The following is a 57,671-nucleotide window of genomic DNA, read 5'->3' on the forward strand; positions in this document are numbered from 1 at the left end:
TCACCATCATTATTCCTTAGAAAACCTGATTTTGCAGTAACAATTTCCCTAATATTTTGTGTTAAAAAAGAACCTGACTGTCCAATAAATTTAGGATCATATTTATTATTACTATTCTCTGTTGGGGAATCAACTGGAACAGTATTAAAAAATCCTGTCGAAGGATTTATAACCACAACTTCATCATCTGGTATTCCAGTAAATTGCGCTTCCCCTAAATCCTGAAGTGCAATAATATTTCTTAAATTGTTACTATTGTTAGTGTTTCCGATACCAACATTCAATCTGTTTTGTTTGTTGGTCACCCAAATCTCCAGTCGGGTAATTTGAACTCTACTGTCTATAAAAGGATAGTTTTTTAATGATTTATCGTATCTATTTCTAAAATATTGGGATAAGAAAAAGTGTCTGTCATTATCATAATCCAATGCAAACATGTCAAAATCCTGAATTGTCCCTCCACCTTGAGCAATTAAACTTTTCGTTTGTGATTTTTGCTCTGAAAAAACTCCGGTAATGGTCGTTTTTCCAAATTGCAATTGTGTTTTTACACCAAATAAACTTTGCGCTCCTCGAATCAAAGAACTATTCAAGGGCATGCTTACATTTCCAACTTCTATTTTTTGGATAATATCGTCTTCTGAAGGTGCATATTCCAACTTCATCAAGTTTTGAAAAGCAAATGTTGATTGCGTATCGTAATTGGCATTTACACTGAGTCGCGTTCCTACTTTACCCATCAAGCTCATACTTATTCTTTGATCGAAATCGAAAGAAAGATTCGACCTGTTTCTGGGGGAAAAAGAGGGATTGTCTTGTTTTGTATACCGCATTCCTAAATCAATTTCTATAGATCCGGTCGGTTTTACATCAATGGTATTACTTCCAAAAATAGATTCAAAAAGCCCTGATTTCACATAATATCTTGGCAATAAGTCTTTTTTTGCTTCTTCACTGCCTTCTTTTTTCCCATCAATAGCATCCACCTTTTTTTTGAAATAATCGCGCATTGATTCTTTCAAAACCAACTTTTCATATTCTTTTGGCGTTAATATAATGGGATAATTGATAGAGAATCCATCAACAGAATTAGTGTAGATATACCTATCTGTAACTGGATCATAGGTATAGGCCGAGAGAATACTCTTTGGATTTTTTAACTGGACTTTTCCGGTAGAAAATCCAGTTTTAACGGTATCCTGAGCTGCTTGATTTACTTGGGCTTGCGATGCAAAACCACAGAATAATACAAGCAAAAAAATACAAATTTTATGCATACAACTCGTGTTACTTGAATACCTCTATAAGTTTTTTAAAGCTTTCTTGATGATTGATTCCACTGAAGCCTCTGGGTCTTCTTTGACAATCTTTTCTACAACTCTTTCTGAAGATTTTCGTAAAAATCCCAAAACTTCCAAAGCTGATAACGCCTCATCTCGATTTGTATTGCTTTGTGACATAGAAACTTCATCTAAATCATACAATTTTAATACCTTATCTTTCAAATCCAGTATTACTCTTTGCGCTGTTTTGCTCCCTATCCCTTTTATAGATTGAATGGTTACCACATCACCAGATGCTATTGCATTAGTAATTTGTTTTGGGTCTAATGAAGAAAGCATCGTTCTTGCTATACTCGCTCCTATTCCGGAGACTGATAACAACATTTTGAAAATCTCTCTTTCTGACTTTTCCACAAAACCAAAAAGTGTATGCGCATCCTCTTTTATTTGAAGATGCGTATATACTTTTATAAAATCCGTATTTGGAAGCAAAGAATAAGTATGTAAAGAAATATTTACATGATAACCAACTCCTCCACAATCAATAATTATTTGCGTGGGCGATTTCTCTACTAATTTTCCTTGTAAATGTGCTATCATTAATTCTTAAATATATCATCAAATATAATAAAAATAGCACATAATTTTATCATATTCATCAATTTAACTTCGCTTATAATTTACAAATTATTAAACTAAATTAAATTTGCTTTTTTCTTTCCTTTCTCCTGCGCATCAATCACCGCAATTGCAGCCATGTTTACCATTTCCTCAACACTTGCACCTAATTGAAATATGTGAACCGGTTTCCCCATTCCTAACATAATAGGTCCTATTGAGTCTACCTTATTCAATTCTTTCAATAATTTATAGGTAATATTAGCCGATTCCAGATTAGGAAAAATTAAAGTATTTACTTTCTTTCCAGCTAGCTTAGAAAAAGGGAATTTTTCTTTTAACATTTCAGGGTTCAATGCAAAATCTGCTTGAAGTTCACCATCAATAATCATCTCAGGATGATTATTATGCAAATAAGCAACCGCTTCTCTCACTTTTGATGCGCTTTCATTCGTTGAAGACCCAAAATTCGAATAGGATATCATCGCAATTACCGGCTCAACTCCAAACATCCTGGCTGTTTTTGCAGTCATGATGGCAATTTTAGCTAAATCATCCGCAGATGGATTAATATTTATAGCAGTATCCGATAAAAACATTGGCCCACGAGCCGTCATCATCATATTTGTAGTGGCAACTAGAGAAGCACCAGGCGCTTTTTCGATAAGCTGTAATATAGGTTTTACTACCGATGGATAACTTCTGGAATATCCCGTTACCAATGCATCTACTTCTCCTTCATTGACCATCATGGCTGCGAAATAGTTTCTTTCACGCATTAACTTCTGAGCATCCAATAATGAAATCCCTCTTCTTTGTCTGGATGTCCAATACGTTGTGGCAAACTTATTTCTTCTGGCTTCCTCTTCTTTAATTTTTGGATCTATAATCGGAACATCAGCATAAAAACCTAGTTCTTCTTTTAATTCTAAAATAGTTTCCTTGTTTCCTAGTAAAATAGGAAAACCTATCCCTTCTTCTAATACAATTTGTGCTGCTTTAAGGACATCTAAATGGTCCGCCTCAGCAAAAACAATTCTTTTAGGATCCATTTTAGCTCTATTAGCTATCAATCGAACCATTTTATTATCATTCCCTAAACGATCTAAAAGCTCTTCTTCATACTTTTCCCAATCGGTTATAGGATTTAATGCTACTCCTGAATCCATAGCTGCTTTTGCAACAGCTGGTGCAACAACAGTTATCAATCTAGGATCGAACGGAGAAGGAATAATATATTCTTTTCCAAAAACCAACTTAGTAGCTCCGTAAGCAATATTCACTTGTTCCGGAACCGATTCTTTTGCTAATGCAGCAAGTGCTTTTACTGCCGCCATTTTCATCGCCTCATTTATTTTGGTTGCACGAACATCTAATGCACCTCTAAAAATATACGGGAATCCAAGAACGTTATTCACCTGATTAGGAAAATCAGAACGTCCTGTTGCCATAATAACATCTTTTCGGGTTGCAATTGCCAGATTATAATCTATTTCCGGATCTGGATTTGCCATCGCAAAAACGATGGGATTTTCGGCCATTCCCAGCAACATTTTTGGAGTCATGATATCACCTGATGACAATCCTAAAAAAAGATCTGCACCCACTAATGCTTCTTCAAGACTTATCGATTTTATGTCTTGGGCATATTTTTGCTGTAAAACAGATAGTGACGGATTGTCTTTTGTCAAAACGCCTTTACTATTAAACATCAAAATATTTTCTAATTTCACACCCAATAAAACATATAAATTAGCACAAGCAAGCGCAGCAGAACCCGCACCCGAAACGACCATTTTTACATCTTCCGCTTTTTTACCTGCTAATTCCAAAGCATTCAGCAATGCCGCCGATGATATGATAGCTGTACCATGTTGATCATCGTGCATCACAGGAATATTTAACTCCTCGACCAATCGTCTTTCAATTTCAAAAGACTCAGGCGCTTTAATATCTTCCAGATTAATACCTCCAAAAGTTGGCGCTATATTTTTAACCGTTTGAATGAATTCTTCAATATCTTTAGTTCCAATTTCGATGTCAAACACATCAATATCAGCAAAAATCTTAAACAACAATCCTTTACCTTCCATTACTGGTTTTGATGCTTCCGGACCAATGTCACCCAATCCTAAGACTGCAGTTCCGTTTGTAATTACGGCAACTAAATTTCCTTTTGCGGTATATTTATAAACGTTATTTACGTCTTTCGCGATTTCTAAACACGGCTCAGCTACACCAGGAGAATATGCTAAAGATAAATCTCTTTGTGTTGCATATTTCTTAGTGGGAACTACTTGAATTTTACCGGGAGTTGGCTTTGCGTGGTATAATAATGCTTCTCTTCTTTTGCTATTTTTGTCCATTGTTTTTAGATTTTATTCTAGTCTACAAAGATAGAAGACTTGATTTAAAAAGTCAGCATTTACCCTACTCTTTTACAAAAAATCGTCCCTCCCTAATTTATATAAAAAAAATAGCTGCATTAATTTTGCAGCTATTTATATACTTAATTTAAATTTTGAATTTATGCCTTGCTTCCGCTGATATAAGAATCCAAATATTGAATGGTATTTTTTTGAAGTTCGATTATCGCTTTTACCACATCACCTATAGAGACGATACCTATAATCACATCATGTTCTGAAACTGGCAAATGTCTTATTCTTTTTGCGGTCATTAATTCCATACAATAGTCAATATTATCCGATGGCTTTACTGTAACCACATCTTTTTCCATGATTTCATGAACGAAAGTTTCCTTTGAAGATTTGTTTTTCAAAACAATTTTTCGAGCATAATCTCTTTCAGATAAAATACCTTTCAAAACATTATCTTCAATTATTAAAACTGCTCCAACATTTTTTTCTCCCATCACTTTCAAAGCTTCATATACAGTGATAGTAGAAAGTATTGAATGAACTTCCTTTCCTTTAGTGCTTAAAATTTGATTAACCGTCATAATTGATTCATTTAGTGAGTTATAAAGTTAAAAAAAATATACATTCAAATAACAAAAATATTTTTCAGCACTAAAATATATCATCAGAAGAAATCAATTCTCTCAATTTTGCTTTGAATTTTAAAGTTATTCCAGAAAATCAACATTCCTTTTTATCCCCTGAAACTTTGCTCTTTTTAATGGCGAATTTTTAAATACGGCCCTAAATGTTTCTTCGGTTATTTCTATCCAGTCCTTTTTGGACATGGAGAGTAATGCCGAATTTGGGTTAAATAAAGGTTCATTGTGCGCTTTTGAAAACTTATTCCAAGGGCACACATCCTGACATACATCACAACCAAAAGCCCAGTCATCAAACTTGCCTTTCATCTCCTGAGGAATATTTTCTTTTAATTCAATCGTGAAATAGGAAATGCATTTACCGCCATCAACCACATAAGGCGCAACTATTGCCTCCGTAGGACAAGCGTCAATGCAAGCGGTACAAGTTCCACAATGATCCGTTGTAGGATTGTCGTAGTCTAAATCTAAATCAATAATGAGTTCCGCAATAAAGTAAAAAGAACCTACTTTTTGTGTCAGTAAATTACTGTTTTTGCCTATCCAACCTAAACCGCTTTTGGCAGCCCAAGCTTTATCGAGTACTGGAGCCGAGTCCACAAAGGCACGTCCAGAAACTTCTCCAATTGTTGATTGAATGGAGAATAAAAATTCTTTAAGTTTTTCTTTAATTACAAAATGATAATCCTGCCCATACGCATATTTTGAAATTTTATAAGAATCCTGATTTTGTAGTTCTTCAGGATAATAATTTAACAACAGCGAAACAACACTTTTAGCATCGTCGACCAGTAAAGTTGGATTTAGGCGCTTGTCAAAATGGTTTTCCATATAGGACATTTGGCCGTTTCTGTTGTTCTTCAACCAGTTTTCTAAACGTGGCGCTTCTTGTTCCAAGAAACCAGCTTTGGATATTCCACAAGATAAAAAGCCGAGACGTTGCGCTTCGGATTTGATAAATTGTGTGTATTTTAATTTATTGTTGATGCGTTAGGAGTTAAAGGTTATGCGTTAGGAGTTATGGGTTATGAGTTGCACACTTAACTCTTAACTTCCTAGCTTTTAACTTCCCTAATAAATTAGAAAAGCCCGCCTTGAATGTTTGTATTTATTTTCCCTAAATGCTTATATGCTTTATCAGTAACTTCTCTACCTCTTGGTGTTCTCATGATAAATCCTTCCTGTATCAAAAACGGCTCATAAACTTCCTCGATTGTTTCGCTGCTTTCGGATACGGCTGTCGCCAAAGTTGTTAGCCCAACCGGTCCCCCTTTGAATTTATCGATAATTGTGGTTAGAATTTTATTGTCCATTTCATCCAAACCATGCGCGTCAACATTAAGTGCTTTTAAGGCGTAACGGGCAATTTCTATGTCAATCGTGCCATTCCCTTTTATCTGGGCAAAATCGCGCACACGACGCAACAATGCGTTAGCGATACGTGGTGTTCCGCGGCTTCTACCTGCAATTTCTATGGCTGCTTCCATTGATATTGGCATTTTAAATATAGTAGCACTTCTTTCCACGATTGTCGTCAGCAACTCTGTGGTATAATATTGTAAACGGGAAGATATTCCAAAACGAGCTCTCATGGGAGCGGTCAATAAACCGGAACGCGTAGTGGCTCCAATTAATGTGAATGGATTTAGATTGATTTGAACTGTTCTTGCATTTGGTCCTGATTCAATCATGATATCAATCTTGAAATCCTCCATTGCTGAATATAAATATTCTTCCACTATGGGACTCAAACGATGAATTTCATCAATAAACAAAACGTCCCTTTCTTCAAGGTTAGTCAATAAACCTGCTAAATCTCCGGGTTTGTCTAAAACTGGACCAGAAGTAATTTTGATGCCAACTTGTAATTCATTAGCAAGAATATTAGCTAAGGTTGTTTTTCCTAGACCGGGAGGGCCGTGAAACAGCGTATGATCAAGTGCTTCATTTCGTTGATTTGCAGCTTGAACAAAAACTTTCAAGTTCTCTAATATTTGGTCTTGTCCTGCAAAATCATCAAAAGAAAGCGGTCTTAATTTTTTTTCAAGATCAAGTTCTTCCGAATTGTAACTGTTTGATGTTGGGTCTAAATTTTCATTCATGTAACAAAGATAGCAAAGCAATTTTGAATTATAAATTTTAAATTTTAAATGCTATAAAAATTAAAAAAGTTACTATCTAAAAGAATACTCCGAAGACTGAGTAATACCAAAACGCCATAAAAAAAGCCTCTACTTTCGCAGAGGCTTTTCTTTATATTTTAGTGGTGTAAAACTTCTTCACCTTCTTTCATTGGAACGTTTTGAGGTACAAAATCCACATCGTGTGCAGGATTACTGTAGTCATAAGGCCAACGATATACGTGAGGAATTTCACCTGGCCAGTTACCGTGCATATGTTCAACCGGCGCTGTCCATTCTAGTGTATTCGATTTCCATGGATTCTGAACCGCTTTCTTACCGTAGAAAATACTACTAAAGAAGTTGTACAAAAATACCAATTGAAAAGCTCCACCAATTAATGCAAATGTAGTAATCAAAACGTTTACGTTTTGCAAATCATCAAATAATGGGAAGTTTGTGTTTGTATAGTAACGTCTTGGTAAACCAGCTAATCCGATAAAGTGCATTGGAAAGAAAACCCCATAAGCACAGATTGCAGTTACCCAAAAGTGTACATATCCAAGGTTCTTGTTTAACATTCTTCCGAACATTCTTGGGAACCAGTGGTAAATACCAGCAAACATTCCGTAAAGAGCAGAAATACCCATTACTAAGTGAAAGTGAGCTACTACGAAATACGTATCATGCACATTAATATCAAGTGTACTGTCTCCAAGAATAATTCCTGTTAAACCACCTGTAATAAATGTAGAAACTAAACCAATTGAAAACAACATAGCCGGGTTCAACTGTAGGTTACCTTTCCAAAGTGTTGTGATGTAATTAAACGCTTTTACAGCTGAAGGAATAGCAATCAGTAATGTTGTAAAGGTAAATACAGAACCTAAAAATGGATTCATACCCGAGATAAACATATGGTGACCCCAAACAATTGTTGATAAGAAAGCAATTGCCAAAATTGACATAATCATCGCTCTGTAACCAAAAATTGGTTTACGTGAATTTGTTGCAATAACTTCCGAAGTAATACCCAAAGCAGGTAGTAAAACGATATAAACTTCAGGGTGTCCTAAGAACCAAAATAAGTGTTCGAACAATACTGGTGAACCACCTTGATAATGTAAAACTTCTCCAGCAATATAAATATCCGATAAGAAGAATGAAGTTCCAAAACTTCTATCAAAAATCAACAATAATGCTGCTGATAAAAGAACCGGGAAAGAAACGATACCAATAATTGCCGTCACAAAGAATGCCCAAATTGTAAGAGGCAATCTAGTCATAGTCATCCCTTTAGTTCTTAAATTAATTACTGTTACAACGTAATTTAAAGAACCCATTAAAGAAGATGCAATAAAGATAGCCATTGAAACTAACCATAATGTCATTCCTAAACCTGAACCAGGGATAGCTTGTGGTAATGCACTCAAGGGTGGATAAATAGTCCATCCTGCAGATGCAGGTCCAGCTTCAACAAAAAGAGAACTAACCATGATTATGCTGGATAAGAAAAACAGATGATACGAAATCATGTTCATAAAACCAGATGCCATATCACGAGCACCAATTTGAAGCGGTATCAATAAGTTACTAAAAGTACCACTTAAAGCTGCCGTTAATACAAAGAATACCATTATGGTTCCATGTATAGTAACTAAAGCCAAATAAATATCATTTGTCATCACTCCGTTAGGAGCAAATTTATCACCAAGTAAAATATTAAAAATTTTAAATGATTCTTCTGGCCATGCTAATTGCATTCTAAATAGCATAGACATTCCTACTCCAATAATCCCCATAATAATACCCGTAATTAGGTATTGTTTGGCAATCATTTTATGATCAATACTAAAAATATATTTAGTAATAAAAGTGTCTTTATGGTGATGTTCGTGTTCGTGATCTATTGCGTGATCGTGACCTTCTGCTGACATATATGTTTACTTTAAATTTTTCTTATTAATTATTTCATGGCCGTTACGGCAACTGCTGCAGTATCTTTTGCTTTTGTAGAATCTGTACCAGATGCTCCATCAGCAGCAGCAGGTTCAGCCATAGCAGCTTTTACTTCACTTACAATTGTAGCTTTATCTTTCAACCATGCTTTATAGTCTTCAGGTGTATCTACAATAATTTTCATTTGCATGTTATAATGAGAAGCTCCACAAATTTTATTACAAAGCAATAAGTAATCAAACGTGTAAGGATCTAAAGCAGTTTCGCCCTTAGCTACTAATTCTATACTTTTCTTAGATCTTAAAGCATTTATATTAGCCACTTTTTCTACCATAAATGGCAATTCTCTATATTCTGCTGTAGTGTATATCGGTTCAAAAGCGAATTGCGTAACCATACCGGGAACACAGTTCATTTGTGCTCTAAAGTGAGGCATGTACGCTGAATGCAAAACATCTTGAGAACGCATTTTGAAAAGAATCTTTTTACCCTTAGGAATATGCAATTCTGTTACAACAATATCATCTTGTGAATATGGATCAGCTAAATCAACACCTACAGCGTTTGCACCTTCAATAAATCTAACATTAGCTTTCCCTAATACATTATCATTACCTGAATATCTAGCTTTCCAGTTAAACTGCTGTGCATACAATTCAATAACTATAGTATCCTCATCTTCATCAACAAACATAATATTTGTCCAAGCAAAAAGACCATAAAGAATCAATCCTGCTAAAACTACTGCCGGAATAACACTCCAAATAGCTTCTAACTTATTATTATCTGCGAAATAAAGTGCTTTTTGATCTTTTTTACCTCTGTATTTGAAAGCAAAATAATGCAACAAAACTTGAGTTATAGCCTGAACTATAAAGATAAGAACCCATGTAATATTCATCAAATTATCTACTTCACCACCATGTGCAGAAGCAGGCGTATGAAGAACAAGAGGTCCCCATTTAAACAATCCGTAAATTGAAAAAATATAAATGAAAGCCAAAAACCCAAACATCAAATAACCTTGAACGTTATTGTCGTTATCTGTAGCTATTTCTGAGCTATCTGAATTAGATCCAACTTGCGTCAGGTCGAATATTTTAGTCAATTGCCATAAAGCAACAGCTAATAAAACTAAAACTATAATTACCAACAAACTTGTCATCTGTTTTTTTCTTTAAATATTAATAATGAAAATGTTTACTTTCTCCTATGAAAGGATTTCTTTTTGCTAACAAAGGAGCTTTAGTTAACGCTGTGAAAACAACATAAATAAATAATCCTAAGAAGAAAAGAACGGATGCTATTTCTGGTACACCAATAAACCATCTGTCTCCTACAGTTCCCGGCATAATCATATTAAAGAAATCAATATAATGACCTGCTAATATTACAATTCCTGCCATAACTAGTACCCAAGTAATTCTCTTGAAATCTGTATTAATTAATATCAATAAAGGGAATAAAAAATTCATTACAACAGCACCAAAGAATGGAAGATTATACAATTCAATTCTGGTAATAAAATACGTTACCTCTTCAGGGATATTTGCATACCATATCAACATGAATTGTGAGAACCATAAATACGTCCAGAAAACACTTAATCCGAACATGAATTTTGCTAAATCGTGTATGTGACTTGTATTTACATGCTCTAAATATCCTCTAGATTTTAGGTACAAAGTAATTAAAGCAATAGTAGTAACTCCACTAACAAAGAAGCTAGCAAATACGTACCATCCAAATAATGTACTGAACCAATGAGGATCAATGGACATTATCCAATCCCAAGACATTATAGATTCTGACACGATGAAGAAAACTAAAAACATCGCTGATATGTTGAAGTTTTTCTTGTAAAATAAGTCATCATTTGCTTCGTCTTGCGCCAAACAGTTTTTTCTTGAAAAATATTGATATAAACTCCAACCAGTCAAAAATATAGCAGCTCTAACGATCCAAAAAGGAAAATTTAAATAACCTGTTTTATTAGCGATTAATTTATCATTTGCAACAACTTCAGGATCTAACCATATAAACATGTGATTAAAATGTAAACCACATAATATCAGAATAACAAAAAAGATAACAGAACCAACCGGTAAATAAGATGTTATACCCTGCATAACTCTAAATAATACTGGAGACCATCCAGCCTGAGCTACTTGTTGAATTGCATAAAACACTAAAACTCCAAGAGAAACAAGCATAAAGAAAATACAAGCAACGTATAAAGCAGACCAAGGTTTGTTTTGTAGTTGGTGTAAAACATGATTCAAATGCTCCGTATGTTCCGCCTCTTCACTAACATCATGACCTTCTTTTTTAACAGCTGCTTCAGCGTGAACTGGCTCAGCATGTGCTGCTTCAGCAACTTTAGTAGTATCATCCGTTGGAGCTACAGCTTCATGTGATTCTTCTGTTTTTTTCTCTTCGGTAGCTTCGCTATGGGTAGCAACAGCTTCATGCGATGGTTCGGCAGCAGTTGTCGCTTCATGTTTAGCTTCACCATGACCACCATGACTTTCGGCCGCAAGAAGTTTTTCAACTTCTTGAATATCTTTAGGTGCAGTTAAAAAACCATATCCAATTCCTAAAAGACCTACAGCCATTAAGATGAAAGAAAAAGTTTTTAATTTACTTGAAAATGTATACATATCTATTACGATCAGTTTGTTCAACAATTATAATTCGCTTTTTAGTTTTAGAACATAGTCAGTAACTAACCAACGTTCATGGGCACTCAATTGGTTAGCATGTGAACCCATTGAATTTAAACCATAAGTTATAACATGAAAAATACTTCCTTCAGTGATAACTCTATCTTTATAACTAGGAACACCCAGAAATTTTTCTCTTTCTACAAGCTTTCCTTTACCGTTTCCAGAAGCACCATGGCAACTGGTACAATAGATTTCAAAAAGCTCTTTTCCTTTATCAGAGTCTCTGCTTAAAGAATCCAAAGGAGATTTAAGATTCGCTTTTGCTAACTCATACCCAGCGGTAGAATTTTCATATTCAAAAGGTTCAAATCCTCTGTTAATAGTTCCTTCAGCTGGAAGTTGACCTTCTTTACCGTTTTTAAATGCATTTGATTCAGAATAAGTTTCATACCCTATTGACTCATACATATTTGGAAAATACTGATAGTTTGGTTCCGCATTATTATGGCAAGATGAAACTAAAATAGTTATGCCAAATAAAAGTGTTATTTTATATACGCTTTTCATATCTATAATTAATGCTTTTCTATTACTTTAACTTCTACAGCTCCCGTGCTTTGGAAAAAAGAAACTAATTCTTCTTCATTATCATTTACAGCAACTTCCATTAAAAAATGGTCATCTGTAGTTCTTACATCTGGATTTTCTGCTTCTTTGAAAGGCCATAATTTACTTCTCATATAAAAAGTAATAACCATTAAGTGAGCCGCAAAAAATACCGTAAGTTCAAACATAATTGGAACGAAAGCCGGCATGTTTTCAATATAACTAAAACTTGGTTTTCCACCAATATCTTGTGGCCAATCTTGAATCATAATATAATTCATCATAGCTGTTGCTACCGAGATTCCAACACAACCATAAAGAAAAGCACAAATAGCTAATCTTGTAGGTGCAATTCCCATAGCTTTATCCAAACCGTGAACCGGGAATGGAGTAAAAACCTCTTCAATATGATGATGAGCTGCTCTGGTTTTTTTAACCGCATCCATCAATATATCATCGTCATTATAAATGGCGTATATTACTTTATTACTCATGATGTGAATCTTTATTTGCTTCTCTTTCTCTTTTGTAATTATCTCCAGTTCCTTTCAAAATTGTTTTTACCTCTGCTTGCGCAATTACAGGGAATGTTCTTGAATACAATAAGAACAATACAAAGAAGAAACCTATTGTTCCGATGAAAATTCCAATATCAACAAATGTAGGTGAAAACATTGTCCAAGAAGATGGTAAATAATCTCTGTGTAACGAAGTTACGATAATTACAAACCTCTCAAACCACATTCCAATATTTACAACTATCGAAATTATAAACGAGAACATGATACTTGTTCTTAATTTTTTGAACCACATGAATTGTGGAGAAAAAACATTACAAGTCATCATTGACCAATATGCCCACCAGTAAGGTCCGGTAGCTCTATTCAAGAAAGCATATTGTTCGTATTCCACACCAGAATACCATGCAACAAATAATTCAGTTATGTAGGCAACCCCAACAATAGAACCTGTAATCATGATAACGATATTCATCAACTCAATGTGTTGAATCGTAATATAAGCTTCTAGATTAGATACTTTTCTCATAATGATAAGCAAGGTATTTACCATTGCAAATCCTGAGAAAACCGCTCCAGCAACAAAGTATGGAGGGAAGATTGTAGTATGCCATCCTGGAATAACAGAGGTAGCAAAGTCCATCGATACAATAGTATGCACTGAAAGTACAAGTGGAGTAGCTAAACCTGCAAGTACTAAAGATACTTCTTCAAAACGTTGCCAGTCTTTTGCTCTACCGCTCCATCCAAAACTTAATATAGAATACACTCTTTTATTAAAAGGAGTAATAGCTCTATCACGTAACATGGCAAAATCAGGCAATAAACCAGTCCACCAGAATACTAATGAAACCGAAAGATACGTTGAAATTGCAAATACGTCCCAAAGTAATGGCGAGTTAAAGTTTACCCAAAGAGAACCAAATTGATTCGGAATTGGTAAAACCCAATACGCTAACCATGGACGTCCCATGTGAATGATTGGAAATAAACCTGCTTGAATAACGGAGAAAATTGTCATTGCTTCTGCAGAACGGTTAATTGCCATTCTCCAACGTTGACGGAAAAGTAATAATACCGCCGAAATAAGTGTTCCTGCGTGACCAATACCAACCCACCAAACAAAGTTCGTGATATCCCAAGCCCATCCTACAGTTTTATTTAATCCCCATGTTCCAATACCTGTAGATACGGTGTAAATGATACAGCCAAGTCCCCAAAGGAAGGCTATTAATGCGATTGAAAATACAATCCACCAATGTTTGTTTGCTTTACCTTCAACAGGCGCAGCTACATCTACAGTTACATCGTGATAAGATTTATCACCTATAACTAAGGGTTTTCTAATGGTTGCTTCGTAGTGAGACGACATAATCCTTTATATTGATTCTTAATTAATTATTTTTTTACTAGGTATTTCTAACTTTAACGTGGTAAATCACATTTGGTTTTGTTCCAACATGCTCCAATAAATGATACATTCTTTCGTCAGCAGCTAGTTTAGTCACTTCCGCATCTTTATCATTTATATCACCAAATTTCATTGCTCCAGTAGAACAAGCATTTGAACATGCCGTTTGGAATTCACCATCAACGATTGCTCTTCCTTCTCTTTTTGCTTTCAAAATTGTCGCTTGTGTCATTTGAATACACATTGAACATTTCTCCATAACTCCACGAGAACGAACATTAACATCTGGATTCAATACCATACGTCCTAAATCGTCATTCATATGATAATCGAATTCACTGTTTTTGTTGTACAAGAACCAGTTAAAACGACGCACTTTATACGGGCAGTTGTTAGCGCAATAACGCGTTCCAACACATCTGTTATATGCCATGTGGTTTTGACCTTGACGAGAGTGTGAAGTTGCAGCAACTGGACAAACCGTTTCACAAGGTGCATGATTACAATGTTGACACATTACAGGTTGAAAAGATACTTGTGGGTTATCACCCGCTTTTTCCATTTCATTAAATGTAGACAATGAACTTGACAAACCTGCAATATTTTCTTTTCTTTCGTTATCTCCTTCAAAAGTACTTTCAGAAGAATAATATCTGTCAATACGCAACCAGTGCATATCACGACTTCTTCTAACTTCTGATTTTCCAACAACAGGAACGTTGTTTTCTGCATGACAAGCAATTACACAAGCACCACAACCGGTACAAGCGTTCAAGTCAATAGAAAGATTAAAATGGTGACCTGTTGAACGATCAAAAGAATCCCATAAATCTACCTTAGTTGCTTCAACCAGTTTGTGATCCAATGAAACCATTGGTTGTTCATTCCAAACGTGAGCATCTTTTGTATTGAAAATTTCTAAAGAAGTTTCTTTTATAATATCGCCTCTTCCCATCAATGTTTTCTGACCTTGAACACAAGCAAACTCATGTTCTCCTCCAGCTTTCGCCAATGTTACAGACTGTACATTATCAAAACCCTTATATAAAGAGTAGGCATTTAAACCCACCATCATTTCTTCTTTCAAAGCCGCTTTACGACCATAACCTAATGCTAAACCAATAGTACCAACAGCTTGACCTGGTTGAACTATTACCGGAACATTTTCTAATTTAATTCCATCGGCAGTAGTAATAGTAGCATAACTTCCGTTTAGACCCCCATTTGCTACAATTTCATTAGAAAGTTCATATTTCTTTGCATCAGCATTCGAAACAGTAACATAATTATCCCAAGATACTCTTGTAATTGGATCAGGAAACTCTTGTAACCAAGGGTTATTCGCTTGCTGTCCATCTCCCATACCTGTTTTAGTATATAAAACAAGTTCCAATCCTTGAGATACTTTTGATTTTGCTAAAGCATTTGCAGCAGCACTATAATCAGCAGAACCCGCAGATACAGTTGGAACAACTCCAACATAAACACCATCATGTAAAACCTTGTTCCAAGAAGAACCAGCTATTATTGTTGATGCATTAGCCTTAATATAATCGTAAAATGTACCTGTAAGTCCGTTTAAAGACAACAAGACATCTTGAAATTGTTTTGTAGTAAAAAGAGGGCGAATTGCTGGTTGAGTAATTCCGTAAGTACCTTTTGTGATACTTACATCATTCCATGATTCTAAATAATGAGGAACAGCCGCCGCAATAGTACTTACTAAAGCCGTTTCATCTTCTTTTAAAGAAAACACTACTGATGTTTTTACTTTTTTAAGTCCTTCAACAAAAGAAGCACTATCTGCTAAAGTATAAACTGGATTAACACCACTCATTATCAAAGTATGAACGCTTCCAGCTTTCATATCATTGATTAATTGAGTAACTTTTGCATCAGATCCTTTTCTGATTTGTCTTACTCCAGAAGTACTGAAAGCTTCACTTGCCAACACTTGGTTGATAGCTAAAACTAACAATTGAGCATTTTTATCTTGAATACCCGATACCAATACTCCTTTTGAACCAGCAGCTTTCAATTGTTGAGCAGCTTTTGTAACTTCTGCTTTAAATTTATCTTCTAAACTTACAGCAACAGAAGAACCAGTTACAATATTATATATATGAACTAATGCTTGTTTTTGATTAGCCGTAGACATTGGTAAACGCTTATCAGCAGCAGCACCAGACAAAGTCATGTTTGCTTCTAATTGGAAATGACGTGACATCTTTCCCGCTTTAGGAATTCTTCCTTTAGCATAACCTGAATCAAATCCCCCACCTTGCCAATCTCCAAGGAAATCAGCTCCAACAGAAACTATAAGTGACGCTTTAGAAAAATCATAATCAACCAAAGCTCTTTCTCCGTATACAGTTTCGAAAGCATCTAATGCTTCAGATTCAGATACAGCATCATAAACAACATGTTTAGCATTTGGATTTTTACCGATAAACTCAGCTATCAATTTTTCAGTTGACGGACTAGCCAATGTATTTGTCAAAAGCACTACTTGACCACCTTTTGCAGCAGCATCAGCTATACTTGATTTAATTTTAGAATCAACAGCAGACCAAGTTGAATTTTTACCTTCAATTTTTGGTTCTTTCAAACGCATACTGTCATATAAAGACAGAATAGACGCATGAATTCTTGCATTAGCACTAAACTTAGCTCCAGCAATAGTATTATTATCTATTTTAATAGGACGCCCTTCACGAGTTTTTACCAAAAGATTAGCAAAATCAAATCCATCAAAAACAGAAGTTGCATAATAATCCGCCACTCCAGGAATGATTTGTTCCGGCTGAAGCACATAAGGTATTGACTTGTTCACAGGACCTTCGCAAGCTGCAAGCGTAGCTGCCGCAGTACTAAAACCAACGTACTTTAAAAAATCACGACGTGATGTTGATGAAGATGACAAAGCGTCATTATTTCCTAAAAATTCATCAGTAGGAATTTCTTCAACAAATTCGTTATTTTTAAGCGCCTCAACAATAGAACTATTTTTGTCTAGTTCTTCAACACTTTTCCAGTATTTTTTGTTTGATGACATATATAAATATTAAAATCTTAATAATTTGATTAATAGTGGCATTTACCACATTCTAAACCTCCCATTTGCGCTGCAGTCAATTTGTCTACACCGTATTTCTTAGAAAGTTCATCATGAATTTTAGTATAGTACTCATTGCCTTCCATTTTAACATCCGTTTTTCTATGGCAATCTATACACCAACCCATTGTTAATGGAGCAAATTGTTTTTGAATTTCATACTCTTGAACCGGACCGTGACACGTTTGACATTCAATTCCAGCAACAGTTACGTGTTGAGAGTGATTAAAATAAACGAAGTCAGGTAAATTATGAATACGAACCCATTTCACAGGTTGCGTTTTTCCAGTATATTTTTGAGTTGTTTTATCCCAACCAACTGCAGTATATAATTTTTGGATTTGCTCATCATAGAATGCTTTACTGTATTCCGGAGTAGCAGTAGTTTCAGCAACTTCACCAATATTCTTATGACAGTTCATACAAACATTCAAAGAAGGAATTCCAGCATTTTTACTAACTCTTGCAGCAGAGTGACAATACTTACAGTTAACTTCATTATCTCCGGCATGAATTTTATGCGAGAAATGAATAGGCTGAATAGGCTGATAATTCTGATCTACACCAATCTGCATTAAATATCCATATACAAAATAACCACTCGCCAAAAGCAAGAATATTGCCGTAACTAAAACCAAAAACTGGTTTCTGGCAAATGCTTTCCATATAGGAGTTGTTGGAGTTTTTGGAGCTGTCTCGATACCGTTTGCTTTTGCGACTTTAGATAAAACCTTGTTTACCAAAAATAACATCACAACCAGAATAACCATAACAAGCGCCAAAGCACCTAATATAATATTGTTTGAAATTCCGCTGTCTACAGCAGGCTTACCAGGAACTTCAGCACCTGTAACTTTAGGAGTTTCTGCTTTTGGCTCTGAAGTATACGCAATGATATTATCAATATCAGCATCTGACAATTGAGGAAAAGCAGACATTACAGCCTTATTGTTTTCTTCAAAAACCTTAACAGCCTGAGCATCGCCAGATTTAATTAAGTCTGAACTATTACGAACCCACTTATGAAGCCATGCAGCATCATATTTAGCAGACACCCCTCTAAGAGCAGGACCTGTTGCCTTAGCATCAAGTTTGTGACATGCCGCACAGTTTGCGTTAAAAAGCTCTTTACCCTTTACCGGGTCTGCACTTTGCGAAGTAGCTGAAGCATCCGGAGCTGCAGCATCGGCCGCAGGAGTAGCTTCTTGAGCAAATGAAGTAAAGGAAAAAGATAGCATCAAAGCTATGCTAAAAAATAATTTCCTTGAGATCGAATTATGGTTACCCACCTTTTTCATATAGTATAATGATTATCTACTAAAAATTGGCACAGTTTTTTCTAATTGAATTATAAAAACTGATCCTTTATTTTAAAACTCGGACAAAAATACGACTTAAGAACTATTCTCAAAACCTTAAAATAGTCTTAATTTCAATTTATATCAATTCTAAATAACATTTAGTATTTGCTATCAATCATTAAATATTACTTTTGCACAAAAACAATCACATTATGAGAATTTTAGCCCTTAGAAAAGCATTTTTTATCTCTCTTACCTTATTTATTTCCTATTGCAATGTAAACGCTCAAGACGGAAACATCAGAGTAAATCAAGACTCTAAATTTGAACAATTATTGAATGAAAAGAGAAAAACAAATGTTACAAACACTGTAAATGACTATTATAAAATTCAAATTTTTAGTGGAGACAGCGAAAAAGCAAAAAAAACATTGAATGATTTCAAGCAAGAATTCAGAGATATAGATGGCACTATTACATTCTTCACTCCGAACTACAAAGTTTGGGTTGGGAATTTCAAAACACGAATTGAAGCAGAACGAAATCTTATCGAAATTAAAAAAAGCTACAGCAATGTACATTTAATAAAGCCCAACAAATAAAAAGCGTATCGTTTTTAAATTTATAAGCTATCGCTACAATTACTTTTTTCACATAAGAAAGCCATTCATCACGAATGGCTTTCTTCTTTTTATCCTATTGTAAATACTCCTTGTTGTGGGCACGGTTTGCAAAACCGCCATCGAACCGCTGACACATCCGCACTATCGGATTTTTAGACCGTTTGACTTCGTCACCCAGACTCAGCTCGTGCTTTGGACTACAATACCATTTAATTTTTGGATTATTGAAATTGAACCAAATGCAAGATTGAGTTAAAATTAAAAATTATCGCCGAAATCCGGCTAAACCTGTGTTGCACAAGGTACTTAAAAGCAATCAGATCAATCTTTTTTATGTTGTTGCTCCGTGTGATTTTGATTTCCGTTAATCGTATTATCTCCCACGTTCATTCCGTTTGACATTCCGATCATAAATGCCGTAATAATTAGGATGATTTTTCTTTTTGCCCAATGAATAGGGCGTTTAGATTTCTCCAAACGTGTTTTATTATTGTGTTTATACATTTTGTAAATGATAAATGATTAGACATTTGTTTTATCATCTTATGCTTTGAATTGCATAAATGCTTAGAAAAGAAATTCCCTAAGCTATGTATAAACTTTTACAGAAGTTTTTGAAACAATTATCTCATTTATAAAGACGTGTTGCGCTACAAACGAACTTACTTTTTGATACAGCAGCGTTCGTAATTTTAGAAGAACCCGAATTTGAAGACTATAAACATCTTGAAACTTGAGGAATGCTAAGAGAAATGGAAATGACGTTTTTTTAGACGAATTTATCTGATGGAACAGGTATAATTTGGAACCCTTATAACTCCATTCTCTTCTGATAATTACGTTCGAAAATTGATAATAATCTACTGAATTTGATGGAGAATCTAAAGCACCATCATTAACCATCAGGCCAAAAGCCAGAAAGAGTGAAATCAGATATTTTAAATACTTTGTCAATTTAATTCGAATTATTAATTTTAGTGGTGTGTTGTACAACGGTTAGCTGCTTGGCAAAGTTAGCAATAGTTGTTTTATTTTTCATTTATATTTAGCTTCATTATTGGCAAACACCTGTTTTTAATAGAAGTTTCAATATATGTTGGAGTGATCGTTAATGATTCAGACCAAATTTTGATCTGCTCATCAGAATATCCCCAATACGCTTTTGACTTTTTAGTTATCGCTGTCAAAACTTCGTTATCGTTACTATTTGCTTTTTCTAGTTTCATATTTACAATTCTAACTAACGTTTTGTTCCTGTTTTAGTATTTTATGATTAAGTCAATTAAAGTTCCTAAAATTACCACTGAAAAACTAAATGTAATCAGTCCTAATACATAAGAAGCAAATGCTTTTACATAACTGATTGGTTTTGTTTTATCAAAAAACTGTCCAATTGCCCAAATACAATATGACATCCCAATAAAACCAGAAACTTTCATCAAGTTTAACTTCGTCAATCCAACAAAAAGTGTAAAAACAGAAAATATCAACATCTCCATCCCAATCACAAAACACAATAGAATTAATAGTTCAAAAAAATTATAATCATACTTTCTAAAAAACATTTTTAACCAAAATACAACAAACACACCAATTATAATATTTGCATATCCGTAATGATTTTGAATCCAATTAAAAACTGAACCTATTGCTGTCTTTTTTTCCTCAGTAATATGAATATACCCACCTTCAATGTGAAAGAAATGACTAATTAGGGTATAAATTAGTGAAGCTACAATGATAAATATAATTGGTTTTACAAGTCGGGTTCTGTTTTCGGCGATAAAATCTCTAATATTTTGTCCAGGTCTTATCAATAATTCTTTTATGGTAAATAGAATACCTCTTTCAAAATGTAAAACGTGTTCAATCTCGTGAACGATATAATGACCATCAATTCTTTTTACTTTTACAGCTTGCCCGCAATTTGAACAATATTTCCCAGTTAATTCATCACTACAATTGCTACAATTAATCATTTGTTTCTATTTTGTTATATATACTTTTGTTTATAATAGCAGGGATCGTTCCCGCTGCTACAATTTTACCGCTCCGCAATTCCGAAAGCTTTCGGGGCTCGTGTTTTTTGCCATATTATTTTTGATCTTCTTGAAAGGTACAAATACACTAAAAGTCTCCGCTATAGCCAAACTGCCCGCTGGTAGAAACTATTTTATCCAGTTATAAAAATTTTAATAAATAAGTGATTAAAACAAGAGCACTCATATAGGTCAAACTCCCTAAGAAATAGGCTAAAATAGATTTTATATAATTTGAAATCTTCTTTTCTCCAAAAAATTGCCCTATAGCCCAAATGATGTAAACAAAATAAATTACCGATCCAATAAATACTAAATTTTGGCTTTTAAATACTTTAGCGAAAACAATAAAAAAAGTAAAAATTAAAATGGCTTCACCCATAACAAAAGATAAAAGAACTAAAATTTCATAGATACTATATTTAAATTTTCTGTAAAAAAACTTTATCCAAAAAGCGATAAAAACACCCATAATCAACTGTGCATAACCAACATGATTATCCGTCCATTCGCCAATTTCTTTTGACCTTAATTCCCCTTTTAATAATTGAAATTTGTCAACATTGAAAAAGCTAATAGTTATATGTACTGAATGAAGAATAAAAGTAAAAATTACAGAGGTAAAAATTAAAAATAATACAGGTTTAATATATTTTTCCCTGTCCTCGAATATGAATTCTCGTATAGCTTTTCCAGGTCTTATCAATAATGATTTTATAGTAAACAAAAAGCCTTTTTCAAAGTGCAATAAATGCTGAATTTCATGAGAGATATAATGCCCGTCAATTCTTTTAAGTTTTTCTGACAATTTTGGTTTTAACTCTAAATCTTCCAATTCGATAATTGTTTCTGATAGTTGCATCTCTTAGTTTTATGCAGTTTTGGTTAATAATTTCTCCCAACCCGACTTTGATTCCTATTTTTCAATGCTCTTAAAAACAGTAAATACAATAAAAGTTTTCCGCCTTTTCTACAAATTTACTTTAAGGTGTTTAGTATCCTCAAAGGCACTCATCTTAAATGGAATGTTGAAAACCCAAATCTAAGAAAAAACGGTAAATAATAGATTATTACTTTGTAATTTTTGATAATGGATTTATGATGGTTGCTCAGCGTGTGTGTGGCGAAGTCGGGAGATTTTGATATGCCAAAATCCCCCATGACTCTTACATTTACTTTATTATCGCTTCCTTTTAGAATAAAGGTTCTCCGTTTAAATCCGTAGTAAGCACTTCACTCATATAATCGAAAAAAGGTCTCATTGCTAAAAATGTTGCAATCACTTCTTTCTGAAAATCATCAGATAAAACTTCCTCGTCTGTAAATTTTCTCATCACTACAAATTGCTTTTTCTTAATCAAATTAATTACAGGATGATTTTTATCGAAACCTTTCGGAGCAGTTTTCACTCCATCTTCTCCTTTAAGCTCTCCGAAATATTTTACGAAAGTATTGTCGGAAGTAATCTTTTCGATTTCTGTTGTATCCATTTCAAATTCTTTACGAATACGAAGTAAATCTTCACTATTTGGGCCCCAAAAGCCTCCTCCCACAAAACTTTTATTTTCCTCTAAATGGATATAATAACCTCCTCTTAACATTGGTTTTACACGAGAATATCCAGCTCCTAAATACGTTTTATAAGGAGATTTATCTTTGGAAAAACGAACATCTTTGTAAATTCTAAAAATGTGGATTCCTTGTAAACTATCGTGTTTTTGAAGTTCGGAATAAATCTGATCGAAAAAAAATTTATTTTCTTTCACAATCGAATCGTATTCTGGCTTATGCTTAACAAACCATTCCCTATTGTTATTCTCTTTTATCTGTTTAAGAAATTCAAATCCCTTTTTCATAATATTATACAAGTCAAAAGTCCGAATATTTTTCTCATTTGTTTCAAGTGTTAATTTTCTTTTCGGGTTGTTTTTTAAGCTGACACACAACGTTTTGTGCCTTGGCGAGGTTGCGAGCTTTGTAACTGCATATTTTTTCCAAATTAAAATTTATTGAGAAAACTGAATGTAAATTTACTACAAAATTTGCAATCTCACCAAACCTCTGTAGTACGTTTGTTTTTTTACAATGTTTCTGGTTTAATTTTTTCGATTATTATTTTCTGTAATTTTTCTGGTTCTGAATTATAAATTGTGTGTCCGGATTTTTTCATCCAAAACATCTTCTTTTTTGGTGCTTTTATGAATTCAAAGTAATCTTTTACGATATAATGAGATCTAAGTTTATCTCCATTTCCTTCGATAAAATATACTGGACAATTAATTTTTGGTAAAGTTTCAAAAAGATTATTTTCTGTCGATTTTTTCCAAATTGAAAACCAAGTTGTCAACCATTTATAATAGTTGGTTTTGAAATCCTCTTTTTTTGCAAATTCTACTCCATTATGAATAAATAACCATTTTTGAGAATAAAACAAATCATTTTGATTCTCAAATGGAATTTTTACCAAGTTAAGTTCGGTTATTGCATTGTTATTTTGAGTTTTTATTGCCCAATTGTTCAACATTTCCATAGTTAATTTTGATGCTTTATTTTGGTCTACAATTGGACTTATTGGAATGTAAGCATATAACAATTCGGAATGTTTTTCTGCAATATCAAAGCCAAGAACTGAACCCCAAGAATGAGAAACTAAATATAATTTTTCATGTTTGAATTTACCCAAAACGTACTTAATCAATTCATAAGTGTCATTTTTAAAAAGTTCAGGAGTTAAATTTTCATTTGCTGAATTTAATTTTAATGTTTCTCCAGTTTCTCTTTGATCCCAATTTATAACTACAAATTCATTTTTTAGTTTTTCAGTGAATTTTTCTGAACTTTTCACTAGAGAAGTTCCAGGCCCACCGTGCAAAAATAAAAGAATTGGATTTTCTTTGTTATTTCCTTTTATGCTAATAAATTGTTTAATTCCACCAATTTGAACAATTTCAGTTGTGTCGATTTTGAGACCATTACTATTTTCAACTTTTTGACTTTGACAAACAAAAGCCATTGAAAGTAAAATCAGTAAAAAGCTTATTTTTTTCATTTTTGAATTTTCATTTAATTTTTGATTTCGTTCGGGCAAAATGAAGCACAACATTCCCGCGCTTGTAGCAGTGGCTTGTGATTTAAGACTGAACTTTACAGACACAAAACCAAATTAAGGTTGTCTGCGTTTTTTCACAAGAAAAAACCAAGCCCAAACCATTGCTACAAACTTGTGTTGTGCGTTGTTTTTTTTATAGTTGCCAAGTTGTTATTAATTCCTTTACAGTAATATTTTTTTTTAGTTGTACCATTCATTAATTTTCCGTTTTCTGAAATGTAAATAATAAATCCATCTTTATTTACTTCTAAATTGTTTGGATAATTGTACAACCCAAAATCAAGACGTAATCTTTTTGGAATTAATGGAAACATAACATATGGCTGATCTTTTTTTTCAAATAATTTATAATGTTGATTGAAATTTTTTATCCAAGAAAGAATACTTATGAATTCATCTTCGTTAAACTCAAAAGATGTTTCATTTTGTATAATGATATCATCTGGTAATCTTTTCTGTATTTCTTTTTAAATAAGTTTGAGTTTTCATTTAGTATGAATTATTTGTTTTAGATATTTTTGAAAATTTTCATAGCCATTTTCTTCTGGCTTTTCAAGATTTAACATTTTATCAATTCCACTATCATAAATTTGCCAATTTTCTACTTTCGCAATTTTGATTAATTCAAATAATCCATTTTCGCCGTATAAACTCAACATTTTGTTACTAACCAATTCTTCATCGTCAAAAAAGTCAATTGAGAAATCTTTTCCAATAATTTCGTTATGGTTTTCAGTTTTTTTTATGTTTTCAAATTTAGATTTCAAAACTTTGTCAAAATCAATTGGTTTTAGTAAATCTTCATCTAGATTTTCTAAAGAAATTAAATTTTGCTCTGAACTAAATAATACAATATCCCAACTCATTTTTCTATTTTTCTTTTTAGCTTTCTGACGCTCGAAAATGAAGCACAACTCATAAATACACGCAGGTTTATAAAACCGGAACATATTCAAAGTATTGATTTTTTAATTATTTGAGAAATTAACTTAAAAAACACTACTATGCAGTATGCTTTTTAAACCGTTATATTCAAAATCAAATATAAACTATTTTTCTTATAAAAATTCAGGACGATTACTTATTTAAAACGCATCAATAGGTCTTGAAAAAAGAAAAACTTCCTCATTATTACTAAAGGTTTAGTGCCCGCGTGAGGGATAGAAGCTAGCTACCCTGTAGCGCGGATATCCCGATGGTTATCGGGACGACAGCAGCTAGGAAAAAGGGCAATGACCGGTATGTTGCTGACCCTTTTTCTAGCTGGTGGCACACCCATATAAAACCCAAAGGACTCTCGCTGCTATCGAACTCACCACTAGCGTTAATTTAAAAACATACCAAAACTAAAAAATCCCGACGAATCGGGATTTTTTGGTTTAAAATATATTGAAATTCTATTTCAGTTTCTTTTTAACAGCTACTTCATGGTACGACTCAATAACATCTCTTTCTTCGATGTCGTTGTATCCTTTTACTTGAATACCACAATCGTATCCTTTAGCTACTTCTTTGACATCGTCTTTGAAACGTTTCAGTGCTAACAGCTCTCCTGTAAAGACAACTACACCTTCTCTAATGATTCTCATTTTAGCGCTTCGGACAATTTTACCGTCCATTACCATACAACCAGCAATTGAACCCACTTTAGAAATTTTGAATATCTCTCTAATCTCAGCAGTACCCAGAATTTCTTCTTTCATTTCAGGAGCTAACATTCCTTCCATTGCATCTTTCAAGTCATCGATAGCGGCGTAAATAATAGAGTAGTAACGGATATCGATTTCTTCTTTGTCTGCTAATTGTCTTGCATTTCCAGCAGGACGAACATTAAATCCGATGATAATCGCATCTGATGCAGAAGCCAACATTACGTCAGTTTCTGTAATTGCTCCAACACCTTTATGGATAATATTGATTTGAATTTCTTCAGTAGATAATTTAGAGAACGAATCAGACAATGCTTCAACAGAACCATCCACATCTCCTTTAAGGATAATGTTCAATTCTTTAAATTGACCCAATGCAATTCTACGTCCAATTTCATCCAATGTAATATGACGTTGTGTACGAACTGATTGCTCACGCATCAATTGAGAACGTTTCGAAGCAATTTGTTTCGCTTCTTTTTCGTCTTCAAAAATATTGAACTTGTCACCCGCAGTTGCTGCTCCATCAAGACCAAGAACTGAAACCGGAGTCGAAGGACCCGCAACAGTTACTATATTCCCTCTTTCGTCATGCATGGCTTTAATTTTACCATGATGCTTACCAGCCAACATATAATCTCCAATTTTCAACGTTCCGTTTTGAACTAATATCGTAGAAACATATCCTTTTCCTTTGTCAAGGAAAGCTTCAACAACAGTTCCGGAAGCCGCTTTATTTGGATTTGCTTTCAAATCTAAAAGTTCCGCTTCTAACAATACTTTTTCTAATAATTCTTTAACACCTGTTCCTACTTTCGCAGAAATATCATGTGATTGAATTTTTCCACCCCAATCTTCTACCAGTAAATTCATACCCGCTAATCTTTCTTTTACTTTTTCAGGATTAGCATTTGGCTTATCAATTTTATTGATAGCAAATATGATAGGAACTCCAGCTGCTTGAGCATGGCTAATTGCTTCTTTAGTTTGCGGCATGATGTCATCATCAGCAGCAATTACAATAATAGCAATATCGGTAACTTGAGCACCACGCGCACGCATCGCAGTAAACGCTTCGTGACCCGGTGTATCTAAGAATGCGATTTTTTGTCCGTTATCCAACGTTACTCCGTAGGCACCAATATGTTGTGTAATTCCTCCAGACTCCCCTGCAATTACGTTTTCTTTACGAATGTAATCCAGTAACGATGTTTTACCGTGATCGACGTGACCCATTACCGTTACAATTGGCGCTCTGAAAACTAAATCTTCTTCTCTGTCTTCAACAACCTGAATTGCTTCTTCGATGTCTACAGTGATAAATTCAACTTCATAACCAAATTCATCAGCAACGATAGTCAACGTTTCTGCATCAAGGCGTTGGTTCATGGTAACCATGATTCCAAGTGACATACACGTTCCAATAACTTTAGTAATTGGCACATCCATCATGATGGCAATTTCACCTACAGTAACAAACTCAGTAACCTTAATAGTTTTACTTCCTTCGTCAATAGCTCTTTGCTCATCATCAGATTTCTGACGGTGCGTATCTCTTTTATCTCTTCTATATTTAGCCGCTTTAGACTTACCACCTTTACCTTGTAGTTTCTCTAAAGTCTCTCTAATTTGATTTTTAACTTCTTCTTCGGTAGGCTCCACTTTTGCAACAATAGCAGGTCTGTTTCCTTTTACAAAACCAGGTCTAGCACTTCTGTTTGCATTGAATCCACCGCCACCAGTATTAGGTGTAATCTTGTTAGGATTTGGCGCACCAGGAACTCCCGGTGTTGCAGGCGGTCTAGGAGCACCCGGTTTAGGAGCAATCCTTTTACGCTTATTTTTATTTGCATTGGCTGCAGCCGAACCTGGAGCACCCGGTTTATTCGGAGTGATTTTTGGCTCTTCTTTTTTCTTTTTCGGTTTGTTGAATTGAGATAAATCAATTATCTGTCCCGTTAAAGTAGTTCCCGATAGTTTTTGATATTGCGTAGTGATGGTTTCATCAACAGGCGCTTCATCAACTTTAACTGCCTCGGTTTTTGCAACCACTTTTGGTTCAGCAGGAACTTCTTTAGGAGTTTCTGTTTTTACCTCTTTTATCCCAACAATAGGTTTTACCTCTTTTTTGTCTGAAACAGGTTTCTCAGTTGACGGTTTTTCAGTTAACGGTTTCTCAGGTGAAACTTCTTTTGAGACAGCTTTTACTTCAGGTACATCAGCTACTGGAGCTTCTGCTTTTTCAACAGCTTTTACAGGCGTAACGATGGAAGGTTTTTTTGGATTAAGATCAATCTTACCCACTTGAACCGGACCAGCTATAACTGCTCTCGCTTTTATAACCTCTTGTTGTTTTACGCGCTCTTCCTCAATTTTACGTTTGTCTTCGATTTCTTTCTCTCGTTCTAAACGCAAAGCTTCTTTTTCTTTTCTTTTCTCTTCCCCTACTTCTTTTGAAGCCTCCTTATTCCCTTTGTCACCTGCAAACTGACCGCACAAGACATTGTATACATCATCAGAAATTTTTGCGTTTGGATTTGCTTCAATAGCAATCCCCTTATCTTTTAGATAATCCACAGCTCTTTCTAAAGAAATATTCAATTCCCTTAAAACTTTGTTTATTCTAATAATTCTCTCTTCAGACATAAAACCTTTTTATTATTACCTTTTTTGTTATTCCTCACTTTACTCCCAACTCGATACCTACCGAGCAAGAATTCATTGTAAAGTGGCATGTTTATCGTTGAAGATACATTTGACTAACTGTCAAATTCTTCTTTCAATATTCTCATTACATCCAGAATCGTTTCCTCTTCCAGGTCTGTTCTTCTTACTAAATCTTCTACATCTTGTTTCAAGATACTTTTTGCTGTATCCAAACCAATTTTTGCAAATTCTTCAATAACCCAGTCTTCGATTTCATCTGAAAACTCAGTTAATTCAACATCATCCTCATCAGCAGTTGCACCAGCAACATCACCTTCACGAATAACGTCTAATTCATAGCCTGTTAATAAACCTGCTAATTTAATGTTGTGTCCGCCACGACCAATAGCTTTTGAAACTTCTTCAAGCTTCAAGAAAACTTCTGCTCTTTTTGTCTCTTCATTTATCTTAATGGAAGACACTTTTGCAGGACTTAATGCTCTTGTGATGAACAATTGTATGTTACTTGTATAATTGATAACGTCGATATTTTCGTTTCCTAATTCACGAACAATTCCATGAATACGAGATCCTTTCATACCCACACAAGCTCCTACCGGATCAATTCTGTCGTCATAAGAATCTACGGCTACTTTTGCTTTTTCACCTGGTATTCTTACCACTTTTTTAACCATGATTAAACCGTCAAATACTTCAGGAATTTCTTGTTCAAATAATTTCTCTAAAAACTTCTCAGAAGTTCTAGACATAATAATTTGAGGTTTATTTCCTTTTAATTCAACGCTTTCTATTATTCCTCTAACATTATCTCCTTTACGGAAAAAGTCAGAAGGTATTTGTTTTTCTTTTGGTAAAATAATTTCATTCCCTTCATCATCAACCAAAATCACGACTCTTGGACGCACATGGTGTACTTCAGCAGTATAGATATCACCAATTAAATCTTTAAATTGTTTGTAAAGATTTGTGTTATCATGTTCATGGATTTTAGAAATCAAATTCTGACGTAAAGCTAAAATTGCTCTTCTTCCTAAATCAATTAATTTCACTTCTTCGGAAACTTCTTCACCAATTTCGAAATCAGGCTCTATTTTTCTAGCTTCAGTTAAAGTGATTTCAAGATGATCAAAATCTAAGTCTTCATCCGCAACGATCACTCTTCTCTGCCATATCTCCATATCTCCTTTATCAGGATTTATAATGATATCGAAATTATCATCTGAACCGTATTTTTTCTTCAATGCATTTCTAAATACATCTTCCAAAATTGCCATAAGCGTTACACGATCAATAAGTTTATCATCTTTAAACTCTGAGAATGAATCGATTAATGCTAAATTTTCCATGCGAATTCTTTAATTAAAATGTTACTGTAACAATTGCTTCTTTTATATCTACGTAAGGCAATTTAAGTTCTTTTTGAACTGTTTCTTTCCCTTTTCCTATCTTTTTAGGCTCTCTTGCTTTCCAAGACAAAATTACAAAATCATCATTAGCATCCACTAATTCTGCTTCAATAATTTCAGCCGAAGTCTTCACAATCAATGTTCGACCTATATTTTTCTTGTATTGTCTTATTAATTTTAACGGAGAACCAACTCCTACTGAAGCCACTTCTAAAGAGTAATCTTGTTCCTCTCTGTCCAAATTATTATCTATGAATTTACTCACATCAATACAATCTTGAAGAGCCACTCCATTATCGCCATCCAAAGTCACAATAACCTTGAAAGCATCAGTAATGATAAGGTCTATCAAGAAGATTGATGGCTTTTCTAATAGGCCTTCGGTCAATAACGTATTTACTTTTTCTTTAAATGTCATATTTTTTATAAAAAGAGGGGACATTTAGTCCCCTCATTATCTAGATTTTAATAAATAACGGTGCAAATATAGTGTTTTTTTTATAAACTAAAATAATTGGTTGCTGTAAAATAATTTCTTATCTTTAATGTAGCATTAAAATAACAATTTTCATCATAATTTAACGCTTTATAGTTATGAAACGAATTTTAGTCCCTACCGATTTTTCTGAACACGCTGAACACGCATTAAAAGTGGCCGCCATAATTGCAAAAAAAAATAATTGCGAAATCTTTTTGTTGCATTTATTAGAATTACCTAACCAGATGAATGATGCCGTAACCGGCGGAAGCAGCATACCCGAAGTGATGTTATTTATAAAAAAAGCAAACGAAACACTCCAAAAAATCAAGGAACAGCCCTATTTAAACGGAATTTCAGTAAACGCATCCGTACAATTCGAAAGAGCTTTCAGCGGTATTTTATCGTTTAACAGAAAAAATGAAATTGATTTAATTATCATGGGCTCACATGGAACTTCAGGCATAGAAGAAGTACTCATCGGATCCAACACCGAAAAAGTGGTGCGACTCTCAGAAATCCCGGTACTGGTTATAAAAAAGAACATTCGTGACTTTAAATTCAACAACTTTGTGTTTGCTTCTGATTTTTCGAAAGAAACTAAAAAACCTTTCAAAAAAATGATAGAATTTGCCAAAATATTTAAGGCAAATTTATACTTAGTCATGATTTGCACGCCAAATAGCTTTAAAACCACCAAAATGTCCGAAGAAATAATGAAAAAATTCATTGACTCTTTTGAGGTCGAAAATTACTCCACACACATTTACAATGACGTTAATATAGAAAACGGGATTATCAATTTCACCAATAGCATTGATGCCGATTTAATAGGTCTTTGCACACACGGAAGAACAGGATTCGCTCATTTTTTCAATGGAAGCATCAGTGAAGATCTGGTCAATCACACCGTTAAGCCAGTGATAACGTTCAAGATTTAATTGATCCAGAAAAATTAAATCAAAATACTCCAGTTCAGTTCTCCTAGCTTACCTCCGACTTTTCAATAAATTAAACTCCAAAAACAATCAGCTGGATTTATTGCATAAAAAAACCTCTCAATAAATGAGAGGTTTTACGTTGGTCTACAAGGACTCGAACCTTGAAAGACTGCACCAAAAACAGTTGTGTTACCATTACACCATAGACCAGCATTGCTGCTAAGCGAGTGCAAATTTAAACTAAATTTTAGTTTGTACAAATTTTTTTTGCCTTTTTATGAAAAAAAATTCGTTTAAAATTCAAAATAACTTCAAAAACCTTTAGAATCAATGCGTTATTAAATTGTAATACTTTTCCAGAAAATATTGTTAATGCTAACAAGGTTAAACAAAAAAACATTTTCTTTGTAACTCAAAATTAAATTAAATTTTAGTACATGGATAAAGCAGCATTCAATTTCAATAAATGGAATACAATTATTGGTTGGTTCACATTTGGAATCGCATTATTAACATACACTTTAACTGTTGAACCCACTATGAGTTTTTGGGATTGTGGTGAATACATAGCCACAGCTGCAAAACTTGAGGTTGGCCATCCCCCGGGAGCGCCTTTATACCAAATGATTGGTGCCTTTTTCGCCATGTTTGCTTCAGATGACACACAAATTGCATTAATGGTGAATATGATGTCTGTATTCTCGAGTGCATTTACCATTTTATTTTTATTTTGGTCTTCCTCTATAATTTTAAAGAAACTGATTTCAAGATTTTCTGACCCGAGCCAAAAAGGCGATCAGGCGGAGCAAACAAATAAATACAATGACATTGTTATTCTTGGAAGTTCATTCGTTGGAGCTTTAGCCTATACTTTTTCGGATAGTTTTTGGTTTAATGCCGTAGAAGCCGAAGTATATGCCATGGCATCTTTATTTATTGCCTTATTATTTTGGTTGGGTTTACGTTGGGAACAGGGCATGGACAAGCCTAGAGGAAATAAATGGTTACTAATCATTTCTCTTGTTGTTGGACTTTCATTCGGAGTCCATTTCATGGCACTATTAACAATTCCAGCGATAGGTTTCCTTTATTTTTTCAAAAACTATAAAGTAGTTACCCTCAAAAATTTCATCATTGCAAATGTTGTTGTTATTGCCATTCTATTATTTATTTTCAAATTACTACTCCCTATGACTATGGGATTCTTTGGTAAAACCGAAGTTTTTATGGTCAACAGTTTAGGATTACCGTTTGACTCGGGAACTATATTTGTAACCATACTACTCGCTGTTTTGTTTTATTTTGGTTTAAAATACACCAACAACAGAGGTTTAGCAACATACAATACGCTGATTCTGTGTGTGCTTTTTATCCTGATTGGTTTTTCTACTTGGACAATGTTACCCATACGCGCTAATGCAAATACGGTAATTAATGAAAACAAACCCTCTGATGCGGCTGAAGTTCTTGCGTACTACAATAGAGAGCAATATGGTGTAAATCCTTTGTTTTATGGCCCTCAATACACAGAAGGTTTTGCTGGTTTAGACAAAAACAATCCTTACCTAGACAAAGCGCCCAATTACGAAAGAGATTATAAAACCGGGAAATATATTATTACGAATAATTTCAAAAATGCCGAGCAAAATACAGATGACAATCAAAAAACTATTTTGCCAAGAATGTGGAGCGGTGATCACATCGAAAACTACATGAATTTTACAAATCCACCTCAATTCAGATTAAATCCTGATTATCCGTACGAGGATGATTTAGCCAAATACGGCATCGATCCGAGTCAATTGAGCGAGGAAGATTACAACAAGGCGATTGCTCAGTTAAAAAACGAAACCGAAAAAATAATAACTGAATTCAGACAAGCCTACGCTCAAAAACAAATTGACAACGAAGGTTATGTTACGTTCCTAAAAAGCTATGGTGATTATTTAATTGTTGAAAAACCAACAACTGCTGACAATTTAGGATTCATGGTTGAATACCAGTTTGGCTACATGTACTGGAGATACTTGATGTGGAATTTTGTTGGTCGACAAAATGACATTCAGGGAAAATACGACTATCTGGATGGCAACTGGCTTAGTGGCATAACTTTTATAGACGAACTCCATTTAGGAAGTCAAGACAATTTACCTTCTGATGTATTGAACAACAAAGGTCGAAATGTGTATTTTTTTCTGCCTTTTATTCTCGGCTTAATCGGTTTAATGTATCATGCCAATAAAGACTTAAAAAGCTTCTATGTATTACTCGCCTTATTCCTTTTTACCGGAATAGCATTAAAAATCTACTTAAACGAAAGACCTTTCGAGCCTAGAGAAAGAGATTATGCCTTAGTTGGTTCCTTTTATGTATTTGCCATTTGGATAGGCTTTGGTGTTTATGCATTATACGAAAGTGCCACGAAATATTTAGCCCCAAAACTGGCAGGCCCTATTATTATCGCAGCCAGTTTATTGGCAGCTCCGGTTCTTATGGCTTCTCAAAACTGGGATGATCACGACCGTTCCGGAAAACATACTGCTGTTGCAATGGCAAAAGCATATCTGGAATCATGTGATCCAAACGCTATTTTATTCACAATTGGCGATAATGATACGTTCCCGCTTTGGTACGCACAAGAAATCGAAAAAGTGAGAACGGATGTTAAAATCGTGAACACGAGCCTTTTCATGACGGATTGGTATATCGATCAGATGAAAACTAAAACATACGAATCAGATCCTTTGCCTATTTCATTTACACACGATCAATATGTAGGAGACAAACTGGACTATGTAGCTCACATTCCAAAAGTTGAAAGTCGTTGGGATATAAAAGATTTTATCAATTTTATCAAAAATCCAAAATCAACTGTAGATATGCAAAACGGACAAACAATCCATTTTTACCCTACTAACAAGATTCGGATTCCTGTTGACAAAAATATAATTATACAGAACAAAGTAGTTAACCCTAAACACAATGATTCTATTGTCTCTTACATTGACTTGGACATCAAAGGAAATGCATTGTACAAAAACAGATTGATGATGCTTGATATTGTTGCGAATAACAATTGGAAAAGACCAATCTATTTTAGCGGTGGTGCATTTGACAGTGAAGATTATATCTGGATGAAAGAGTATCTTCAATTAGAAGGAATGGTTTACAAACTGGTTCCAATAAGAACCGCTTTGTCAAAAGATGCAAGTCCACTTGATATGGGACAAATAGATTCTGATAAAATGTATGCTAAAGTTATGAAATGGGATTGGGGCAATGGCGAAAGTCCAAAAATTTATCACGACCCTGAAACTCGTAGAAACAGCATAACCTACAGAACCAACCTTTCTAGATTAATGAATCAGTTAATTGTTGAAGGACAAAAAGATAAAGCAAAAAACATTATCGATCTGGCAATGACAAAAATGCCTTTGGAGTATTTTGACTATTATTCTTTACTAGAACCTTTCGCTGGCGGATATTACAAAATCGACGAAAAATTAAAAGCACAACAATTGCTGGACAAATTAATACTAAAATACAGAGAAAACCTTAATTATTATGGCAATCTAAAATCTTCTGAGCAAACTAGTATTGCCATTCCTATCATCACTGATATTGAGCGATACAGAAGTCTTTTAACCGTAATGAAAGAAAATGGTGATTTAGATTTCTACAATAAAAATAGAATTGTATTCAATACTTACATTAAAATGTTTGACCGCTTTGGACGCGAAAAAGAATAACTTCAAACAAAAAAGATTCTGATTAGAAAAGGTAGCGATGTTGAAAAATGTCGCTATTTTTTTTTAATTTTAAAACTAAAAAATGAAACTTTACTGGATAAAGACGAATTGGATTATAAAAACAATATTCTCTAATTACACTTGGGATGTTTCCAATACCGGAAGCAGCACTACAGTCTACCTAACATTTGACGATGGACCTATTCCAGAAATTACAGAATGGGTTTTGAATGAATTAAAAAAGTACCATGTAAAAGCTACTTTTTTTTGCATTGGAGATAATATTGATAAAAATCCTGAAATATTCAAAAAGGTAATTAGCGACGGTCATTCCATAGGGAATCACACTTTTAATCATTTGAACGGTTGGAAAACTTCAACTGAAGCCTATATTGAAAACACTAAACGATGCGAAGCAACTATTCAAAAAAATAGTACTAATAATCTAAAGTCTAAAATATTTCGTCCGCCTTACGGGAAGTTAAAAGTATCTCAATCTAGAAAACTCCGAAAGCTGGGTTACAAAATAATTATGTGGGACGTCCTAAGTGCTGATTTTGATCAAACTTTATCGCAGGAACAATGCTTAGAAAATGTAATATCAAATCTAAGATCAGGAAGTATTATTGTTTTCCACGACAGTATAAAAGCCTTTAAAAACTTAGAATACGTATTGCCGAAAACATTAGCTTATTTAAAAGAAAATAATTTTAATTGTGAGGTGTTGTACTGATAATGCGTTACAATTGTTCTTGAACAATACTAATAATAGTGTTCGCATCTAATTCTCCGGACTGTCTCCATATCATTTGACCTTGTTTGTAAATCATCAACGTAGGCAATCCTTTAATGCGTAAAGCATCGGCTAATTCTTGATTTTTATCCACGTCAATCTTTATGACTTTTGCTTTATCACCAAGAGCGGCTGCTACATCTCTAATTACAAGATGCATTGAAACTGAAGGTTCATTCCATTCTGTGTAAAAGTCTATTAACACAGGCACTTGAGCATTTATAAGTTCTCCAAATTTTGACATAAAACCAAAAATTTAATTTTTAAAATTCACTAAAAAGAGATATTTATTATACAAATGTAGCATTTTAAACGAATTATGCCACATTAACACCTTTTTTTAGTTCGATGACCGTAATTTCCGGCATGATTCCTACTCTGCCCGGATAGGCATGAAAACCAAAACCTCTATTTACATAAACGTACCGTCCTACGTTTTCATATAATCCCGCCCATTGTTTGTAAACATATTGTGCCAAACTCCATTTAAAATAACCTGGTATTTCTATTCCAAACTGCATTCCGTGTGTATGACCTGAAAGCGTAAGATGGAAATTTTTCTCATGATGTTGCACTTCATGTTCCCAATGTGAAGGATCATGACTCATCAAAATTTTAAAATCTTCTTTATTTACATGTTGAGAAGCTTTGTTGATATCGCCCGCTTTTTTGAAATTATGTCCCCAGTTTTCTACGCCAATTAATGCAATTTTAGCATCTCCTTTTTCAATAAAAGTATGTTCGTTTAGCATTAATTTGAAACCAATTTGTCCATATAAATCTTTAATGGCTTTAAAATTGTTCTCTTTTGCTGCCTCTGATGGCCAAGTTATATATTCGCCATAATCGTGATTCCCTAAAACCGAATATTTTCCATATTCATGTTTTTTTATTCTATTAAAGGTTTCTATCCAAGAATGCATTTCTTTGGCATCGGTATTCACAATATCTCCGGTAAACAGAATCATGTCTGAATTTTGTTCGTTGACTAAATCTATTGCATAATTAATTTTCTCCGGGTTATCAAAACTGCCGCTGTGAACATCTGATATTTGAGTAATCGTAAAACCATCAAAAGCATCAGGCAAATCAGGAAAAAATATACGTTGCTTGATGACTTTATAGTTGTATTTACCAATAGTCACTCCATATATTAAAGATAAAAAAGGAACAGCTGCTAGTCCTAATCCTATTTGACTGACAAATTTTCTTCTTGAATTCAGAAAATCTGCATTTTTATCATAATTAACAAAATACTTAACAGCTCCGGTACCTACTCTAAAGATATCTTCTCCCATTAATATGAATGTCAAAATTAGTTTTGGAACATAAACAATAAGCAACAAACCCATGACAACCATCAATTGCTTGGTTTGCCCTGAGTTACGGTCAAATTGCATCAAAGAATAAACAATATATACTAAAACCAATATACTTATAAGCTGAATTGAAAACAATACTGGCTTTGATTTTATTAAGGTTTTTAATACTTGAAAAGTATAAAGCTCAATAACAAGAAGGATTACGCACAAGAATACGATACGAAAGATCATTTTAAAAAAATTTTAAACAAAATAACAAAACAATTCATCAAAACGGCTTCTTATTAATTAAAATTTAACGGTTGATTATCCTATACTGGCTCTTGATGCTTTAAAATTGTATAAATCGACAAAAGCAGAATTAAATCAAAATAGTCGCATTATTTTAAAAACTAAATAATGCGACTATTAAAAATTGTAAAGAAGTATTCCTTTTTATTATTTTTATTTCATTGACATATTATAAGAACGAAATGTAAATGTTTTGTTTGTTCCATTTAACCGCTGTGCATACAATTCAACATATTCTCCATTGGCAAGACTGATGGTCCCTGAAACAGAAAAACTTTGCACATTTGCTGTATTAGAATCTATAAAGGTTTCTGAAGAAGTTATAAAAGTATAAGGAGTTCCGCCAGAAGCAAATTTCACGAAATAAAACAAAAGATCAGCACTGCCGGTTCCACCTTCGAAGGAAACTGAAGCCGCAACCGTAAAAGTTCTTGCCTTTCTACCTAAATAAACCAGCCTGTTAGTTGTAGCGCCATCCATTCTAAACAAATTAGTTGAAATTGTTGTTCCCGGAACTTTATACGCTGTGCTAGTACTTGCAAGCGAGATTGTTGGCGCAGTTACCGTCCGATCCAAATATAAATTTCCAGTTGCATAGGAATCTCCCTCATTTGGAATTCCTGTAGAACGTACGGTCCAAAAATCATTAAAACTATATCCCGTATAGCTACCCACTGTATATCCTTTCACGTATTTCCCTGTTGTAAGTACTCCTGTAAAAACCACTGTTTCCATAACGGCATCTCCGGTTATAACTGGATTAGATGACACATCTAATCCAATAGACGCTCCAGTTACTTCACTAAAACCACCTTGTTTTTGCACTAAACCAAATGTACCTTGCAATTTTTCATAAGTACCTGTATTATTACTGAACCACGCTGCATTATTTATTAATAATTTGCCAATAGTATCATACGTAATCCCCGCAGCGTTACCCACAAATTGAACGATACTGACAAAAACTAATCCGAAACCAGTTATAGAACCTACATTAGAAGAACCTGCGATTATTGCATCTCTTACGATTAAACTTTGTGATGTTGCTCCATTCAAATTAAAAACTTTTCCTCCTCCGGTAACCTGAATAGTTACATTTCTAATACTTCCTCCTGTTGCACCGTCAAACAGATTTCCAGATGTTCTAACCAATACATCCTCATTTGCATCCATACCAGAAACATAGGCATTATTTAAATCAATCGGTAAATCTACATTTATGGTTCCATTTATTTCATAATAAGTATTAACATCCAAAAGATACTTAGTATTACCTCCTGCGGTCTTCTCCGCTGCCAAAACTGTCGCTAGGACATCCGTAGATTTTATACGTTTAAACTTCAATCTGCCATTCGCTTCACTATTCAGTCTAATCCATAATGTTAAAGTAGAATTGTAGTGGTAAAAAGATTTTAAATCTGTATCATAAACTATTAAACCATCGGCTGGAGTCACAATAGCAGTTCTTTGTACAGTTGTCATTCTGGGTGTCAACATTCCTTGGGTTGTTGATGAAACCTCCAGTACTGAACTTGCATGGGGCGTGATAGTTCCTATGCCTACTTGGGCAAACACATTCGCAGTTATTATCATGAAAAATAACAGACAGGCTTGTAACACCTTTTTAGAAAAATAATTTTTTTTCATAACAACTGATTAAAGATTAAATATCAATGAACCTCATTGGAGTAGAAATTCCATGTATAAATTTACATAAAAATATCGTTTAAATACATAAATAATCGTTTAAAAACATTATTTTTATTGATGTATAACTATAATTATATATTCGCAATCACAGCCCTTTAATAATTTATAATTATTTTCTTTCAAATCATTACCCCATAATTTTTCTTCAAAAAAAATAGACTGCAAAATTATTTAACGACAACTTTTAGAAAACTAAAAAAAAGGACTCAAACATGAATCATAAGAAATATTTCACTCCTTTATCTGACAAGTTTTGTACTTTTGAAAACTTTACAAAATCACAATCATGTCACAACAAAAACGCCTTTTCCTTCTTGACGCCTACGCCTTAATCTTTCGAGGCTATTATGCTTTCATAAAAAATCCAAGAATCAATTCTAAAGGAATGGACACATCGGCCATTATGGGATTTATGAATTCATTGATGGATGTAATTAAAAGAGAAAAACCAGACCATTTAGCCGTTGCCTTTGATAATGGCGGAAGTCAATTGAGAAATGATATATTTCCAGAATACAAAGCCCATCGTGATGCCACTCCCGAAGCAATTAAAATTGCTATTCCTTATATCCAAGATTTACTGAAAGCCATGCATATTCCTATTATAGAAGTAAAAGGCTATGAAGCTGATGATTTAATTGGAACAATTGCTAAACAAGCAGAAAAACAGAACTACAAAGTCTTTATGGTAACCCCAGATAAGGATTTTGCACAACTCGTTTCTGAGAATATATTTATGTATAAACCTGCCCGAATGGGTAATGGAATAGAAATTTGGGGAATTCCGGAAGTATTAGCAAAATTTGAAATCGAACGACCAGACCAAGTGATTGACTTTCTTGGAATGATGGGTGATGCTGCCGATAATATTCCAGGACTTCCTGGCGTAGGCGAAGTAACGGCTAAGAAACTTTTGAAAGAATTTGGAACCATGGAAAACCTTTTAGCGAATACTGACAAGCTAAAAGGAAAGATGAAAGAGAACATCGAAGCCAATAAAGAAAAAGGATTGTTATCTAAAACTTTGGCGACAATTTTACTCGATTGTCCGGTTATTTTTGACGAAACGGATTATGAATTATCAACTCCCGATGTAGAAAAAACAGATGCGCTATTCAATGAATTAGAATTTAGAAGAATGGCAGAACAATTTGATGCCATATTTAAAAAAGTCGGAACTGCATCCACCAATAACAATCCCGTTGACGAAACCAAATTGTACAAAAAACCACAGCCAAAAAACGAAGAGCAATTCGACCTTTTTGGAAGTACACTACAGGATGACTCCTCAGAAGAAACACGTCATCAATATTATAACTCATTAGAAAACACAGAACATTCTTATCAGATAATTCAAGGTGATTTAGGACTGAAATTGCTGTTGCAAAATTTACAAAACCAATCTTCCGTTTGTTTTGATACCGAAACAACCGGTTTGGATGCTTTGCATGCTGAATTGGTTGGAATCTCATTTTCGTATGAAAAAGGAAAAGGATTCTATGTTCCGTTTCCGGAAAACCGCGACCAAGCGCAAACTTTAATTGAAAAATTCATTCCTTTTTTCGAAAATGAAAGCATTGAGAAAATTGGTCAAAATTTAAAATACGATTTAAAGATTCTTTCTAATTATAATGTTACCGTAAAAGGAAAATTATTCGACACCATGATTGCACATTATCTGATCAATCCGGATATGCGTCATAACATGGATATTTTATCGGAAACGTATTTAAAATATTCGCCTCAATCCATTGAAACTTTAATTGGTAAAAAAGGAAAAAACCAGAAATCAATGCGTGACGTTGCATTGGAAGAAATAAAAGAGTATGCCGTTGAAGATGCTGACGTAACCTTGCAACTCAAGGAAATATTCACCTTGGAATTAGACAAAACAGGAACCAAGAAACTTTTTGAAGAAATCGAAATTCCATTGGTAAAAGTCTTGGCTGACATGGAAAAAGAAGGAATCCGTGTAGATGTGGATTTCTTGAAATCACTGTCAAAAACATTAGACGACGACATTAAAATATTGGAGGTAAACATTTATGAAACTGCGGGCGAAAAATTCAATCTGGCTTCCCCGAAACAACTGGGTGATGTTTTATTTGACAAATTGAAAATTGGCGGAGCCAAACAAAAAAAGACCAAAACAGGTCAATATGCCACAGGGGAGGAAATTTTAAGTTATTTAGCTTCCGAAAATCCAATTGTGAAAGATATTCTCGACTGGCGCCAATTGGTAAAACTGCAAAATACGTATGTAGAAGCATTACCCAATCAAGTAGATAAAATTACGAACCGTATCCACACGGATTACATGCAAACCGTTGCCGCAACGGGACGATTGAGTTCGAATAATCCGAACTTACAAAACATTCCGATTCGTACGGAACGTGGCCGACAAATCAGAAAAGCATTTGTGGCCCGAGATGAAAACTACACTTTGGTTTCTGCCGATTATTCTCAAATAGAATTGCGAGTAATAGCGGCATTAAGTGGTGAAGAAAACATGATTAAGGCATTCCAAAATCATGAAGACATTCACAAATCCACGGCTTCAAAAGTATTTAATGTTCCGCTCGAAGAAGTGACTCGCGAGCAACGAAGTCATGCCAAAACGGTGAATTTTGGAATTATTTATGGAGTTTCGGCTTTTGGATTGAGCAATCAAACCTCTTTATCCAGAAGTGAAAGCGCCGCTTTGATTGAAGCATATTACAAAACATATCCAAGATTAAAATCCTATATTCAGGAACAAATAGATTTTGCAAGAGACAATGGTTATGTGCAAACAATCCTGGGGCGTCGTCGCTATTTGAAAGATATTAATTCGCAAAACGCCATTGTTCGTGGTGGCGCAGAACGAAATGCGGTAAATGCGCCAATACAAGGAAGCGCTGCCGACATCATTAAAATTGCGATGATTAATATTCATGAAAAACTAACCTCCGAAAACTGGAAAAGCAAAATGTTGTTACAGGTTCATGATGAGCTTGTGTTTGACGTGCACAATTCGGAGCTCGAAAAAATCCAACCGATGATAAAATACGAAATGGAACATGCCTTTAAACTTGATGTACCTTTGGATGTTGATTTAGGAGCAGGGAAAGATTGGCTGGAAGCGCATTAGAATTATCTTCCTTAATACTCATAAAAAAATCTCTAATCATTTAAAACGATTAGAGATTTTTTTAGACTTATTTATTATAGGAAACTACAATTTCCTTGTTGATTCTCTTTCTTTCAATTTTGTTTTGATTACTACCGTCTCATAAGGAACGTGCTCTTCTTTGGATTCTAATCTCGCGATAAGCAATTTAGCCGCAACTTCGCCTATTTCTATTCCATGCTGACTTACCGTAGTTAAACTTGGAGATAATCTTCTAGAAGCTAGAATTCCATCGGCAAAACCTATAATAGAAAGTTCTTTCGGTATTTTAAATCCTTTTTTAAGACCTACTTTTAATGCGGCCACCGAATCATTTTCATCCAAAGCAAAAACACCATCTATTGTATTGTTATCAAAAATACTTTCAATTTTATTTTTCAAATTGTCTTCAGAATCCGTTCTAAGAATTATATTAGCGTTTACAGGAATATTATTATTTTCCAATGCCTTAAGATACCCTTCAGCTCTTAATTTACCAACACTTAAATTATCTACAGAAGAAAATAAAGCGATGTTCTTGCATCCTATATTTATTAAATGCTGCGTAGAATTTAAAGCCGAATCAAAATCATCGACTACAACTTTATCACACTCCACCCCATCAGCAATTCTATCGAACATAACTATAGGAGTCCCGTCATTAATAATCTCTTTAAAATGATTATACTCATGATTTTTTTGTGCTTCTTCAGAAACGGAAACAATAAATCCATCAATAGTCCCATTACTTAGCATTTCAAGTGTATGTGCTTCTTTTTCTAATGATTCATTAGAGATACACATAATAACATTATATCCTTTTTCATCCGCTATTTTTTCTATACCGCTAAATACTTTAGCAAAAAAAGAATTTAAAATATTTGGAATAATTACACCAATGGTTTTTGTCTTTCTATTTTTGAGATTCAGACCAATTACATTGGGTTTGTAATTTTTAAGTTTAGCATATTCTTTAATTTTAATTTTCGTCAGCTCACTAATTTCCGGGCTATCATTAAGTGCTTTTGAAACTGTAGAAACAGAAACATTCAGTTCTTTTGCGATTTGTTTTAATGTTGCTTTAGCTTTCATAAGGGAGATATTTGTCGTAATTCATATAGTAAAAACAGTAACAAGATATGTATAATTAGAATATTAACTGTTTAAATGACAAAAATAGCCAATAAAATATAAAATTTACCTCTGAAAAACTAGAAATATACAATAAAAGCACACAAAAACTACAGTCCATTGAATTCAACTCACGAAGAAGAGAGAAACACAAATTCAATCGCAGAATAATATTTCAAATATCCAGTTGATAATCAGTACTAAAACAAGTGAAAAATAATCTTTTAAGGTATTTGTATTTAAAATAATTAATTGTACTTTTGCAACCCCTTTATTGGGGATGGAATGTTTAATTAAAATAATATTATGGACGCATTAAGCTACAAGACACAATCAGCAAGCAAAGCCACCGTTACAAAAGAGTGGATTGTTGTAGACGCTGATGGGCATAACTTAGGTCGTATGGCTTCAAAGATCGCAATGATCCTTAGAGGTAAATACAAAGCTAGTTATACGCCGCACGTTGACTGTGGAGATAACGTAATTGTTATCAACTCAGAAAAAATCAACCTTACAGGAAACAAGATGAAAGAGAAAACTTACATCCGCCACACTGGCTACCCTGGAGGACAAAGAACTTTAACTGCTGAAGTATTGCAATCAAAAAACCCTGCATTACTAGTTGAAAAAGCGATAAAAGGGATGTTACCTAAAAACAAGTTAGGTGCTGAGCTTTTTAGAAATTTAAATGTTGTTGTAGGATCAGAGCACAAACAAGGCGCTCAAAAACCTAGAACAGTTAACCTTAACGATCTTAAGTAATGGGAGTTATTCACAAAATCGGTAGAAGAAAAACCGCTGTTGCACGTGTTTATGTTTCGGAAGGAACAGGAGTAATCACTGTAAACAAAAAAGCATTCGAAACGTACTTCCCAACTGCAACTTTACAGTACAAAGTATTACAACCTATGTCTATGACAGAAAATGTAAGCAACTTTGACGTAAAAGTTAACGTTTACGGAGGTGGTTCAACTGGTCAGGCAGAAGCTGTAAGAATGGCATTGGCACGCGTTATGTGTGAAGTAAATGCTGAAAACAGAGCTATCTTGAAACCAGAAGGTTTATTGACAAGAGATCCAAGAATGGTTGAACGTAAGAAATTCGGTCAGAAGAAAGCTCGTAAGAGATTCCAATTCTCTAAACGTTAATATTACCTGTCTTGTTCAAATGGGACAAGACATCGTTCCTTTATTATTGAATTTAAAAAAACAAAGTTGTTGTTGCTCTCCTACCGAGGTAGGAAATAGTTTAGCATCTAAATGTATAAAGCCGGGAAACCGCCATTTATTCATTGCTAATCAACAGAACGTAAACTAGAACAAAAATGGCAAACAAAGTAGAAGTAAAAGAATTACTAGAAGCAGGTGTTCACTTCGGACACATGACTAGAAAATGGGATCCAAACATGGCTCCTTACATTTATATGGAGCGTAATGGTATTCACATTATCAATCTATATAAAACTGCAGCAAAAATTGAAGAAGCGAATGAAGCTTTGAAAAAAATCGCTGCATCAGGTAGAAAAATATTATTCGTAGCTACCAAAAAACAAGCAAAAGACATCGTTGCTGAAAAAGCAAAAGCTGCAAACATGCCTTACATTACTGAAAGATGGCCTGGTGGAATGCTAACTAACTTCGTAACTATCCGTAAAGCTGTTAAAAAAATGGCTACTATTGATAAAATGAAGAAAGATGGTACATTCATGACCCTTTCTAAAAAAGAGCGTTTGCAAGTAGATCGTCTTCGTGCTAAATTAGAGAAAAATTTAGGTTCAATCGCTGACATGTCCAGACTACCAGCTGCATTGTTCGTAGTTGATATCAAAGCGGAACACATCGCAATAAAAGAAGCTCAAAAATTAAACATTCCAGTTTTTGCAATGGTTGATACAAATTCTGATCCTCGTGAAGTAGAATATGTAATTCCTGCAAATGATGATGCTTCTAAATCAATTGATAAAATTTTATCTTTAGTTACAGCTGCAATTGTTGAAGGACTTTCTGATAGAGGTTCTGACAAAGAAGGTGAAGCTACTGCTGAAGTTGTTGCTCCTGCTACCACTGAAGTTGTTGCTCCTGCTGCTGAAGCTGTGGAAGCAGCTCCTGCTGTAGAAGCTGCTGCTCCAACTGCAACTGAAGAATAAATAAACATTTAATTCCAAGTTTTAAATTCCTCTCCAAAAAAAATTAGAAACCTAAAGTTGATAATTTAATAAAATTGGAAATTGGATTTAACACTTGGAATTTTTTACTTTTAACCTTAAAAAATAATACAATATGGCAACAATTACTGCTGCAGACGTAAATAAATTAAGAACAATCACTGGTGCAGGTATGATGGACTGCAAAAAAGCCTTGGTTGAAGCAGACGGAGATTTTGATTTAGCAATCGAAAACTTACGTAAAAAAGGACAAAAAGTAGCTGCTAACCGTTCAGATAGAGAATCTACTGAAGGTGCTGCAATTGCTGTTGTAAATGCTGACAAAACTGCTGGAGTTGTTATCACATTGAACTGTGAGACTGACTTCGTAGGAATGAATGAGAACTTTGTAAAAATGGCTACTGAAATGGCTAATTTAGCATTGAACTTCAATACTAAAGAAGAATTTTTAGCGGCTGATTTCAACGGAATTACTGTTGCTGATAAATTAATAGAGCAAACAGGAGTTATCGGTGAAAAATTAGAAATCAGAACTTTCGAAAAATTAGAAGGTGCATTCATCGGATCTTACATCCACTCTGGAAACAAAATCGCTACTTTAGTTGCGCTATCTGCAAATGTTGAAGGTGCTGATGAAGTTTCAAGAAACGTATCTATGCAAGCAGCAGCTATGGCTCCTATTGCATTAAACGAAGAAGGTGTTGATGCAGAAACTATCGCTAAAGAAATCGAAATTGCTAAAGACATCCTACGTCAAGAAGGAAAAGCCGAAGCAATGTTAGACAATATCGCTAAAGGTAAATTAGCTCGTTTCTTTAAAGACAACACTTTAGTAAACCAAGATTACATCAAAGACAACAAATTAAGCGTTGCTAATTATGTAAAATCTTTAGATAAAGATCTTATCGTTACAGGTTTCAAAAGAGCTGCTTTAGGATAAAGTCATTGCGAGGAACGAAGCAATCACATTCGTGAATTTCACAACCCGCATTCATATAAAAACCCCATTTCGAAGTAATTTGAAATGGGGTTTTTCTTGCTATATATTTAACTTTCTCTAAAGTCTTTTCTGTTCTTCCGTCTTCTCTTTCTCTGTTTTGTTTTTTAATTTTTGATTCCCCAGATTATATTTAAACCCTATTCTAAAACTTTGGGTGTCGCTATAATCATAAAAATAATTATTTTGGTTGGCATATTTTGTAGACACAATACTCTTTTGGCCTCGATAAATATCTGAGAGAATAAGCGAAACTTCGGCATTCTTATTCCAGAATTTCTTCTTGCAACTCATTTCCAAACTAGACGAACCTGTGATTGTAAAGGTGCCTTGAACCGAGGGCGAATTGTACCAAAAATCAACTTCGGCCGTGAAATCTTTCTTCTTGTTGAGATTAAATTGCTGACTAATGCTACTACTAAAGCCCCAAACATTATTTGTATATAAATTCCCGTCTATACCTTGAAATAAATCTTCTGTATATTTTATTCCTGATTGCAATCCGATTGTCCACCAAGACTTTGGCTCAAGATTACAACTGAAATCCAATCCAACAGCCTGATCTTTTTCAATATTTGTAAAATGATACACCACCGTATTTGTAGCATTGTCTTGAAAGGAAATTTCCATAGACGGATTTTTTTCATTCCTATAGTACAAATCAAAGTTATACTTACGCTGCAGCGTGTAAAGAAAACTAAAATTATGCGTAATCGTAGGCTGCAAACTAGCGTCGCCTATAAAATAGGAATACTTATTATAATATGATTTTGAAGGATTCAGCCAACTGTAGTTAGGTCTCGTGATGCGTTTTCCATAGGATATCCCCATTTCATTCCCTTCAGACGGCTTATACATGGCATATAAAGTCGGGAAAAGCTTCAAATAGTTTTGCGGATTAACTTCTTTCGGATTAACGGAAATACCTTCCAATTGCGTGTATTCAGCCCGCAAACCTGCCTTCAGACTCCATTTTTCTAATTCTTTTGAAAAACTGGCGTAAGCTGCAAAAATGTTTTCATTATAATCAAAGACGTTGCTTTTTTCGGGTTTATCAATCAAAATACTGACCTCTTCCTCCTGAAAAAGCAATTTGTTTTTGGCTTTGACATTCCCAAATTTCAAGCCTGTTTCAAAGGTTGACTTATCATTTTCTAAACTATAATCCAATTGAGAAGAGAACAAATTAATCACTTGACGGTTATCGCTCACAAATCTTGAGGTGTATTCCGGTGTTCCCAAAAAGTTAAAAACCGTATTCACATCTTGATTTACTATATCATTATAATTGGTATAATCTGACGAAAAATTTAAAGATTCTTTTGCCCCCAATTTATGTTCGTAAGACAAATTATAAGAACTGTTTCTTGACATTGGCGTTCGTTTATTACTAGTCACATAGCGTGATTCTATTTGATCTTGACTATTGTAAATAGTCGTAGGAACAACATAATTTCCACTATTCTTCTGGCTTATAAAACCATCCGTTCCAAAAGATAGTGTGTTCAGACTATCAATTTCATATTCGGCATTCAAACGATACGTGTTTTGGGATAATGATTTCTTTTTTCTGTTCATGACACTTTTCCAAGTCGTTTGTTGCTCATCAAAATGCACCACGTCTTCGCCTTGACGCAAATAAGTACCGGAACCAAACATATAACTTCCAAAAAATGAAAACTTTTTCATTTTAAAATACTGACTTGTACTGGCCACATATTTGGCATAAATACTCTGAACATAAGCCGTTTTTAAAGTTCCCTTATAACCTTCCTTTAGATTCTTTTTCATTTTAATATTCAAAACAGCACTTCCTGCAGCTTCATATTTCGCAGGCGGATTCGTGATCACCTCAACCGATTTGATGTCATCCCCATTCGTTCCCTCCAACATGGTTTTGAGTTCCTCGCCTGTGAGATATATTTTTTTATCGTTAACAGTCACCAAAATACCTTTACTTCCGCGAATGGACAAATCACCACCAGAAACCGTGACACTGGGGGTTTTCTTGAGTATTTCCCAAGCATTATTACTCGAAAGTATCGTATTCTCCACATTGAATTCCAAACGGTCTATTTTTCTTTTCAACGTAGGTTTTTTAGAACTGACAACCACTTCTTCTAATTTGGTTTCAAGATCTTGCAGCACAACTTCTTTCTTATCCACATCATTTCCAATAGCAATAATTTCAGAACAGATTGCAAATCCCACTGATTTCACTTGCATCGAATAACTACCTTTTTGAATAGTCCCTATTTCAAAAATCCCTTTTTCATTGGCTACGCCAACTTTCCGAACCAAAGTATCCGATTGATTTGTCAAACAAACGGAAGCGAAGGCAATCGGTAACTTCTTATTGTTCACAACGCTACCCGAGAATTTAAAATTTTGCGATAAGCACAATATCGGCATAAGTAGCAGAACAAAAACATATTTTTTCATAGTGATTAATTTTTGATGCAAATCTCAATAATCACTTCCGAAAAGAGGGTTAACAATGAGTTAACGAAGGGTTAATGGCGACAATCACGGCTTTTTAGAACAATTAAATAAACTATTTTTGTGCTATGAAAAATAAGATTTTAATTACTGGCTGCACATTCACCGTCATTGCTTTGTTGTCCATTCAAGCCTATTTTATTTACAATACCTACCAATTAAAGGAAAATGAGTTAACTGCCCAAGTAAAAAAGGTATTAGAGAAATTAGACGATAGGGAAAACAATGCCAGAAACGATTCTATATATCGCATTCAACAGGAAATCATAGTTGATTTTTCGAACGGCAAAATAAACAAAAGCGAATTAGTCGCCAATTTAAAGAAAGCGGAGGCTTTCTATGCCAAAATTGCGATCAATTATATCAACGGAAAATTTAAAAAAACCAATTACGAGATAGGATTTTCAAAGAATATCAAATCTATTATTATAAAAAACAAGAACAGGAATGATACTATATTCAATCAAGACACATCACTTTTCCATACCCAAGAAAAACTAAAGTATAAACATATTTTAAACACGGGAACCTGGTCTAGCAGTGGCAGCATAAAAACAAAAAAAGACGGCAAACTAGCCGAAGAGCATCAGTACGCATTTGAAGTAATAAGAGTTTCCTACTACTGCATCAATAATTTAAAGCAACTCATTTTTTCTGAAATGATAGGCTTGCTTTTGGCTTCCTTCTTCCTGATGTCGTTCGTGATTTTGTTATTTTATATCTCCATAAAAAACGGCATCAAGCAAAAGAAAATTGCCGAAATGCAACGTGATTTCATCAATAACATTACCCACGAATTCAAAACGCCTTTGGCAACTTTGAGTATTGCCACCAAAACTTTGAATGCAACTATTTTAGACGAAGAAATGCAAAAAAACACCGTGGCCATCATAGAACGGCAAAATAATCGTTTGCAAAATATTGTCAATCAAGTTAATTTTGATTCCTTGCTTTTGAATATCTCCACACTAAAATTGGAACAAAACATAAACCAAGAGGCTATTGGGAATTGCATCACGGATTTTCAGGTAGCGCATCCAGCTATTGAAATCTTCAGTCAATTGAATACGTCGAATATTGATTTAAAAATGAGTAAATTTCATTTCAACACCCTATTGGTCAATCTGCTTGAAAATGCCGTAAAATACGGAGGAACCCAAATCACCATTACAACAAAAAGCGTGGTAAATGCTTTTATTTTAAGTATCAGAGATAACGGAATCGGCATCCATAAAAACGACCAAAACGCGGTTTTCGATAAATTTTACCGAATTCAAAATGGCGACATCCACAATACTAAAGGTCTTGGTTTGGGTCTATTTTATGCCCGAGAAATAATAGAAAGTTATCAAGGTAAAATAACCATTGAAAGTCAGCAAAATAAAGGCGCCACTTTCATCATTTCAATTCCTATATAATGACGCATATTCTTTTAACCGAAGACGATTTTGATTTCGCAACTATCCTCAAACAATATCTCGAAATTTCGGGATTTCAAGTTACTTGGGCAAAAAACGGAGCCGAAGCCTTGGCAATTTTCAATGGCAATGGCAACAATAACAATATTGACATTTGCATCCTCGATGTAATGATGCCACAAATGGACGGTTTTATGCTTGCCGAAAAAATTATTGCCATAAATCCGGAAATGCCTTTTCTGTTTCTAACCGCCAAAAGCTTTAAAGAAGATAAAATCAAAGGACTAAAACTGGGTGCCGACGATTACATTTTGAAACCCTGTGAAGCCGACGAATTAGTCTTGCGAATTCATAACATTCTAAAAAGAAATCAAAAGAAAGCCTTACAATCGACTGAAAAAATAGCTGTTGGAAATTATTTATTTGATTATAAAAATTTACAATTAACCCATCCTAATAAATCGCATCGCATCACAGATAAAGAGGCACAACTATTACTTTTCCTTTTTCAGAACAAGAATGGGGTAATCAAAAGAGACGCAATCCTAAATGCTATTTGGAGCAATGACGATTTTTTTTCGGGACGTAGTATGGATGTTTTTATAAGCAGATTGCGAAAATATTTCTCTGAGGACAAAAGCGTTTCAATAGACTCAATTCGAGGAATAGGTTTAGAATTCAGGGTGGATTAAAAGAAATTAAGACTACAATTATTCCATTTCTAAGAAAATAGAAACTCCGAATAAATTACTAAATTTGAGTACTAATTATTTTTTATGTTTAAAACCAAAAAAGAGCACGTATTTATTATCCTCGCCGGAATCTTTATCACCAATGCTGTTACTGCTGAATTAATCGGCGGGAAACTCATACAAATAGGTCCGTTTGTAATGAGCATCGGTATTTTACCCTGGCCAATTGTTTTCCTGACCACCGATTTAATCAATGAATACTTTGGAGAAAAAGGGGTGAAAAAACTCTCTTTAATCACAGCCAGTTTAATCGCTTATGCATTTATTCTCTTGTTTTTAGCCATAAGTATCCCTGCAGCAAAGGGAATAAGTCCGGTAAATGACTATCAATTCTTTGCAGTTTTTGGGCAAAGCATGTGGATAATTGTTGGAAGCATCATTGCCTTCTTGATTTCCCAATTGATTGACGTAACTGTCTTTTGGTTTTTCAAAAACCGCACAGGAAATAGCAAAATATGGCTAAGAGCAACGGGTTCCACCATAATATCCCAATTATTCGATTCTTTTATTGTACTTGGAATTGCTTTTTGGTTGCCCGGAAAAATAAACTTTAATACTTTTATAACTTCCGCATTGACGGGTTATACATTCAAACTTGGAATTGCAATCCTATTGACTCCTTTAATTTATTTGGGTCACTATTTAATAAAAAACTATTTAGCCTCTGAACAGGAATAATTATGGAAGATAAAATACGATGTGGCTGGTGCTCTTCAAGCGATTTATATAAAAAATACCATGATGAAGAATGGGGTGTTCCCGTCTATGAAGATCAAAAAATATTTGAATTTCTAATTCTGGAAACCTTTCAGGCGGGGTTAAGCTGGATTACAATCTTAAAAAAGAGAGAAAATTTCAGACTGGCTTTCGATGATTTCGATTATAAAAAAATAGCATCCTATTCTGAAGATAAAATTCAGGAATTGCTACAAGACGCAGGTATTATTCGCAATCAGCTAAAAATTCGCGCCACTGTCTCCAATGCAATTGCCTTCATGAAAGTACAGGATGAATTTGGCAGTTTTTCCAAATACATTTGGAAATTTACCGATGGAAAACCAATTAAAAACAACCGACAATCCTTAAAAGAAGTTCCTGCAACCACTCCACTTTCGGATGAAATCAGTAAAGATTTAAAAAAACGCGGGTTTAAATTCGTTGGTTCTACGGTGGTTTATGCGCATATGCAAGCAACAGGAATGGTGGATGATCACGTAGCAGATTGCTGGAAAAAACAGTAACTTTTTAAAAATCAATAACAAAACAAGCTCATAAAGTTTCATTTTTTTCAAACTTTGGGAATTCCGTATTAAATAATATCCTATTTTTGCTCCACACTTTAGGGGTGTCTACAACATTGTAGGCTGAGAATTACCCTCTGAACCTGATCTAGTTCATACTAGCGTAGGGAAAAGTAAGATGACTTCCTAGTACATTTATGTACCCATGTAGCCATTCCTAAAGTAGAGAAGCACTGCAGTGCATCTCTATAATTTTCTAAAAATTAAAAGGAATGGAGCTCAAAATCAACAATCAAACCAAACAATTTGCACTTGACAGTCTCACTGTTCAGGCACTTCTTGACTTGGAAATTCCCATCAAACAAAATGGGATTGCCGTAGCCATCAATAATACCGTTATTCCAAAATCCAACTGGAATTCCCATCCTATACAAGAAACCGACGACATTCTTATCATCTCAGCAACTCAAGGAGGATAGTTTGGCTGCTCGAGCGGGCTATCCTTTTCAAGTCCGCAGATTGCAGACTGCAGATTTTCAAAATAATCATCAACTATATCCGTCTCGTCTCCCTCTCCTTCGGAGAGGGTTGGGGAGAGGAAAAACTTAAAAAAATTATGGCAAACGAAGAAAAAATCTCAAGAACTCCTTTCCCAAATTCTACAAAAATTTACGTAGACGGAACCATTCATCCCATAAAAGTAGCGATGCGCGAAATTGCATTGGCAGACACTAAATTATCCAACGGACGAATAGAAAAAAATCCTCCGGTAACCGTTTACGATACTTCCGGTCCATTCACCGACCCAGATATCGAAATTGACATTCGAAAAGGATTACCGCGCATTCGTGAACAATGGATTTTGGACCGTAATGATGTTGAAGAATTGACTGAAATCTCTTCTGAATATGGAAAAAAGCGTTTGAATGACGAAAAACTAAACGAATTGCGTTTTGAATATTTACACAAACCCATGCGTGCCAAAAAAGGAGCCAATGTATCCCAATTGTATTATGCCAAACAGGGAATTATCACTCCCGAAATGGAATACATTGCCATTCGTGAAAACCAACGCTTGGAGTTGATAAACGAACAAACCAAAGCTATGCAATGCCAACACGGCGGAAATAGTTTTGGAGCTAATACCCCAAAATCTAAAATCACACCTGAATTTGTACGTAGCGAAGTAGCCAGAGGTCGTGCCATTATTCCAAATAATATCAACCATCCAGAAAGCGAACCCATGATTGTTGGGCGTAATTTCTTGGTAAAAATTAATGCTAACATTGGAAACAGCGCCGTAACCTCAACTATAGAAGAAGAAGTAGAAAAAGCGGTTTGGGCTTGCCGTTGGGGAGCTGATACGATTATGGATTTGTCAACTGGGAAAAATATTCACGAAACCAGAGAATGGATTATCCGAAATTCTCCAGTGCCAATTGGAACGGTACCTATTTACCAAGCTTTGGAAAAAGTAAATGGCGTTGCCGAAGATTTGACTTGGGAAGTCTATCGTGATACGTTAATCGAACAGGCCGAACAAGGCGTTTCCTATTTCACCATTCATGCCGGTGTTCTATTGCGTTACATTCATTTAACTGCGGAACGTGTTACCGGAATTGTTTCCCGCGGTGGTTCTATCATGGCAAAATGGTGTTTGTTTCACCACAAAGAAAACTTCCTTTATACCCATTTCGAGGAGATTTGCGAAATCATGAAACAGTATGACGTAGCCTTTTCATTAGGAGATGGATTGCGTCCTGGTTCTATTGCCGATGCCAATGACGCCGCTCAGTTTGCCGAATTGGAAACCTTAGGCGAACTGACAAAAATTGCTTGGAAACACGACGTTCAAGTATTCATTGAAGGCCCGGGTCACGTACCGATGCACATGATAAAGGAAAATATGGAGAAACAATTGGAGCATTGTGATGAAGCACCATTTTACACTTTAGGTCCATTAACCACTGATATTGCTCCAGGTTACGATCATATCACTTCTGCTATTGGTGCTGCCATGATTGGTTGGTACGGCTGTGCGATGCTCTGTTATGTCACTCCAAAAGAACACCTTGGTTTACCCAACAAAAAAGACGTAAAAGACGGTGTAATCACGTATAAGATTTCGGCTCATGCCGCTGATTTAGCCAAAGGACATCCGGGATCACAATACCGTGACAATGCCTTGAGTAAAGCCCGTTTTGAATTCCGATGGGAAGATCAATTCAACTTGTCATTAGACCCAGACACAGCAAGAGAATTTCATGACGAAACATTACCGGCAGATGGCGCAAAAGTGGCTCATTTTTGCTCTATGTGTGGTCCAAAATTCTGCTCAATGAAAATATCTCAGGAAATTCGTGATGTCGCTGAAGCCGAAAAAGGCATGAAAGAGAAGTCACAAGAATTTGTAGAGAGCGGAAAAGAAATTTATAGTTAAAAGAGGAATTAGGCAATAATTTCTACTCCTTTTTGTCATTCCGAAGAACGAGGAATCTCATTTCGTTGCTCATTTATGGAGATTCCTCGTTCCTCGGAATAACAACATTACCTATTATCAATCATCCAATAAACTATGATTCTCATCACCAATCCAATATCAGTTCCAAACGAAATCAGCCTAATCCATTCGATTTTTGCCGAAGGATTAGAGTTGTTGCACGTTCGTAAACCCGATTTTTCGGAAACGGAAATGAAAGCGTTTTTATTGGATATCGGATTGGAGTTTAGACCTAAAATCGTTTTACACAACCATCATCATTTGGCAGATGAATTGAATATTAACCGGTTTCATTTTTCCGAAAAGGAAAGAATCCGACTAACCACAACACCTGATAGGTTTTTGAATCCTGTCAGGTATAAATCAACGGCAACGCACAGTATAGAAGATTTCAACGCCTTGGAAAACGATTTTGAATATGCGTTTTTAAGCCCAATCTATCCAAGTATTTCCAAGTCAGATTATGTTTCTAAAATCAATCATTTGGAAGAAATTAAAAACAGAACCAATTCCTCGACAAAACTCGTGGCATTGGGCGGAATTTCAGCAGAAAATATTCAGCAAACTTTAGCAAATGGCTTTGAAGACATCGCTCTTTTAGGCACCATTTGGAGCAGCAACAACCCAATAGAAAATTTCAAACTATGTCAGCAGATCGCCCTTTCGTATTAACAATAGCCGGTTTCGATCCCTCGGGAGGCGCAGGAGTTCTGGCAGATGTAAAAACATTCGAGCAACATCAGGTGTATGGTTTTGCTTTGAATACTGGCAATACCATTCAAACCGAAAATATGTTCTACGAAATGCAATGGACAGACTTGACTTTTGTTTTGAAATCATTGGACAAATTGTTTCAAAACTATAGCATCAAAGCAGTGAAAATTGGCATTGTTCCTTCTTTGGATTATTTAAAAGAAATTGTTTTTGCCGTAAAAAGGCTTTCGCCAAAAACAAAAATCGTTTGGGATACCGTTTTGAAATCCACTACCGAATTCGATTTTATAAACATCGAAAATCAAGCTTTTTTGATTGAAATATTGAAGAAAATTGATTTGATTACACCCAATTATAATGAAATTTTACAACTGTCTTCGGAAGAAATTAATGCAGAAACAATTGCAGAAAACCTTTCGGAATATTGCGCCGTTTTACTAAAAGGCGGTCATAATCCAGACGAAATTGGTGTTGATTATTTATATCTAAAAAATGAAATTTTCAGGCTTTCGCCGAAAGAAACTTTGCTCTTCGAAAAACACGGTTCCGGCTGTGTACTATCATCAGCCATTACTGCCAATATAGCTTTGGAACAGAATCTGAAAACTGCCTGTACTAATGCCAAAAATTATATAGAAAACTATTTACAATCTAACCAAACCAAATTAGGCTATCATTATGTATAACAAATTACAATACATTTCGCAAGGAAATACAGTCGAAGAACAATTATACAACATCCACAAAGCATTGGATAATGGTTGCGATTGGATTCAAATGAGATTCAAAAAAAATTATTCAGATGATGCTTTCACTTTGGCAGAAGCCGTGAAGTTTTTATGCGAAGAATATTTGGCAATTTTTGTCATCAACGACAATGTTCATCTGGCACAGCAATTAAATGCTGATGGCGTTCATTTGGGGTTGAGTGATATGAAAATTGAGGAAGCGCGCCTTATTTTAGGGAATACAAAAATCATTGGCGGCACCGCCAACACTTTTGAAGACGTGCTTCAAAGGGCAGCAGAAAACTGCGATTATATTGGTCTTGGTCCGTTTCAATTTACAGCAACCAAACACAATTTAAGTCCAATTTTAGGTCTTGAAGGCTACCGCTCGATTATCGAAAAAATGAAAACGAAAAGCATCGAAATTCCCATTTACGCTATTGGAGGCATCGTACTGGAAAACGTTGAAAGTCTAATGGAAACAGGAATTCACGGTATTGCCGTTTCGAGTTTAATTACTCAAAGCGAAAATCCATCTCAATTGATCAATCAACTTAACGAAAAATTATATGTTACCATTTAAAATAGGAGATAAAACTTTTGCCTCCCGCTTATTTTTAGGCACAGGAAAATTCGGTTCCAATCAACAAATGGAAGAAGCCATTTTAGCATCAGGAAGCGAATTAGTGACTGTAGCGCTAAAACGTGTCGATTTAGAAACCGAAACAGATGTGATTTTATCACACCTAAAACATCCACACATCAATTTATTACCCAATACTTCTGGCGCACGAAATGCCAAAGAAGCCATTTTTGCGGCGCAATTAGCCCGCGAAGCATTAGAAACCAATTGGCTTAAACTGGAGATTCATCCCGACCCAAAATATTTGATGCCCGATGCAATAGAAACCTTAAAAGCGACTGAAGCATTAGCCAAACTGGGATTTATTATCTTGCCTTACATTCATGCGGATCCGGTTTTG

Annotated in this window: 50 protein-coding genes, 1 tRNA gene and 1 riboswitch (2 of these 52 cut by a window edge); of the genes, 19 read left to right on the forward strand and 32 right to left on the reverse strand. The window is 34.6% G+C overall.

Going from position 1 to position 57,671, the window contains the following annotated elements; translation table 11 throughout:
* The 14 genes from sov to ACNQGX_RS03270 all read right to left on the reverse strand — a co-directional run.
* Positions 1 to 1,277, reverse strand: partial view of a T9SS outer membrane translocon Sov/SprA gene (sov, locus tag ACNQGX_RS03205; protein WP_417973961.1) — the beginning only. 5,890 nt of this gene lie to the left of the window's left edge; 1,277 of the gene's 7,167 nt are visible here — the first part of the coding sequence; it begins with the start codon at positions 1,275 to 1,277; the stop codon falls past the left edge of the window.
* A 24-nt stretch (positions 1,278 to 1,301) separates the two neighbouring features.
* Positions 1,302 to 1,883 (reverse strand): Holliday junction branch migration protein RuvA, encoded by a 582-nt coding sequence (gene ruvA / locus ACNQGX_RS03210; protein ID WP_131914982.1) that lies wholly within the window; start codon positions 1,881 to 1,883, stop codon positions 1,302 to 1,304.
* A gap of 95 nt (positions 1,884 to 1,978) precedes the next feature.
* Positions 1,979 to 4,267 carry an NADP-dependent malic enzyme gene (locus tag ACNQGX_RS03215; protein WP_417973964.1) on the reverse strand — a complete coding sequence of 763 codons (2,289 nt, stop codon included), beginning with the start codon at positions 4,265 to 4,267 and terminating at the stop codon, positions 1,979 to 1,981.
* Positions 4,268 to 4,428: 161 nt separating this feature from the next.
* On the reverse strand, positions 4,429 to 4,863 hold the full coding sequence (locus ACNQGX_RS03220; RefSeq protein ID WP_131914980.1) for a CBS domain-containing protein: 435 nt from the start codon (positions 4,861 to 4,863) through the stop codon (positions 4,429 to 4,431).
* A 126-nt stretch (positions 4,864 to 4,989) separates the two neighbouring features.
* The gene (gene queG, locus ACNQGX_RS03225; RefSeq protein ID WP_417974289.1) at positions 4,990 to 5,910 is read right to left on the reverse strand and encodes a tRNA epoxyqueuosine(34) reductase QueG; all 921 of its coding nucleotides are present in this window, start codon (positions 5,908 to 5,910) and stop codon (positions 4,990 to 4,992) included.
* Between the two features lie 92 nt (positions 5,911 to 6,002).
* Complete coding sequence (gene ruvB, locus ACNQGX_RS03230; protein ID WP_417973966.1) at positions 6,003 to 7,025, reverse strand: Holliday junction branch migration DNA helicase RuvB; 1,023 nt, start codon at positions 7,023 to 7,025, stop codon at positions 6,003 to 6,005.
* A gap of 158 nt (positions 7,026 to 7,183) precedes the next feature.
* The gene (locus tag ACNQGX_RS03235) at positions 7,184 to 8,980 is read right to left on the reverse strand and encodes a cytochrome c oxidase subunit I (RefSeq protein ID WP_417973968.1); all 1,797 of its coding nucleotides are present in this window, start codon (positions 8,978 to 8,980) and stop codon (positions 7,184 to 7,186) included.
* A gap of 29 nt (positions 8,981 to 9,009) precedes the next feature.
* Positions 9,010 to 10,167, reverse strand: coding sequence for a cytochrome c oxidase subunit II (locus ACNQGX_RS03240; RefSeq protein ID WP_131914974.1), 1,158 nt, complete (start codon positions 10,165 to 10,167; stop codon positions 9,010 to 9,012).
* Positions 10,168 to 10,186: 19 nt separating this feature from the next.
* A complete protein-coding gene (locus ACNQGX_RS03245) occupies positions 10,187 to 11,662 on the reverse strand; it encodes a quinol:cytochrome C oxidoreductase (RefSeq protein WP_417974291.1) in 1,476 nt (491 codons plus the stop codon).
* 27 nt (positions 11,663 to 11,689) lie between these two features.
* Complete coding sequence (locus ACNQGX_RS03250) at positions 11,690 to 12,235, reverse strand: c-type cytochrome (protein WP_417973971.1); 546 nt, start codon at positions 12,233 to 12,235, stop codon at positions 11,690 to 11,692.
* A gap of 8 nt (positions 12,236 to 12,243) precedes the next feature.
* Entirely contained in the window at positions 12,244 to 12,768 is a 525-nt protein-coding gene (locus ACNQGX_RS03255) for a DUF3341 domain-containing protein (RefSeq protein WP_099714289.1), read from the reverse strand.
* Complete coding sequence (gene nrfD, locus ACNQGX_RS03260; protein ID WP_099714288.1) at positions 12,761 to 14,164, reverse strand: NrfD/PsrC family molybdoenzyme membrane anchor subunit; 1,404 nt, start codon at positions 14,162 to 14,164, stop codon at positions 12,761 to 12,763. The genes ACNQGX_RS03255 and nrfD overlap by 8 nt, the downstream gene beginning before the upstream one ends.
* Positions 14,165 to 14,201: 37 nt before the next feature.
* Positions 14,202 to 17,258, reverse strand: a complete 3,057-nt coding sequence (locus tag ACNQGX_RS03265; protein ID WP_417973973.1) for a TAT-variant-translocated molybdopterin oxidoreductase — start codon at positions 17,256 to 17,258, stop codon at positions 14,202 to 14,204.
* Between the two features lie 29 nt (positions 17,259 to 17,287).
* Positions 17,288 to 18,616, reverse strand: coding sequence for a c-type cytochrome (locus ACNQGX_RS03270; RefSeq protein WP_417973975.1), 1,329 nt, complete (start codon positions 18,614 to 18,616; stop codon positions 17,288 to 17,290).
* Between the two features lie 215 nt (positions 18,617 to 18,831).
* Between ACNQGX_RS03270 and ACNQGX_RS03275 the strand changes: the two genes are divergently transcribed.
* Complete coding sequence (locus ACNQGX_RS03275; protein WP_417973977.1) at positions 18,832 to 19,221, forward strand: SPOR domain-containing protein; 390 nt, start codon at positions 18,832 to 18,834, stop codon at positions 19,219 to 19,221.
* A 342-nt stretch (positions 19,222 to 19,563) separates the two neighbouring features.
* Here ACNQGX_RS03275 and ACNQGX_RS03280 read toward each other — a convergent pair whose 3' ends face one another.
* The 12 genes from ACNQGX_RS03280 to rimP all read right to left on the reverse strand — a co-directional run bounded on the left by ACNQGX_RS03280 (position 19,564) and on the right by rimP (position 30,530).
* A complete protein-coding gene (locus tag ACNQGX_RS03280; RefSeq protein ID WP_417973979.1) occupies positions 19,564 to 19,746 on the reverse strand; it encodes a hypothetical protein in 183 nt (60 codons plus the stop codon).
* A gap of 84 nt (positions 19,747 to 19,830) precedes the next feature.
* Positions 19,831 to 20,196: a hypothetical protein gene (locus tag ACNQGX_RS03285; protein WP_417973981.1), complete on the reverse strand. Its 366-nt coding sequence runs from the start codon at positions 20,194 to 20,196 to the stop codon at positions 19,831 to 19,833.
* A 74-nt stretch (positions 20,197 to 20,270) separates the two neighbouring features.
* Positions 20,271 to 20,468, reverse strand: a complete 198-nt coding sequence (locus ACNQGX_RS03290; protein WP_417973983.1) for a hypothetical protein — start codon at positions 20,466 to 20,468, stop codon at positions 20,271 to 20,273.
* A gap of 33 nt (positions 20,469 to 20,501) precedes the next feature.
* A complete protein-coding gene (locus tag ACNQGX_RS03295) occupies positions 20,502 to 21,221 on the reverse strand; it encodes a DUF3667 domain-containing protein (RefSeq protein WP_417973985.1) in 720 nt (239 codons plus the stop codon).
* A gap of 202 nt (positions 21,222 to 21,423) precedes the next feature.
* A complete protein-coding gene (locus ACNQGX_RS03300) occupies positions 21,424 to 22,143 on the reverse strand; it encodes a DUF3667 domain-containing protein (protein ID WP_417973987.1) in 720 nt (239 codons plus the stop codon).
* A 331-nt stretch (positions 22,144 to 22,474) separates the two neighbouring features.
* Positions 22,475 to 23,137 carry a DUF2461 domain-containing protein gene (locus ACNQGX_RS03305; RefSeq protein ID WP_417973989.1) on the reverse strand — a complete coding sequence of 221 codons (663 nt, stop codon included), beginning with the start codon at positions 23,135 to 23,137 and terminating at the stop codon, positions 22,475 to 22,477.
* A 224-nt stretch (positions 23,138 to 23,361) separates the two neighbouring features.
* Positions 23,362 to 24,330, reverse strand: coding sequence for an alpha/beta fold hydrolase (locus tag ACNQGX_RS03310; RefSeq protein WP_417973991.1), 969 nt, complete (start codon positions 24,328 to 24,330; stop codon positions 23,362 to 23,364).
* Positions 24,331 to 24,494: 164 nt separating this feature from the next.
* The gene (locus tag ACNQGX_RS03315) at positions 24,495 to 24,704 is read right to left on the reverse strand and encodes a hypothetical protein (RefSeq protein ID WP_417973993.1); all 210 of its coding nucleotides are present in this window, start codon (positions 24,702 to 24,704) and stop codon (positions 24,495 to 24,497) included.
* Between the two features lie 171 nt (positions 24,705 to 24,875).
* Positions 24,876 to 25,256, reverse strand: coding sequence for a hypothetical protein (locus ACNQGX_RS03320; RefSeq protein WP_417973995.1), 381 nt, complete (start codon positions 25,254 to 25,256; stop codon positions 24,876 to 24,878).
* A gap of 531 nt (positions 25,257 to 25,787) precedes the next feature.
* Positions 25,788 to 28,685 carry a translation initiation factor IF-2 gene (gene infB / locus ACNQGX_RS03325; protein WP_417973997.1) on the reverse strand — a complete coding sequence of 966 codons (2,898 nt, stop codon included), beginning with the start codon at positions 28,683 to 28,685 and terminating at the stop codon, positions 25,788 to 25,790.
* A 113-nt stretch (positions 28,686 to 28,798) separates the two neighbouring features.
* Positions 28,799 to 30,052 carry a transcription termination factor NusA gene (gene nusA, locus ACNQGX_RS03330; protein WP_039108733.1) on the reverse strand — a complete coding sequence of 418 codons (1,254 nt, stop codon included), beginning with the start codon at positions 30,050 to 30,052 and terminating at the stop codon, positions 28,799 to 28,801.
* 13 nt (positions 30,053 to 30,065) lie between these two features.
* On the reverse strand, positions 30,066 to 30,530 hold the full coding sequence (rimP, locus tag ACNQGX_RS03335; RefSeq protein WP_417973999.1) for a ribosome assembly cofactor RimP: 465 nt from the start codon (positions 30,528 to 30,530) through the stop codon (positions 30,066 to 30,068).
* Positions 30,531 to 30,706: 176 nt separating this feature from the next.
* On the opposite strand from rimP, the gene ACNQGX_RS03340 reads away from it, so the two are divergent.
* Positions 30,707 to 31,531, forward strand: a complete 825-nt coding sequence (locus ACNQGX_RS03340; protein ID WP_417974001.1) for a universal stress protein — start codon at positions 30,707 to 30,709, stop codon at positions 31,529 to 31,531.
* A 139-nt stretch (positions 31,532 to 31,670) separates the two neighbouring features.
* On the opposite strand, the gene ACNQGX_RS03345 is transcribed toward ACNQGX_RS03340, so the two are convergent.
* Positions 31,671 to 31,741, reverse strand: a tRNA-Gln gene (locus tag ACNQGX_RS03345).
* A gap of 227 nt (positions 31,742 to 31,968) precedes the next feature.
* Between ACNQGX_RS03345 and ACNQGX_RS03350 the strand changes: the two genes are divergently transcribed.
* Complete coding sequence (locus ACNQGX_RS03350) at positions 31,969 to 35,280, forward strand: glycosyltransferase family 117 protein (RefSeq protein WP_417974003.1); 3,312 nt, start codon at positions 31,969 to 31,971, stop codon at positions 35,278 to 35,280.
* Positions 35,281 to 35,362: 82 nt separating this feature from the next.
* A complete protein-coding gene (locus tag ACNQGX_RS03355; RefSeq protein WP_417974005.1) occupies positions 35,363 to 36,013 on the forward strand; it encodes a polysaccharide deacetylase family protein in 651 nt (216 codons plus the stop codon).
* A 7-nt stretch (positions 36,014 to 36,020) separates the two neighbouring features.
* Here the strand turns inward: ACNQGX_RS03355 and ACNQGX_RS03360 are convergent, their stop codons facing one another.
* The 3 genes from ACNQGX_RS03360 to ACNQGX_RS03370 all read right to left on the reverse strand — a co-directional run bounded on the left by ACNQGX_RS03360 (position 36,021) and on the right by ACNQGX_RS03370 (position 39,333).
* Positions 36,021 to 36,317 (reverse strand): thioredoxin family protein, encoded by a 297-nt coding sequence (locus ACNQGX_RS03360; RefSeq protein WP_417974007.1) that lies wholly within the window; start codon positions 36,315 to 36,317, stop codon positions 36,021 to 36,023.
* 73 nt (positions 36,318 to 36,390) lie between these two features.
* Positions 36,391 to 37,626 (reverse strand): metallophosphoesterase, encoded by a 1,236-nt coding sequence (locus ACNQGX_RS03365; protein WP_417974009.1) that lies wholly within the window; start codon positions 37,624 to 37,626, stop codon positions 36,391 to 36,393.
* Between the two features lie 213 nt (positions 37,627 to 37,839).
* The gene (locus ACNQGX_RS03370) at positions 37,840 to 39,333 is read right to left on the reverse strand and encodes a hypothetical protein (RefSeq protein ID WP_417974011.1); all 1,494 of its coding nucleotides are present in this window, start codon (positions 39,331 to 39,333) and stop codon (positions 37,840 to 37,842) included.
* Between the two features lie 349 nt (positions 39,334 to 39,682).
* Here ACNQGX_RS03370 and polA point away from each other — a divergent pair, with 349 nt between their 5' ends.
* Positions 39,683 to 42,526, forward strand: coding sequence for a DNA polymerase I (polA, locus tag ACNQGX_RS03375; protein WP_417974013.1), 2,844 nt, complete (start codon positions 39,683 to 39,685; stop codon positions 42,524 to 42,526).
* Positions 42,527 to 42,610: 84 nt separating this feature from the next.
* Here polA and ACNQGX_RS03380 read toward each other — a convergent pair whose 3' ends face one another.
* Positions 42,611 to 43,636 carry a LacI family DNA-binding transcriptional regulator gene (locus tag ACNQGX_RS03380; protein WP_131914951.1) on the reverse strand — a complete coding sequence of 342 codons (1,026 nt, stop codon included), beginning with the start codon at positions 43,634 to 43,636 and terminating at the stop codon, positions 42,611 to 42,613.
* A gap of 345 nt (positions 43,637 to 43,981) precedes the next feature.
* Here ACNQGX_RS03380 and rplM point away from each other — a divergent pair, with 345 nt between their 5' ends.
* From rplM to tsf, 4 genes are all read left to right on the forward strand, one after another.
* On the forward strand, positions 43,982 to 44,437 hold the full coding sequence (rplM, locus tag ACNQGX_RS03385; protein ID WP_066080505.1) for a 50S ribosomal protein L13: 456 nt from the start codon (positions 43,982 to 43,984) through the stop codon (positions 44,435 to 44,437).
* Positions 44,437 to 44,823 (forward strand): 30S ribosomal protein S9, encoded by a 387-nt coding sequence (gene rpsI, locus ACNQGX_RS03390; protein ID WP_066080508.1) that lies wholly within the window; start codon positions 44,437 to 44,439, stop codon positions 44,821 to 44,823. The genes rplM and rpsI overlap by 1 nt, the downstream gene beginning before the upstream one ends.
* 176 nt (positions 44,824 to 44,999) lie before the next feature.
* The gene (gene rpsB, locus ACNQGX_RS03395) at positions 45,000 to 45,821 is read left to right on the forward strand and encodes a 30S ribosomal protein S2 (RefSeq protein WP_417974016.1); all 822 of its coding nucleotides are present in this window, start codon (positions 45,000 to 45,002) and stop codon (positions 45,819 to 45,821) included.
* 133 nt (positions 45,822 to 45,954) lie between these two features.
* Entirely contained in the window at positions 45,955 to 46,779 is an 825-nt protein-coding gene (gene tsf / locus ACNQGX_RS03400; RefSeq protein ID WP_417974018.1) for a translation elongation factor Ts, read from the forward strand.
* 117 nt (positions 46,780 to 46,896) lie between these two features.
* Here tsf and ACNQGX_RS03405 read toward each other — a convergent pair whose 3' ends face one another.
* The gene (locus tag ACNQGX_RS03405; protein WP_417974020.1) at positions 46,897 to 49,278 is read right to left on the reverse strand and encodes an outer membrane beta-barrel protein; all 2,382 of its coding nucleotides are present in this window, start codon (positions 49,276 to 49,278) and stop codon (positions 46,897 to 46,899) included.
* Between the two features lie 125 nt (positions 49,279 to 49,403).
* Here ACNQGX_RS03405 and ACNQGX_RS03410 point away from each other — a divergent pair, with 125 nt between their 5' ends.
* From ACNQGX_RS03410 to ACNQGX_RS03455, 10 genes are all read left to right on the forward strand, one after another.
* Positions 49,404 to 50,753 (forward strand): sensor histidine kinase, encoded by a 1,350-nt coding sequence (locus ACNQGX_RS03410; protein ID WP_417974022.1) that lies wholly within the window; start codon positions 49,404 to 49,406, stop codon positions 50,751 to 50,753.
* Complete coding sequence (locus tag ACNQGX_RS03415) at positions 50,753 to 51,445, forward strand: response regulator transcription factor (RefSeq protein ID WP_417974024.1); 693 nt, start codon at positions 50,753 to 50,755, stop codon at positions 51,443 to 51,445. The genes ACNQGX_RS03410 and ACNQGX_RS03415 overlap by 1 nt, the downstream gene beginning before the upstream one ends.
* A gap of 84 nt (positions 51,446 to 51,529) precedes the next feature.
* Positions 51,530 to 52,183, forward strand: a complete 654-nt coding sequence (locus ACNQGX_RS03420; RefSeq protein ID WP_417974026.1) for a queuosine precursor transporter — start codon at positions 51,530 to 51,532, stop codon at positions 52,181 to 52,183.
* A 2-nt stretch (positions 52,184 to 52,185) separates the two neighbouring features.
* Complete coding sequence (locus tag ACNQGX_RS03425; RefSeq protein ID WP_417974028.1) at positions 52,186 to 52,746, forward strand: DNA-3-methyladenine glycosylase I; 561 nt, start codon at positions 52,186 to 52,188, stop codon at positions 52,744 to 52,746.
* A gap of 90 nt (positions 52,747 to 52,836) precedes the next feature.
* Positions 52,837 to 52,933, forward strand: a riboswitch (TPP riboswitch).
* Positions 52,934 to 53,018: 85 nt separating this feature from the next.
* On the forward strand, positions 53,019 to 53,225 hold the full coding sequence (gene thiS / locus ACNQGX_RS03430; RefSeq protein ID WP_417974030.1) for a sulfur carrier protein ThiS: 207 nt from the start codon (positions 53,019 to 53,021) through the stop codon (positions 53,223 to 53,225).
* A gap of 137 nt (positions 53,226 to 53,362) precedes the next feature.
* Positions 53,363 to 55,186, forward strand: coding sequence for a phosphomethylpyrimidine synthase ThiC (thiC, locus tag ACNQGX_RS03435; protein ID WP_417974032.1), 1,824 nt, complete (start codon positions 53,363 to 53,365; stop codon positions 55,184 to 55,186).
* A gap of 135 nt (positions 55,187 to 55,321) precedes the next feature.
* Positions 55,322 to 55,918, forward strand: a complete 597-nt coding sequence (locus tag ACNQGX_RS03440; protein WP_417974034.1) for a thiamine phosphate synthase — start codon at positions 55,322 to 55,324, stop codon at positions 55,916 to 55,918.
* Positions 55,891 to 56,646, forward strand: a complete 756-nt coding sequence (locus tag ACNQGX_RS03445; RefSeq protein WP_417974036.1) for a hydroxymethylpyrimidine/phosphomethylpyrimidine kinase — start codon at positions 55,891 to 55,893, stop codon at positions 56,644 to 56,646. The genes ACNQGX_RS03440 and ACNQGX_RS03445 overlap by 28 nt, the downstream gene beginning before the upstream one ends.
* A complete protein-coding gene (locus ACNQGX_RS03450; RefSeq protein ID WP_417974038.1) occupies positions 56,639 to 57,271 on the forward strand; it encodes a thiamine phosphate synthase in 633 nt (210 codons plus the stop codon). Before ACNQGX_RS03445 ends, ACNQGX_RS03450 begins: the two co-directional genes overlap by 8 nt.
* On the forward strand, positions 57,258 to 57,671 hold the 5' portion of the coding sequence (locus tag ACNQGX_RS03455; RefSeq protein WP_417974040.1) for a thiazole synthase. Its footprint extends 357 nt past the window's final position; only the first 414 of its 771 coding nucleotides appear in the window; its start codon is at positions 57,258 to 57,260; its stop codon lies beyond the right edge, outside the window. The genes ACNQGX_RS03450 and ACNQGX_RS03455 overlap by 14 nt, the downstream gene beginning before the upstream one ends.

Source organism: Flavobacterium glycogeni (assembly GCF_048286775.1).
Taxonomy (GTDB): Bacteria; Bacteroidota; Bacteroidia; order Flavobacteriales; family Flavobacteriaceae; genus Flavobacterium.

Excerpts from the sequence above, each read along its gene's own strand:
- ruvA (WP_131914982.1), bottom strand. The coding sequence starts at position 1,883 with ATGATAGCACATTTACAAGGAAAATTAGTAGAGAAATCGCCCACGCAA.
- ACNQGX_RS03215 (WP_417973964.1), bottom strand. The coding sequence starts at position 4,267 with ATGGACAAAAATAGCAAAAGAAGAGAAGCATTATTATACCACGCAAAG.
- ACNQGX_RS03220 (WP_131914980.1), bottom strand. The coding sequence starts at position 4,863 with ATGACGGTTAATCAAATTTTAAGCACTAAAGGAAAGGAAGTTCATTCA.
- ruvB (WP_417973966.1), bottom strand. The coding sequence starts at position 7,025 with ATGAATGAAAATTTAGACCCAACATCAAACAGTTACAATTCGGAAGAA.
- ACNQGX_RS03235 (WP_417973968.1), bottom strand. The coding sequence starts at position 8,980 with ATGTCAGCAGAAGGTCACGATCACGCAATAGATCACGAACACGAACAT.
- ACNQGX_RS03240 (WP_131914974.1), bottom strand. The coding sequence starts at position 10,167 with ATGACAAGTTTGTTGGTAATTATAGTTTTAGTTTTATTAGCTGTTGCT.
- ACNQGX_RS03245 (WP_417974291.1), bottom strand. The coding sequence starts at position 11,662 with ATGTATACATTTTCAAGTAAATTAAAAACTTTTTCTTTCATCTTAATG.
- ACNQGX_RS03250 (WP_417973971.1), bottom strand. The coding sequence starts at position 12,235 with ATGAAAAGCGTATATAAAATAACACTTTTATTTGGCATAACTATTTTA.
- ACNQGX_RS03255 (WP_099714289.1), bottom strand. The coding sequence starts at position 12,768 with ATGAGTAATAAAGTAATATACGCCATTTATAATGACGATGATATATTG.
- nrfD (WP_099714288.1), bottom strand. The coding sequence starts at position 14,164 with ATGTCGTCTCACTACGAAGCAACCATTAGAAAACCCTTAGTTATAGGT.
- ACNQGX_RS03265 (WP_417973973.1), bottom strand. The coding sequence starts at position 17,258 with ATGTCATCAAACAAAAAATACTGGAAAAGTGTTGAAGAACTAGACAAA.
- ACNQGX_RS03270 (WP_417973975.1), bottom strand. The coding sequence starts at position 18,616 with ATGAAAAAGGTGGGTAACCATAATTCGATCTCAAGGAAATTATTTTTT.
- ACNQGX_RS03275 (WP_417973977.1), top strand. The coding sequence starts at position 18,832 with ATGAGAATTTTAGCCCTTAGAAAAGCATTTTTTATCTCTCTTACCTTA.
- ACNQGX_RS03280 (WP_417973979.1), bottom strand. The coding sequence starts at position 19,746 with ATGTATAAACACAATAATAAAACACGTTTGGAGAAATCTAAACGCCCT.
- ACNQGX_RS03290 (WP_417973983.1), bottom strand. The coding sequence starts at position 20,468 with ATGAAACTAGAAAAAGCAAATAGTAACGATAACGAAGTTTTGACAGCG.
- ACNQGX_RS03295 (WP_417973985.1), bottom strand. The coding sequence starts at position 21,221 with ATGATTAATTGTAGCAATTGTAGTGATGAATTAACTGGGAAATATTGT.
- ACNQGX_RS03300 (WP_417973987.1), bottom strand. The coding sequence starts at position 22,143 with ATGCAACTATCAGAAACAATTATCGAATTGGAAGATTTAGAGTTAAAA.
- ACNQGX_RS03305 (WP_417973989.1), bottom strand. The coding sequence starts at position 23,137 with ATGAAAAAGGGATTTGAATTTCTTAAACAGATAAAAGAGAATAACAAT.
- ACNQGX_RS03310 (WP_417973991.1), bottom strand. The coding sequence starts at position 24,330 with ATGAAAAAAATAAGCTTTTTACTGATTTTACTTTCAATGGCTTTTGTT.
- ACNQGX_RS03315 (WP_417973993.1), bottom strand. The coding sequence starts at position 24,704 with ATGTTTCCATTAATTCCAAAAAGATTACGTCTTGATTTTGGGTTGTAC.
- ACNQGX_RS03320 (WP_417973995.1), bottom strand. The coding sequence starts at position 25,256 with ATGAGTTGGGATATTGTATTATTTAGTTCAGAGCAAAATTTAATTTCT.
- infB (WP_417973997.1), bottom strand. The coding sequence starts at position 28,685 with ATGTCTGAAGAGAGAATTATTAGAATAAACAAAGTTTTAAGGGAATTG.
- nusA (WP_039108733.1), bottom strand. The coding sequence starts at position 30,052 with ATGGAAAATTTAGCATTAATCGATTCATTCTCAGAGTTTAAAGATGAT.
- rimP (WP_417973999.1), bottom strand. The coding sequence starts at position 30,530 with ATGACATTTAAAGAAAAAGTAAATACGTTATTGACCGAAGGCCTATTA.
- ACNQGX_RS03340 (WP_417974001.1), top strand. The coding sequence starts at position 30,707 with ATGAAACGAATTTTAGTCCCTACCGATTTTTCTGAACACGCTGAACAC.
- ACNQGX_RS03350 (WP_417974003.1), top strand. The coding sequence starts at position 31,969 with ATGGATAAAGCAGCATTCAATTTCAATAAATGGAATACAATTATTGGT.
- ACNQGX_RS03355 (WP_417974005.1), top strand. The coding sequence starts at position 35,363 with ATGAAACTTTACTGGATAAAGACGAATTGGATTATAAAAACAATATTC.
- ACNQGX_RS03360 (WP_417974007.1), bottom strand. The coding sequence starts at position 36,317 with ATGTCAAAATTTGGAGAACTTATAAATGCTCAAGTGCCTGTGTTAATA.
- ACNQGX_RS03365 (WP_417974009.1), bottom strand. The coding sequence starts at position 37,626 with ATGATCTTTCGTATCGTATTCTTGTGCGTAATCCTTCTTGTTATTGAG.
- ACNQGX_RS03370 (WP_417974011.1), bottom strand. The coding sequence starts at position 39,333 with ATGAAAAAAAATTATTTTTCTAAAAAGGTGTTACAAGCCTGTCTGTTA.
- polA (WP_417974013.1), top strand. The coding sequence starts at position 39,683 with ATGTCACAACAAAAACGCCTTTTCCTTCTTGACGCCTACGCCTTAATC.
- ACNQGX_RS03380 (WP_131914951.1), bottom strand. The coding sequence starts at position 43,636 with ATGAAAGCTAAAGCAACATTAAAACAAATCGCAAAAGAACTGAATGTT.
- rplM (WP_066080505.1), top strand. The coding sequence starts at position 43,982 with ATGGACGCATTAAGCTACAAGACACAATCAGCAAGCAAAGCCACCGTT.
- rpsI (WP_066080508.1), top strand. The coding sequence starts at position 44,437 with ATGGGAGTTATTCACAAAATCGGTAGAAGAAAAACCGCTGTTGCACGT.
- rpsB (WP_417974016.1), top strand. The coding sequence starts at position 45,000 with ATGGCAAACAAAGTAGAAGTAAAAGAATTACTAGAAGCAGGTGTTCAC.
- tsf (WP_417974018.1), top strand. The coding sequence starts at position 45,955 with ATGGCAACAATTACTGCTGCAGACGTAAATAAATTAAGAACAATCACT.
- ACNQGX_RS03405 (WP_417974020.1), bottom strand. The coding sequence starts at position 49,278 with ATGAAAAAATATGTTTTTGTTCTGCTACTTATGCCGATATTGTGCTTA.
- ACNQGX_RS03410 (WP_417974022.1), top strand. The coding sequence starts at position 49,404 with ATGAAAAATAAGATTTTAATTACTGGCTGCACATTCACCGTCATTGCT.
- ACNQGX_RS03415 (WP_417974024.1), top strand. The coding sequence starts at position 50,753 with ATGACGCATATTCTTTTAACCGAAGACGATTTTGATTTCGCAACTATC.
- ACNQGX_RS03420 (WP_417974026.1), top strand. The coding sequence starts at position 51,530 with ATGTTTAAAACCAAAAAAGAGCACGTATTTATTATCCTCGCCGGAATC.
- ACNQGX_RS03425 (WP_417974028.1), top strand. The coding sequence starts at position 52,186 with ATGGAAGATAAAATACGATGTGGCTGGTGCTCTTCAAGCGATTTATAT.
- thiS (WP_417974030.1), top strand. The coding sequence starts at position 53,019 with ATGGAGCTCAAAATCAACAATCAAACCAAACAATTTGCACTTGACAGT.
- thiC (WP_417974032.1), top strand. The coding sequence starts at position 53,363 with ATGGCAAACGAAGAAAAAATCTCAAGAACTCCTTTCCCAAATTCTACA.
- ACNQGX_RS03440 (WP_417974034.1), top strand. The coding sequence starts at position 55,322 with ATGATTCTCATCACCAATCCAATATCAGTTCCAAACGAAATCAGCCTA.
- ACNQGX_RS03445 (WP_417974036.1), top strand. The coding sequence starts at position 55,891 with ATGTCAGCAGATCGCCCTTTCGTATTAACAATAGCCGGTTTCGATCCC.
- ACNQGX_RS03450 (WP_417974038.1), top strand. The coding sequence starts at position 56,639 with ATGTATAACAAATTACAATACATTTCGCAAGGAAATACAGTCGAAGAA.